At 62.5% G+C, this 56255-nt stretch carries 53 protein-coding genes and 1 riboswitch (1 of these 54 running past the window's edge); of the genes, 19 read left to right on the top strand and 34 right to left on the bottom strand.

Annotation, left to right across the window (positions count from 1 at the left end; translation table 11 throughout):
- The first annotated feature begins 1079 nt into the window (after positions 1-1079).
- A complete protein-coding gene (gene hisN, locus MPC4_RS16810) occupies positions 1080-1877 on the top strand; it encodes a histidinol-phosphatase (protein ID WP_174513528.1) in 798 nt (265 codons plus the stop codon).
- A 98-nt stretch (positions 1878-1975) separates the two neighbouring features.
- Here hisN and MPC4_RS16805 read toward each other — a convergent pair whose 3' ends face one another.
- The 10 genes from MPC4_RS16805 to cbiE form a co-directional block, all read right to left on the bottom strand.
- Positions 1976-3382: an NAD(P)(+) transhydrogenase (Re/Si-specific) subunit beta gene (locus MPC4_RS16805; protein ID WP_174513527.1), complete on the bottom strand. Its 1407-nt coding sequence runs from the start codon at positions 3380-3382 to the stop codon at positions 1976-1978.
- 3 nt (positions 3383-3385) lie between these two features.
- A complete protein-coding gene (locus tag MPC4_RS16800; protein ID WP_174513526.1) occupies positions 3386-3829 on the bottom strand; it encodes an NAD(P) transhydrogenase subunit alpha part 2 in 444 nt (147 codons plus the stop codon).
- Between the two features lie 76 nt (positions 3830-3905).
- On the bottom strand, positions 3906-5219 hold the full coding sequence (locus MPC4_RS16795) for a Re/Si-specific NAD(P)(+) transhydrogenase subunit alpha (RefSeq protein ID WP_174513525.1): 1314 nt from the start codon (positions 5217-5219) through the stop codon (positions 3906-3908).
- 82 nt (positions 5220-5301) lie between these two features.
- Positions 5302-5451, bottom strand: coding sequence for an aa3-type cytochrome c oxidase subunit IV (locus MPC4_RS16790; RefSeq protein ID WP_174513524.1), 150 nt, complete (start codon positions 5449-5451; stop codon positions 5302-5304).
- Positions 5452-5619: 168 nt separating this feature from the next.
- Entirely contained in the window at positions 5620-7002 is a 1383-nt protein-coding gene (locus MPC4_RS16785; RefSeq protein WP_174513523.1) for an ABC1 kinase family protein, read from the bottom strand.
- A 216-nt stretch (positions 7003-7218) separates the two neighbouring features.
- The gene (locus tag MPC4_RS16780; protein WP_174513522.1) at positions 7219-7794 is read right to left on the bottom strand and encodes a GNAT family N-acetyltransferase; all 576 of its coding nucleotides are present in this window, start codon (positions 7792-7794) and stop codon (positions 7219-7221) included.
- 376 nt (positions 7795-8170) lie between these two features.
- Complete coding sequence (locus MPC4_RS16775; protein WP_174513521.1) at positions 8171-9505, bottom strand: cobyrinic acid a,c-diamide synthase CobB; 1335 nt, start codon at positions 9503-9505, stop codon at positions 8171-8173.
- Entirely contained in the window at positions 9502-10263 is a 762-nt protein-coding gene (gene cobM, locus MPC4_RS16770) for a precorrin-4 C(11)-methyltransferase (RefSeq protein WP_174513520.1), read from the bottom strand. The genes MPC4_RS16775 and cobM overlap by 4 nt, the downstream gene beginning before the upstream one ends.
- Complete coding sequence (locus MPC4_RS16765) at positions 10260-10643, bottom strand: cobalamin biosynthesis protein (RefSeq protein ID WP_174513519.1); 384 nt, start codon at positions 10641-10643, stop codon at positions 10260-10262. Before MPC4_RS16765 ends, cobM begins: the two co-directional genes overlap by 4 nt.
- A complete protein-coding gene (gene cbiE / locus MPC4_RS16760; RefSeq protein WP_174513518.1) occupies positions 10640-11863 on the bottom strand; it encodes a precorrin-6y C5,15-methyltransferase (decarboxylating) subunit CbiE in 1224 nt (407 codons plus the stop codon). Before cbiE ends, MPC4_RS16765 begins: the two co-directional genes overlap by 4 nt.
- Positions 11864-11895: 32 nt before the next feature.
- On the opposite strand from cbiE, the gene MPC4_RS16755 reads away from it, so the two are divergent.
- Positions 11896-12648, top strand: coding sequence for a cobalt-precorrin-6A reductase (locus MPC4_RS16755; protein ID WP_174513517.1), 753 nt, complete (start codon positions 11896-11898; stop codon positions 12646-12648).
- Here the strand turns inward: MPC4_RS16755 and cobJ are convergent.
- The 7 genes from cobJ to MPC4_RS16720 all read right to left on the bottom strand — a co-directional run bounded on the left by cobJ (position 12615) and on the right by MPC4_RS16720 (position 21369).
- Entirely contained in the window at positions 12615-13394 is a 780-nt protein-coding gene (gene cobJ, locus MPC4_RS16750) for a precorrin-3B C(17)-methyltransferase (RefSeq protein ID WP_174513516.1), read from the bottom strand. The two genes, MPC4_RS16755 and cobJ, sit on opposite strands and share 34 nt — an antisense overlap.
- Positions 13391-14134 carry a precorrin-2 C(20)-methyltransferase gene (locus tag MPC4_RS16745; protein ID WP_174513515.1) on the bottom strand — a complete coding sequence of 248 codons (744 nt, stop codon included), beginning with the start codon at positions 14132-14134 and terminating at the stop codon, positions 13391-13393. The genes cobJ and MPC4_RS16745 overlap by 4 nt, the downstream gene beginning before the upstream one ends.
- Positions 14131-14778 carry a precorrin-8X methylmutase gene (locus tag MPC4_RS16740; protein ID WP_174513514.1) on the bottom strand — a complete coding sequence of 216 codons (648 nt, stop codon included), beginning with the start codon at positions 14776-14778 and terminating at the stop codon, positions 14131-14133. Before MPC4_RS16740 ends, MPC4_RS16745 begins: the two co-directional genes overlap by 4 nt.
- Positions 14775-16082, bottom strand: a complete 1308-nt coding sequence (cobG, locus tag MPC4_RS16735) for a precorrin-3B synthase (protein WP_174513513.1) — start codon at positions 16080-16082, stop codon at positions 14775-14777. Before cobG ends, MPC4_RS16740 begins: the two co-directional genes overlap by 4 nt.
- Positions 16076-19447 (bottom strand): cobaltochelatase subunit CobN, encoded by a 3372-nt coding sequence (gene cobN, locus MPC4_RS16730; RefSeq protein WP_174513512.1) that lies wholly within the window; start codon positions 19445-19447, stop codon positions 16076-16078. Before cobN ends, cobG begins: the two co-directional genes overlap by 7 nt.
- The gene (gene cobW / locus MPC4_RS16725) at positions 19448-20497 is read right to left on the bottom strand and encodes a cobalamin biosynthesis protein CobW (protein WP_174513511.1); all 1050 of its coding nucleotides are present in this window, start codon (positions 20495-20497) and stop codon (positions 19448-19450) included.
- Positions 20498-20605: 108 nt separating this feature from the next.
- A riboswitch (cobalamin riboswitch) is annotated at positions 20606-20813 on the bottom strand.
- A gap of 37 nt (positions 20814-20850) precedes the next feature.
- Positions 20851-21369, bottom strand: a complete 519-nt coding sequence (locus MPC4_RS16720) for a c-type cytochrome, methanol metabolism-related (RefSeq protein ID WP_174513510.1) — start codon at positions 21367-21369, stop codon at positions 20851-20853.
- A gap of 232 nt (positions 21370-21601) precedes the next feature.
- Between MPC4_RS16720 and cobO the strand changes: the two genes are divergently transcribed.
- Both cobO and MPC4_RS16710 read left to right on the top strand, forming a co-directional pair.
- Positions 21602-22222, top strand: a complete 621-nt coding sequence (cobO, locus tag MPC4_RS16715; RefSeq protein WP_280514831.1) for a cob(I)yrinic acid a,c-diamide adenosyltransferase — start codon at positions 21602-21604, stop codon at positions 22220-22222.
- Between the two features lie 20 nt (positions 22223-22242).
- Positions 22243-23685 carry a cobyric acid synthase gene (locus tag MPC4_RS16710; RefSeq protein WP_174513585.1) on the top strand — a complete coding sequence of 481 codons (1443 nt, stop codon included), beginning with the start codon at positions 22243-22245 and terminating at the stop codon, positions 23683-23685.
- Here the strand turns inward: MPC4_RS16710 and cbiB are convergent.
- Positions 23669-24661 carry an adenosylcobinamide-phosphate synthase CbiB gene (cbiB, locus tag MPC4_RS16705; RefSeq protein ID WP_174513508.1) on the bottom strand — a complete coding sequence of 331 codons (993 nt, stop codon included), beginning with the start codon at positions 24659-24661 and terminating at the stop codon, positions 23669-23671. The two genes, MPC4_RS16710 and cbiB, sit on opposite strands and share 17 nt — an antisense overlap.
- Positions 24662-24751: 90 nt before the next feature.
- On the opposite strand from cbiB, the gene cobD reads away from it, so the two are divergent.
- The 5 genes from cobD (at position 24752) to MPC4_RS16680 (ending at position 29367) form a co-directional block, all read left to right on the top strand.
- Positions 24752-25819 carry a threonine-phosphate decarboxylase CobD gene (gene cobD, locus MPC4_RS16700; protein ID WP_244629070.1) on the top strand — a complete coding sequence of 356 codons (1068 nt, stop codon included), beginning with the start codon at positions 24752-24754 and terminating at the stop codon, positions 25817-25819.
- Positions 25820-25991: 172 nt separating this feature from the next.
- Positions 25992-26537 carry an iron transporter gene (locus tag MPC4_RS16695; RefSeq protein ID WP_174513506.1) on the top strand — a complete coding sequence of 182 codons (546 nt, stop codon included), beginning with the start codon at positions 25992-25994 and terminating at the stop codon, positions 26535-26537.
- A 58-nt stretch (positions 26538-26595) separates the two neighbouring features.
- Positions 26596-26946, top strand: a complete 351-nt coding sequence (locus MPC4_RS16690; RefSeq protein WP_244605957.1) for a cupredoxin domain-containing protein — start codon at positions 26596-26598, stop codon at positions 26944-26946.
- 136 nt (positions 26947-27082) lie between these two features.
- Complete coding sequence (locus tag MPC4_RS16685; protein ID WP_174513504.1) at positions 27083-28543, top strand: 4Fe-4S binding protein; 1461 nt, start codon at positions 27083-27085, stop codon at positions 28541-28543.
- Positions 28544-28590: 47 nt separating this feature from the next.
- Positions 28591-29367, top strand: a complete 777-nt coding sequence (locus tag MPC4_RS16680; protein ID WP_174513503.1) for a bestrophin-like domain — start codon at positions 28591-28593, stop codon at positions 29365-29367.
- 20 nt (positions 29368-29387) lie between these two features.
- Here MPC4_RS16680 and MPC4_RS16675 read toward each other — a convergent pair whose 3' ends face one another.
- From MPC4_RS16675 to rplU, 7 genes are all read right to left on the bottom strand, one after another.
- Positions 29388-30032, bottom strand: coding sequence for a nicotinate-nucleotide adenylyltransferase (locus MPC4_RS16675; RefSeq protein ID WP_174513584.1), 645 nt, complete (start codon positions 30030-30032; stop codon positions 29388-29390).
- Between the two features lie 38 nt (positions 30033-30070).
- Complete coding sequence (locus MPC4_RS16670) at positions 30071-31363, bottom strand: glutamate-5-semialdehyde dehydrogenase (protein ID WP_174513502.1); 1293 nt, start codon at positions 31361-31363, stop codon at positions 30071-30073.
- 34 nt (positions 31364-31397) lie between these two features.
- The gene (gene proB, locus MPC4_RS16665; protein ID WP_174513501.1) at positions 31398-32564 is read right to left on the bottom strand and encodes a glutamate 5-kinase; all 1167 of its coding nucleotides are present in this window, start codon (positions 32562-32564) and stop codon (positions 31398-31400) included.
- Positions 32561-33598, bottom strand: coding sequence for a GTPase ObgE (gene obgE, locus MPC4_RS16660; RefSeq protein ID WP_174513500.1), 1038 nt, complete (start codon positions 33596-33598; stop codon positions 32561-32563). The genes proB and obgE overlap by 4 nt, the downstream gene beginning before the upstream one ends.
- Before the next feature lie 267 nt (positions 33599-33865).
- On the bottom strand, positions 33866-34519 hold the full coding sequence (locus MPC4_RS16655) for a GNAT family N-acetyltransferase (RefSeq protein ID WP_174513499.1): 654 nt from the start codon (positions 34517-34519) through the stop codon (positions 33866-33868).
- Between the two features lie 188 nt (positions 34520-34707).
- Positions 34708-34983: a 50S ribosomal protein L27 gene (gene rpmA, locus MPC4_RS16650; RefSeq protein ID WP_174513583.1), complete on the bottom strand. Its 276-nt coding sequence runs from the start codon at positions 34981-34983 to the stop codon at positions 34708-34710.
- 143 nt (positions 34984-35126) lie between these two features.
- Positions 35127-35486, bottom strand: a complete 360-nt coding sequence (gene rplU, locus MPC4_RS16645; protein ID WP_174513498.1) for a 50S ribosomal protein L21 — start codon at positions 35484-35486, stop codon at positions 35127-35129.
- Between the two features lie 666 nt (positions 35487-36152).
- On the opposite strand from rplU, the gene MPC4_RS16640 reads away from it, so the two are divergent.
- Positions 36153-38159: a M23 family metallopeptidase gene (locus tag MPC4_RS16640; RefSeq protein ID WP_174513497.1), complete on the top strand. Its 2007-nt coding sequence runs from the start codon at positions 36153-36155 to the stop codon at positions 38157-38159.
- 185 nt (positions 38160-38344) lie between these two features.
- Here MPC4_RS16640 and MPC4_RS16635 read toward each other — a convergent pair whose 3' ends face one another.
- The 3 genes from MPC4_RS16635 to MPC4_RS16625 all read right to left on the bottom strand — a co-directional run bounded on the left by MPC4_RS16635 (position 38345) and on the right by MPC4_RS16625 (position 42790).
- Complete coding sequence (locus tag MPC4_RS16635; protein WP_244629069.1) at positions 38345-39082, bottom strand: DUF6134 family protein; 738 nt, start codon at positions 39080-39082, stop codon at positions 38345-38347.
- Positions 39083-39239: 157 nt separating this feature from the next.
- Positions 39240-40136, bottom strand: a complete 897-nt coding sequence (gene gluQRS / locus MPC4_RS16630) for a tRNA glutamyl-Q(34) synthetase GluQRS (RefSeq protein WP_174513496.1) — start codon at positions 40134-40136, stop codon at positions 39240-39242.
- A 554-nt stretch (positions 40137-40690) separates the two neighbouring features.
- Entirely contained in the window at positions 40691-42790 is a 2100-nt protein-coding gene (locus MPC4_RS16625; RefSeq protein ID WP_174513495.1) for a PHA/PHB synthase family protein, read from the bottom strand.
- Positions 42791-43219: 429 nt separating this feature from the next.
- Here MPC4_RS16625 and MPC4_RS16620 point away from each other — a divergent pair, with 429 nt between their 5' ends.
- The 3 genes from MPC4_RS16620 to MPC4_RS16610 all read left to right on the top strand — a co-directional run bounded on the left by MPC4_RS16620 (position 43220) and on the right by MPC4_RS16610 (position 44868).
- Positions 43220-43651, top strand: a complete 432-nt coding sequence (locus MPC4_RS16620) for a hypothetical protein (RefSeq protein WP_174513494.1) — start codon at positions 43220-43222, stop codon at positions 43649-43651.
- A 177-nt stretch (positions 43652-43828) separates the two neighbouring features.
- Entirely contained in the window at positions 43829-44302 is a 474-nt protein-coding gene (locus MPC4_RS16615; protein ID WP_134489085.1) for a nuclear transport factor 2 family protein, read from the top strand.
- 5 nt (positions 44303-44307) lie between these two features.
- Positions 44308-44868 (top strand): TetR/AcrR family transcriptional regulator, encoded by a 561-nt coding sequence (locus tag MPC4_RS16610; RefSeq protein WP_174513493.1) that lies wholly within the window; start codon positions 44308-44310, stop codon positions 44866-44868.
- 199 nt (positions 44869-45067) lie between these two features.
- On the opposite strand, the gene bioD is transcribed toward MPC4_RS16610, so the two are convergent.
- Both bioD and bioF read right to left on the bottom strand, forming a co-directional pair.
- Positions 45068-45742, bottom strand: coding sequence for a dethiobiotin synthase (bioD, locus tag MPC4_RS16605; RefSeq protein WP_174513492.1), 675 nt, complete (start codon positions 45740-45742; stop codon positions 45068-45070).
- Between the two features lies 1 nt (position 45743).
- On the bottom strand, positions 45744-46892 hold the full coding sequence (bioF, locus tag MPC4_RS16600; protein WP_174513491.1) for an 8-amino-7-oxononanoate synthase: 1149 nt from the start codon (positions 46890-46892) through the stop codon (positions 45744-45746).
- A gap of 95 nt (positions 46893-46987) precedes the next feature.
- Between bioF and MPC4_RS16595 the strand changes: the two genes are divergently transcribed.
- Positions 46988-48268, top strand: a complete 1281-nt coding sequence (locus tag MPC4_RS16595; RefSeq protein ID WP_174513490.1) for an adenosylmethionine--8-amino-7-oxononanoate transaminase — start codon at positions 46988-46990, stop codon at positions 48266-48268.
- 86 nt (positions 48269-48354) lie between these two features.
- Here MPC4_RS16595 and MPC4_RS16590 read toward each other — a convergent pair whose 3' ends face one another.
- Both MPC4_RS16590 and MPC4_RS16585 read right to left on the bottom strand, forming a co-directional pair.
- Positions 48355-48588: a hypothetical protein gene (locus MPC4_RS16590; RefSeq protein ID WP_134489074.1), complete on the bottom strand. Its 234-nt coding sequence runs from the start codon at positions 48586-48588 to the stop codon at positions 48355-48357.
- Positions 48589-48865: 277 nt separating this feature from the next.
- Positions 48866-49093: a hypothetical protein gene (locus tag MPC4_RS16585; protein WP_134489072.1), complete on the bottom strand. Its 228-nt coding sequence runs from the start codon at positions 49091-49093 to the stop codon at positions 48866-48868.
- Positions 49094-49521: 428 nt separating this feature from the next.
- Between MPC4_RS16585 and parC the strand changes: the two genes are divergently transcribed.
- The gene (parC, locus tag MPC4_RS16580) at positions 49522-51774 is read left to right on the top strand and encodes a DNA topoisomerase IV subunit A (protein WP_174513489.1); all 2253 of its coding nucleotides are present in this window, start codon (positions 49522-49524) and stop codon (positions 51772-51774) included.
- A gap of 6 nt (positions 51775-51780) precedes the next feature.
- Here parC and MPC4_RS16575 read toward each other — a convergent pair whose 3' ends face one another.
- Together MPC4_RS16575 and MPC4_RS16570 are read right to left on the bottom strand one after the other, a co-directional pair.
- Positions 51781-52515 (bottom strand): arginyltransferase, encoded by a 735-nt coding sequence (locus tag MPC4_RS16575; protein ID WP_174513488.1) that lies wholly within the window; start codon positions 52513-52515, stop codon positions 51781-51783.
- Positions 52516-52600: 85 nt separating this feature from the next.
- Positions 52601-53074, bottom strand: coding sequence for an RDD family protein (locus tag MPC4_RS16570; RefSeq protein ID WP_174513487.1), 474 nt, complete (start codon positions 53072-53074; stop codon positions 52601-52603).
- 352 nt (positions 53075-53426) lie between these two features.
- On the opposite strand from MPC4_RS16570, the gene MPC4_RS16565 reads away from it, so the two are divergent.
- The 4 genes from MPC4_RS16565 to MPC4_RS16550 form a co-directional block, all read left to right on the top strand.
- Positions 53427-54086, top strand: a complete 660-nt coding sequence (locus tag MPC4_RS16565; RefSeq protein ID WP_342343638.1) for a M15 family metallopeptidase — start codon at positions 53427-53429, stop codon at positions 54084-54086.
- Positions 54086-54505, top strand: coding sequence for a secondary thiamine-phosphate synthase enzyme YjbQ (locus tag MPC4_RS16560; protein ID WP_174513485.1), 420 nt, complete (start codon positions 54086-54088; stop codon positions 54503-54505). Before MPC4_RS16565 ends, MPC4_RS16560 begins: the two co-directional genes overlap by 1 nt.
- 218 nt (positions 54506-54723) lie before the next feature.
- Positions 54724-55572, top strand: coding sequence for an outer membrane protein (locus tag MPC4_RS16555; RefSeq protein WP_244629068.1), 849 nt, complete (start codon positions 54724-54726; stop codon positions 55570-55572).
- Positions 55573-55653: 81 nt separating this feature from the next.
- Positions 55654-56255, top strand: the 5' portion of a protein-coding gene (locus tag MPC4_RS16550) for a competence/damage-inducible protein A (protein ID WP_174513483.1). It continues 145 nt past the right edge of the window; 602 of the gene's 747 nt are visible here — the first part of the coding sequence; it begins with the start codon at positions 55654-55656; the stop codon falls past the right edge of the window.

Genomic DNA, 56255 nt, shown 5'->3' with positions numbered 1-56255 from the left:
AATGGAGCTCATTTCCTTCTAGCCGGAAGGCTCAGAAAAATGTGATCGCCCACGGCGCTTCAATGATCTTTTTGAACAAGCTCTGATTGGAGAAGAAAGTCTTTCGATTCCATGTAGATAGGATCTATTGCGCAGCGTGCTCCAAGGGCGTGACGCAACTGACGCGATAAAAAGATGGTCGATTTGTCGCAGGGCGTCTTTTCATTCACGAAGAAATGCACTACCGTAACATTTGTAAGCGCTGCCGTAGCCGGAGAAATCCAGTTGCTCGCACGGCGCTTATCATCAGCGAACGCAAAATCCGGACGCCGTAAAAAAGCCGGAGCGCGAGCCAAGAACGTAAAGAGGCCGACTGGCTTTGCCAGTAGCGGTTCAAGTCTAGGGAGGGGCCTAAAGAGAGCGTCGCGACGATTCAGTTGCCGCGGGGTGATCTAATTAAAGTGCGGCGCACTAAAAAGCTCAAGGCCAAGAAGCGCCAAACGCAATTCCAGGGAAAATCCTTAAAACAGCAAAGCGAAGAGGTCTGTCAGGGCCGGTCATCATTTTATCGGAATGGTGATGGTTTAGCTGTGCCGTGGCTCGGATTTTTCGGGCGACTTGACGACGAGGCCGCGCAAAATGCGGTCTCGTAACTTTATTTGCGAACGCTGGCGCGCAAGGCATTCCGGTTTTTCGTCGCATATTCCGGGGTCGACGATAGCAGGAAAAGCTTTTGCGCTCCGGCCAAAAATAAAGAGGCCGCTTGCGTTGCCACAAGCGGCCCAAGTCTAGGGAGGAAACGCCCAAGGAGGGCATCGGCGGCAACAACGTTGCCGCACCGCAATAATATGCACGTGCAGCGCACAAAAAGCAAGCCCTGTTGACCTAATTTTTTGACGCCTGCGTCAAGAAGGCTTAATCGCTTGATTTATATTGAGTTTTTGACCTTCGTAGCGCGCGGGGGCGTGTTTGTTTGAGTAAATCCGGACAAAAAGCCGCCCCAGTCGACAGACCGCCAGATTCACTTGCGGCGGGCGGCCCGCCGTGTCAACGAGCGTTAGCTCCAATCATCCCCGCAGGGGCTCAGGAAAAGCACGCTCATGACAGCTGTGGACTTCGCCGCGTTCGTCGAGAATCTTGCCGATATCGCCAGCGATACGATTCTGCCCTTCTTTCGAACCGCTCTCGGCGCTGAAGACAAAAATGTCGGCGGCGCTTTCGATCCTGTGACGGAAGCGGATCACGCGGCCGAATCGGCCATGCGACGGCTTATTATCGAAACCTTTCCTCACCACGGCATCATTGGCGAGGAGTTCGGGTCGGTGCGGAGCGACGCGGACTATGTCTGGGTGCTGGATCCAATCGACGGGACCAAGAGCTTCATCGCCGGCATGCCGACCTGGGGCAGCCTCATCGGTCTACTGCGCGAGGGATCTCCAACCTATGGGATGATCGTTCAGCCTTTCACCCGCGAGCGCTTCGTCGGGGATGGCGTCGGCGCCCTCTGGCGCGGGCCCGGAGCCAATCGAGAGGTGATCGAGCGCAAACTGAAGACGCGCGCCTGCGGCGATCTGTCGAAAGCGACTTTGCTGACCACGTCGCCGCTTCTCTACGCTGAATCGAAGCTTCCCGCCTTTCGCCGCGTCGAGGAGCGGGTCCGCCTCTCCCGCTACGGCGGCGATTGCTACGCTTTCGCCATGCTGGCCGCGGGTCACGTCGATTGCGTGATCGAATCGGGGCTCAAAATCTATGATATCGCGCCGCTCATCCCAATCATCGAAGGCGCGGGCGGGATTGTGACGAACTGGGATGGCGGCAGCGCGACGCAGGGCGGGGACATCGTCTCGAGCGGCAGCGCCGAACTGCACGACACGGTCCTCAAGCTGCTTCAAGGGTGAATCTCCCCGCGCGGCGGACGACGGGCATGATCAGTTCGGCCCGGATCAACCAGGGCAACGCTCATGGGAAGCGGCGCCGCTTCCCATGAGGAGACATGCTATTCCATGGCGCGCAAAATCGACTCGACGACCTTTTTGGCGTCGCCGAACAGCATCGTCGTATTGGGCCGGAAAAACAGCTCATTTTCGACGCCGGCATATCCCGATCCCATGCCGCGCTTGACGAAAAGCACGTTCTTGGCGTTCTCGACGTCAAGGACGGGCATGCCGTAGATCGGCGACTTCGGATCGGTTTTCGCCGCGGGGTTCGTCACGTCGTTCGCGCCGATGACAAAAGCCACGTCGGCGTGACCGAAGTCCTCATTGATTTCTTCGAGTTCAAAAACTTCGTCGTAAGGCACATTGGCCTCGGCCAGCAGAACGTTCATGTGGCCCGGCATGCGCCCGGCGACGGGATGGATCGCATATTTCACGTCCGCGCCATGCTTCTTCAGGACGTCGGCCATCTCCCGCAACGCATGTTGCGCCTGGGCGACCGCCATGCCGTAGCCCGGCACGACGATGACCTTTTTCGCCGCTTTCAGCAGTTTCGCCGCTTCTTCGGGCGTACCCTGCTTGACCGGGCGCGTTTCGGCGACAGCTCCGGCGGCGCCCGCGGCGGGAGCCGCCGTTTCGCCGCCAAAACCGCCCGCGATCACCGAGATGAAAGAGCGGTTCATCCCCTTGCACATGACGTAGGACAGAATGGCGCCTGATGAGCCGACGAGCGCGCCGGTGATGATCAGGGCGAGATTGCTCAAGGTGAAGCCGATGCCGACGGCGGCCCAGCCCGAATAGGAGTTGAGCATGGAAATGACGACCGGCATGTCGGCGCCGCCGATCGGCACGATCAAAAGCACGCCAAGCGCGAAGGCGACTATGGCGATGGCCCAGAAAACGACATGATCGCCGGTCGACGAAAACGCGATGATGAAAAGAAAGAGCAGAACGCCGAGAGCTATGTTGATCAGGTGCCGGTGCGGCAGGAGAATCGGCTTGCCGGACATGCGGCCGTCGAGTTTCAGAAAGGCGATGACCGATCCTGTGAAGGTGATCGCGCCGATCGCCGCCCCGAGCGACATTTCAACGAGGCTGCCGGCGTGAATTGGCGAGCCGAGCGCGAAGGCCCGCGGAGCGTTGAGGGCGCTCGCCGCGACGAGCACGGCGGCGAGGCCGACGAGCGCGTGAAACAGGGCGACGAGCTGCGGCATCGCCGTCATTTGAATGGTGCGCGCGCGCCACGTCCCGATGGCGCCGCCGATGGCGATGCCCGCGATCACGATGAGAAGGGAAAAGGCGCTCGCCGGCGGCTGATAGAACAGCGTGGTGACAATGGCGATCGCCATGCCGATCATGCCGGCGTGATTGCCTCGCCGCGACGTTTCCGGGGAGGACAGACCCCGCAGCGCGTAAATAAAGAGCAGACCAGATGCGAGATAGAGCAGGGCCGCGAGATTGGCGTTCATCGATCAGCCCTTTTTCTTATACATCGCGAGCATGCGTTCGGTGACAAGAAAGCCGCCGAAGATATTGACCGACGCGAGGACGAGGGCGATGAAACCGAAAATCTTGGCTGCGAGGGCGCCGGCGCCCCCTCCGGCATGATCGCCGACCTCGACGCCCGCCGACAGCAGCGCTCCGACGACGATGACGGAGGAAATCGCGTTGGTGACCGACATCAGCGGCGTATGCAGGGCGGGTTTTACAGACCAGACGACGTAATAGCCGACGACCACGGCGAGCGCGAAAATCGCAAGGCGGAAGACGATCGGATCGATGACGCCGCCGGTCGCGGCATGAGCGCCGCCCGCCAGCTGATCGGCGTAGGTTTCCGCGTTTTCGGCGGCGTGGCGCGCCGCCGCGACAGCCTCATGCAGCCTTTGTAGAGCTTCTTGATCGATCTCGTTGGCCATCCGTGCCTCTCCCTCCGGTAGTAACATTTTTGACGGGGTCTATCTGATTGACAGCCCTTGCCGCCCGCCTCTGGCGTCACGGCCCGGTCTGATTGGCGCCTTTGCCGGATCGCGTTCTTTGCCTCGGTTTGGCGGCGCCCGTCGGAGCTGGCGAAGCGTCGGGCGCAGCCTCGGCCTCGGGCTGAGCGGCCGGCTCGATCGTCGGGGCGGAGGATTCAGGGCGGTCGTCCGGCATCTCGGGCGCCTGCGCTGTGGCCGTCGCCTGGAAGTTTGGATGCGTGAGCGCTCCTTCCCGCGTTAGAACGGTCGCCTTGACGATTTCATCGTCCCAGTTGATCGCGAGATTTTTCGTTTCGGGGTCAATCAGGGGTTTGAGGAAGGCAAGCAGGTTTCGGGCATAAAGCGCCGAGGCCGTGGCCGGAACGCGCCCGGCGACGTTCAGATTGCCGATGATCTTGACGCCATTATCGGTGACGACGGTCTCGCCCGGCCTTGAGAGCTCGCAATTGCCGCCGCGCTCGACGGCGAGATCGATGATGATCGAGCCCGGCTGCATCGAGCGCACCATCTCGGCGGTGATGAGGATCGGAGCGGCGCGTCCGGGAATGAGCGCGGTCGTGACGACAATATCCTGCTTGGCGATATGGGAGGCGGTGAGGGCCGCCTGCTTTGCCTGATATTCGGGGGACATCGGCTTGGCGTAGCCGGCCGCGGTTTCGGCCGCGGCGAATTCATCGTCCTCAACGGCGATGAATTTCGCGCCGAGCGAGAGCACTTGCTCTTTGGTTGCTGGCCGGACGTCGGTCGCAGTCACGACGCCGCCGATCCGCCGCGCCGTCGCGATCGCCTGCAGGCCCGCGACGCCGACGCCCATGATGAAGATGCGGGCCGGCTGGACTGAGCCGGCAGCCGTCATCATCATGGGAATGGCGCGTTCATAGGCCGAGGCGGCGTCGATGACGGCGCGATAGCCGGCGAGATTGGCCTGGCTTGACAGCACGTCCATCGTTTGAGCCCGCGTGATGCGCGGGATCAGCTCCATCGCAAACGCGCTGACGCCGGCGCCGGCGAGCGACTGCAATGCGTCAATGTGGTCGTAAGGGTCCAGAATGGCGAGGACGACGGCGCCGGGTTTGACGCCGGCGAGTTCCGCGGCTGCCGGGCGCCGCACCCGAAGCACGACGTCGGCGTCCTTTACAGCGGCGGCGGCGTCGGGCGCGATCGTCGCTCCGGCGGCGGCATAAGCTTCGTCCAATATCGCGGAGTTGCGGCCGGCGCGCGTCTCGACCGTGACTTCCGCGCCGAGCGCGGCGAGCGATTTCACCGTCTCGGGGGTCGCCGCGACGCGGCTCTCAATGGCGTCGTTTTCGGCTTGGACGGCTATGCGCATATAAAATTCTCCGATTGTCAGCGAGCTTTGGAGGCCAGAGGCTCAGTGCGGCCGGCGGGGCGCCGGCGGTCGGATGGAAAGCTTAGCCTGCTATGATGGCCAATAAAATAAGGATGCCAGCCACTCCGGCGGCGCTGAAAGTGAGCAGGCGCAAGAACATTTTATACGTTTTTTCATGTTCCTCGTGATCGAGGCCCGAGGGGCTGATGGATTGCGCGTGATCGTTCGTCATTGATCAGTCTCCTCCCGATGTGACATCCGCGAAGCTTTGGCCGCGAAGCTTTGGCCACGAGCGTTGGCCACGAAGCTTTGGCAATGAATCCCTCCCCATGCAAGAGGGCAAGCGGGAAAGCGCGACAATTTTGCATTCAGGCGGGGGGCCTCCCGAGAGATGTTTTGATCAATCCGGCGACGCGAGCCCGACGGCGGCGAGGGCGGCTGTCTGGCGTTCGCGCAACGCCTCGGCCGAAAAGGTTCCGATCGCCTCATTGAACATGCGATGGAAGTTTAAGCGGGCGTCGAGATGCAGAAAGGCGCCGCCGAGGCCGATCGCGGCGCGATCCATGAAGACGAATTCGCGCGGCACCCGGACTGGCCCGTTTTTCTTCAGGGCCTGATGCACGAGAAAGGCCTGTTTGCGGCCGTATTGCGCCGGCGCGACGCCATCGGCCACAGTGCGCACGCGGTCGTCGAGCAGGGGCCCGTAGATGAATCGCGCCCAGATGTTCAAGATCTCGGCTAACTCTTTGGTCAGTCCCTGAAATCCCCAGGTCTCATAGGCATGGAATGTGCGCGGAAAATCATTGTGGAGCAGGCCCTCATAGAGATCCACCACGCCGCCGACGAATTTTGGCGTGAAGATGCGGATACAGCCATAATCCAGCAGGTTAATGCCTGCCGCGCTTGCGACGTCATCCGCCGAATGCCCGCGCTCGTTGAAAACCGTATAATTGCCAAGGTGCGGATCGCCGTGGATGACGCCGAACTGGCTGAACGGAATCCACCAGGCTTTGAACATTGCCGCCGCGATGCGCGCCCGCGCGGCCTCGTCCGCTCCGGTAAAACTGAGTAATTTGCCGCCTTCGAGCCAATCCATCGTGAGGAGGCGCGCAGTCGAGAGGTCGCGGCGAATGCGCGGGACGCGAATGTCGTCAAAACGGGAGAGAATGCCAGCGTAGAGCGCCGCATGCTTCGCCTCGCGCTCATAGTCGAGCTCCTCGCGGACGCGCTCGCCGATCTCCTGCGTCATTTCCCGCGTATCGATGACGGGGTTGAGGCGCCGGTGCAGCGCGAACAAGACTTCGAGCTGGCTGAGGTCGGCCTCGACGGCCGATTTCATATCGGGGTATTGCAGCTTGCAGGCGAGCGGAGCGTCATCCTCGGCGGCGGCCCGATGGACCTGACCGAGCGAGGCCGCGGCCGCGGGGTGCAGCTCGAAGCTTTTGAAACGCTGCCGCCAGTCCGGCCCGAGTTCGGCCTGCATCCGCCGCTTGACGAAAGCCGCGCCCATCGACGGCGCATCGCTCTGCAGCTTTTGCAGTTCGTCTGCATATTCGGGCGGGAGCACGTCCGGGATCGTCGCCATCATCTGGGCGACCTTCATCATTGGACCCTTGAGACCGCCGAGCGCTCGCGCCAGAGCGGCCGCGTTGCCGGCGTCGCCGCCGCGCGAACCGATGAGGCGCGCCCCGGCGATGCGGGCGGCGACCCCTCCGACATTCGCGCCGACGCGGGCGTAGCGCGCCGCGCGAGCTGAAAAGCGATTTGCTTCGTCGTCCCTCATGCAGATCCCTGGAAACACGAACCCGCAGGAGAGACAAGCCTCTCGAACAAAGTCACGCGTCAAACGCAGGACGCAGTGAGCCTGATCAATATTCCTCTTCGATCCTGCTCCGGCGTCCTGACCATTTGACTAGAGTTGATCGCCGGGGCGCCTGTCAACGCACGCCTGCGTCAATGCATCCATCGAAACACGGAGCGCGAGCCGCCGGCGGCGCCCTCAGCTTCCCGAAAGTTCAGCTTCGAGGCGCGCGTCGAGTTCGGCGAAATCGACGCGGACCTCGACGGCGTTGTCTTCGGTCCGCCGCGAACGGAAGCCGTGCTCGGCCACCATTTGCAGCATCTTGAAGTTGTCCGCGGAAATAGTCCCCGTGACCGCCTTCAGCCCGCGCCGTCTCGCGCAGAGAAGGATTTCGGTCATGAGCTGATATCCGAGGCCGTGCGCCTTGAAGTCGGAGCGCACCATAATGTCATATTCGGCCGTTTCGGAATCTGCATGCTCTTGTGCGATGTGCACGATGCCGAAGATTTCCTCGGGGCCCGACTCCGGCAAGGTTGTCGCGATGATGGCCGCCTCCGTTTCCGGATCAAGGCTTGTGAATTTTTCGGCCATTTTACCGGCGAAATCATGCACAGCGCCGAGGCAACGGAAATGAATGTCCTCCGGCGAGGCATGGGAAAACATCTCTTCGAGACGCGCCCTGTCGTCGGGGCGCACGTAACGAAGCTGAAACAGCTCACCGTCCGGGAGCTTGATCGTATGTTGACGGTCTGACCGTCTGATCGGCTTGTTCATGAAGTTGGGCCTCATTGACCTTTTATTTTCAGCCGCGCCGCGAACAGGGTCACGCAGCGGCGCGAATCAAGCGGCGTCTTCAGCGCTTTGGCTTGATTGTTCGTTAAGATTGACAGAGAAGATGCCGTGAGCATGACAGAGCGGGCTGTCGCGGGACCGATCGGCCTTTCGACAACACCCGCGGCGCTATTCCTGCTCGGTTTCGAACTACGTCGAATTGGCGTGGATCGGCCTTCTCTCGTCATCCATATATGCCTGCGCCCGAGTAATTTCGCAAGTGCAGCATTTGGCGTCCGCGCCGGGGCGCCTCGCGAGTTGACCGTTTCAGCCGGTGCGGCGGCGAGAAGTCGCAGCCGCACAAATGCTCCGGCGCGATCTATGCGGCGGCGATGATGTGAAAGAAACTGCCGCTCGTTTGCCCGCGCCGGCCGCCTTCCATGCGTTCGGCGCCGCCATGCGCGTCCCGAACCAGGGCGAAGGGGGCGTCGGTCTCGCTGGCGGCCAATGTTGTCGCATAATGGAACTCATGGCCGCGCAGGCTCGATCCAGCGGCGCCCAAGGAGTGGGCGGCGGCGAGCCGCGCATCCCGATAACCAAGGTTGAGCTTTCGCTCAGCGAAACTGAAGCTCGCCGCGAGCAACCCGGCCATAGGATGCGCCTCGCCCGATTTGTCGACGAGGCTCTGGCCCAGCACCATATAGCCGCCGCATTCGCCGTGCACCGGCCTCCTCGCGGCAAACCGGCGGAGTCCTGCGAGAAACTGGCCGGAGGCGGCGAGCTTGCCGGCATGAAGCTCGGGATAGCCGCCGGGAAGCCAACAGAGGTCGCAGTCAGGGGACGGCGCCTCATCGGCCAGAGGCGAAAAGAAGCTGAGTTCCGCGCCGAGCCTGCGCCAGCCCTCCAAAATATGCGGATAGAGAAAAGAAAATGCGATATCCCGCGCGATGGCGATGCGCTGCGCTGGCGGGCGCAGGGCGGCGACCGGCGCCTGTCCGGGAAAAGATCCCGCGCCGGCCGACGCGACAATGGCGTTGAGGTCGCAATGCGCGCCGACGAAGGCCGCGATGGCGTCAAGCAGGGCGTCGAGACCCGCGATTTCCTCCGCCTGAACGAGTCCGAGATGACGTTCCGGCAAGTCGATTTTTGTCGTTCGCGGCAGGGCGCCGAGGACGGGAACGCCCAGCGCTTCAATCGCTTGCGCCGCGAGCCTTCGGTGGCGCTCGCTCGCGACGCGGTTCAAAATGACGCCAGCGATGTTGACGCGCGAATCATAGGTCGCGCAGCCCTTGACCACGGCGGCGGCCGATTGCGCCTGACCGCTGACGTCGACGCAGAGGAGAACCGGCCAGCCGAGCGCCGCCGCGACGTCCGCCGATGCTCCGCTGCGCCCGGGCCGCGCGATGACGCCGTCGAAAAGCCCCATCGAGCCCTCGCAGAGCACAAGATCGCAAGGCTCGCCATCCTTTGTCAGGCCGGCGGCGCCGGCGAGGGCGCACAGAAGCGGGGGGTCCATCGCCCAGCTGTCGAGATTGACGCTGTTTTGCCCGGTGGCGGCGGCGTGGAAGGCCGGATCAATATAATCCGGCCCGCATTTGGCGGCGCCGACGGCAAGGCCCTTGTTCCTGAAGGCGCGCATCAGACCAAGGGTCAGCACGGTCTTGCCGCTGCCGGAGCGCGGCGCGGCGATCAGAAGGCCGCGCGGAAAGCTCATCGCTCTCCCCCGCGAAAGCGGCGCTGATAATCCTTGTCGTAGAGCGCGCTCTCGCGGAAATCGCGCGCCTTAAGAACCTCGCCGACGAAGATCAAAGCGGTGCGCTCCATCGGCGCGGCGGCGAGCTGTTTGGCGATCGTTGCGAGCGTTCCGCGTAAAATCGTCTCGTCCGGCCAGGACGCGCGAAACACGATCGCCACGGGGCAATTGGCGCCGTAATGGGGCGTCAGCTCCGCGACCACGCGGTCGATGGCGTGAATGGAAAGGTGGATTGCGAGCGTCGTTCGCGTCGCGGCGAAAGCCGCGAGCGTTTCACGCGCCGGCATGGACGAGGCGCGCCCTTGCGTTCGGGTAAGCACGAGCGATTGCGCGACCTCCGGCAAGGTGAGTTCCGTGCGCAAAGCCGCCGCGGCGGCGGCGAAAGCTGGAACGCCGGGCGTGATCGTATAGGGAATGGCGAGCTGGTCGAGGCGGCGTAGCTGTTCGCCCATGGCGCTCCAGATCGAAAGATCGCCGGAATGCAGGCGCGCCACGTCCTCGCCCGCCTCATGGCTGCGCAAAAATTCGGCCTCGATCTGATCAAGGTCCATGGCCGAGGTGTCGATGATCCGCGCGCCCACCGGGCAATGCTCAAGCAGCGCGCGCGGAACAAGCGAGCCGGCAAAAAGACAGACGGGGCAGCGCGCGATGAGATCGCGGCCGCGCACCGTGATGAGATCGGGCGCGCCGGGTCCGGCCCCGATGAAATGAATGGTCATGATTGACGCTCTTTCGCGATGGCGCAGCTGGCGCAGGAGTCGCTGATGCGGGCGAGGATCAGTTCGGCGCCGGCGCCCGCCCCGGCCAGCGCGGCGGTCTCGGCGATCGACGGCAGGCCGAACATGTCGATGACTTTTTCCGATCGTGTCACTGCTCGTGGAGCCGCCTCGTCGAGAAGCTTGGGATCAAGAAAGACGAGCGGCATTTCAAGCTTTGCCGCCGCCGCGATCAGGCCGGGCTCCAAGCTCTTCGCCTGATGCGAGTAAAGTGCGGCAGGCGAACCCTCGCAATGCGCGCGGGCGATGGCGCGGCGCACCAGCGCCACGATGATCTCGCTGGCGCAATCTTTTCGGCATCCGACGCCGATTGCGATTTTCATTTCGTCACCGCCCATTGCGTGATGGGCATGGCCGGGCGCCAGCCGTGAAAACCGCCCAGAGGATCGGCCCGCGCGATCTCGATTTTCGTCAGATCGCCGCCATGCGTCTTGAAGCGGCGGAAAAGCTCCGCCTGAGCCTCAAGCGTCACGGCGTTGACGACGAGCCGCCCGCCTGGCGCAAGCGCCGCGAAAGCCGCCTCGAAGATCGCGGGATCGCTGGAGCCGCCGCCGACGAAGATTGCTTGCGGCGGCGGCAGCTTCGAGAGAGCACCTGGCGCCTTGCCGCAAATGATGTCGATTTGCGGCGCGCCAAGATGTCTGGCGTTGCGCGCGATCCGCTCCGCCCGGTCAGGGCGCGCTTCGATCGCTATGGCGCGATTGGCGGGGTCGAGCAGGAGCCATTCGATGGCGATCGAGCCGCAGCCTGCGCCGATATCCCATAACAGATCCCCGCGCCGGGGCGTCAGCGCCGACAAAGTGAGGGCGCGGATATTGCGCTTGGTCAGCTGACCGTCATGCTCAAACAGGCCGTCGTCCAATCCGGCGCCGATTGGCAAAAAACATGATCTCGGCTCAAGCGGAATTTCCACGGCGACCAGATTGAGCGGATTGATCTCCTCAATATCGAAGGCTTCAGCAAGGCTCGACCGGATGCGTTCTCTCTCGCCGCCCATCGCCTCCATGACGGTGATGCGTGACGTCCCCAGTCCTCGCTCGCATAAAAGCTTCGCAATGCGTGGCGGGGTCGTCTCGTCCCAGGAGAGGCACAGGAGTTTTCCGCCGGGTTGGATGGCGGGGATGAAGCGTTCGAAGTCGCGCCCATGGAGTGAAATAAGATCGCAGTTTTGCAGGCTCCAGTGCAGCCTTGCCGCGGCGAGGCTGAAGGCCGAGGGCGACGGAATGCAGAGCATTTCATCATGCGCGACATGCGCCGAAAGAAGGGCGCCGACGCCGTAGAAAAACGGATCGCCGGATGCAAGGACACAGACCGGCTCCCCCCGCCGCGCCAGAATCCGGGGCAGGGCCTGCGTGATCGGAGATGGCCAGATCATCGTCTCGACGCCGAGGGGACCGGCGAGCGCGAGATGGCGCGCGCCGCCGATGACGATTGAGGCTTGCGCGAGCAGCTCTCGCGCGGCAGGAGTGAGGCCGTCGACGCCGTCCTCGCCGATGCCGATGAGGGAGAGCCAGGGCTTTCCGGGCGCAGGCGACGCGGTCATGGCGCGAGCGGACAGGAGCTGGAGACAGAAAGATGAGGGTTCTCGTGCTTGGCGGCGCCTCCGAGGCAAGCGCGCTCGCAACGCTCCTCGCGGCGCGAAGCGACGTTGAGGCGATCATGTCTTTCGCCGGACGCACCAAGGCGCCCGTCGCGCCGCCTATTCCCTTGCGTATCGGCGGCTTTGGCGGCGCGGACGGTCTTGCGGCCTATCTCGCAGCCGAGCGCATCGACGTCCTTGTCGACGCCACTCATCCTTTTGCCGAACAGATCTCGCGCAACGCGCGGATCGCTGCGGCAAGAGCAAATATGCCGCTCATCATATTGTCGCGGCCTGCCTGGGCGCGGGAAACTGGCGATCGCTGGATCGAGGTTCCAGACATGGCGAGCGCGGTCGGCGCGCTCGGGGATAAAAGCCGCCGCGTCTTTCTCGCCATCGGACGGTTGCAGCTCGCAGCCTTCGAGGCTGCGCCGCAGCATTTCTATCTCATCCGCAGCATTGATCCGGTCGCGCCCGCTTTCCCGCATTGCCGCGCCATCGCCGCGCGCGGGCCCTTTGACGCCGATGCGGAAGAGCGCCTTCTGCGCGATGAAATGATTGACGTCATCGTTGCGAAGAACAGCGGCTCTCCGGCTGTGTTCGGCAAGATTCTTGCCGCGCGCCGGCTTGGCCTTCCCGTCATCATGGTCGAGCGTCCATATGACGCCTTGAACGCCGCGCATGATCCCGCGGAGGCGCTTGATCTGATCCTGCGTCATGGCGCGCGTCCGGCGCTGCGCGGCGTGTAGACGAAGGGTTCGCCCGCGCCTCGCACGATCACTTTGGTTTCGCTCGATCCGATGATGACCAGCGTCGCCATGTCGGCGAGGCCGGGCTCGGCGTCCGCAAGCGTCGTGACGATGATGCGCTCGTCCGCGCGGCCGATGGATTTGGCGAACATCACCGGCGTCCGCTCCGCCTTATGCTGGCGCAGCAAAGCAAAGGCGGCGCGGATCTGATCGCGGCGTGTTTTTGAGGCCGGATTATAGAAGGCCATGACGAAATCGCCTTGCGCCGCGGCAATCAATCTTTTCTCGACGAGCGCCCAAGGCTTGAGATTATCCGACAAAGAGATCGCGCAGAAATCATGACCGAGCGGCGCGCCCAATCGCGCCGCTGCCGCCTGCATCGCGGAGATGCCGGGCGACACTGCGACGTCGATCTCGCGCCACGCCGGCTCGCCGTGATCGATCGCCTCGAACACCGCCGCGGCCATGGCGAAAACGCCGGGATCGCCCCCCGACACCACAGCGACATGACGCCCTTCTTGCGCCAGGCGCAAGGCGGCGCGCGCGCGATCAATCTCGACTCTGTTGTCGCTGCCGTGCCGGACTTGCCCGGCGCGCTGCGGGCAGCGTTCGACATAGGGCGCATAGCCGACAAGATCGGTCGCCTCCGCGAGAATCCTCGAGGCCTCGGGCGTGATCCACTCCGCAAGGCCGGGGCCCAGTCCGACGACGCGCAGCGAGCCGGAGGCGCTGTTCGCCGCGCTCATGGCCGCCTGCCTTGCCCGGGAATGAGAATCATCGAGAAATAGGGCGCGAGATCGTCGGTCTTGTCTTCGAGGCGGATGATCCTTTCGGCTTCCTGCGTGCCATGTTCGACATAGATCGCGGCGCCCTCGCGGCCGGCCTCGCGGATCGCCGCGCGGACTTTGCCGAGGTTGGCGCCGAGCTTCATGATGATGGCGGCGTCGCACGCCCCAAGGCGCTGCGCGAGATCCTCTCCGCCGAGCGTAGCTGGCAGAACGCTCAACACGTCGTCGCCCCAGGTGATCGGAACTTTGGCGGCGCTCCAGCAGCCGGACATGCCCGTGACGCCGGGAATGACTTCCACAGCGAAGCGGTCCTTCAGCCGTACGTAAAGATGCATGAACGAACCATAAAATAGGGGATCGCCTTCGCAGATGAGGGCGACGTCCCGACCGGCCGACAGATGATCCGCTATCCTTTGCGTCGCGTCCTCATAGAAGGCGCGCAATGTCTCGACATAGACGGGATCGCTGAAATGCTTTTCCGTCGTTATGGGATAGAGGAGTGGCAGTTCGAGGCATGTCGGACATAGCCAGCGGTCTACGATGGCGCGCGCCTGTCCGCGCCGGCCTTTTTTGGCGAAATAGGCGACGATGGGCGCGGAGCCCAGAATCTTGGTCGCCTTGACGGTCAAGAGATCGGGATCGCCTGGGCCGAGGCCGACGCCGTAGAGCCGCCCGGAAGCGGGCGCAGACGCGATCATTCGGCGTCCCCCGCCAGCGCGTTGAGTGCGGCCGCCGTCATGGCGCTCCCGCCTTTGCGTCCGCGCATAGTGATGTAAGGCGCCGGCGCCAGTTCGATCAGCGCTTCTTTTGATTCCGCCGCGCCGACAAAGCCGACCGGCATGCCGATGATGCAGGCGGGCCGCGCGGACATGTGCTCCAGCATGTCGATCAGATGAAACAGAGCCGTCGGCGCATTGCCGATGGCGACCACCGCGCCGTCCAGCCGCTCGCGCCAGAGCTCCAACGCCGCGGCGCTGCGCGTATTGCCGATCTCTCGTGCGAGCTCGGCGACGGAGAGGTGATCGAGCGTGCAGATAACTTCGTTGCGGCTCGGCAGGCGCGATCTCGTCACGCCATTTGCGACCATCTTGGAGTCGCAAAGGATCGGCGCGCCATCGCGCAGCGCGCGGCGCGCCAGAACCGCTGCGTTTGGCGAAAAGAAAAGATCGTTGGCGATCTCAACCATGCCGCAAGCATGGATGACGCGCACGGCGACGGTCTCTTCATCCGACGTGAAGCGCGTCAGGTCGGCTTCGGCGCGTATCGTCGCAAAGGAGCGCCGGTAAATCTCCGCGCCGTCGCGAATATAGTCGAAGCGATGTCCACTTTGCTGCGCGTTCATATGCATTTGCTTTTCGCGTTTTCGTCAACGCCATGCGTCATGGTTTCCAGCATGTCGCGCGCCGCCGTCAAGGTAAGGTTTTGCGCGGCGCTTGGATCGTAGGGCGTCCCGTTGATGATGAGATCGTAAAGGCCGCCCCTGCCGACCAGCGTCACCGGCGTTGGCCGCGGCCTGGCGCAGCCCTTTTGACAGCCGGACACGTGCAAGGCAATGCTGGCGCCGTTGAACCGTCGCGCGATGGCCGCAAGCGCCAATGCATCCTCGCGCGTTTGCGTCGTCGCGCGTTCGCAGGCGGGAGCGCCGCCGCAGGCCGCGAGGCGAAGCCGCGCATCGTCGGGAGCGACGATGAAATTTGCCGCTGTGAAATGACGCCGCAAAGCGTCGTTCGCCGAGGCGTCCACATGCGGCAGGAGCAGCGCGCGCCAGGGCGTCAATCTGATCTCGGCCGCCGCATAGGTCTCCGCAGCCTGAGCGGCCGCGTCAAGCATGTCGGCGGTGAGTCGGCCAAAGGGCGCGCCAGCGCCAAAGCAAAATGAGTCGTCAAAGCTGATCAGTCCGATCGGGGAAGGCGCCTCGATGCGGCCTTGTTGTCGCGCTGGCGTCGGAGTGAGGCCGGCGGATTCGGCGATGACGGCGGAACCGCATTGTGATATGAGGTCCATCATTCGTCGCGGCGGCTCCGACAGGGCGTCGCCGAGCTTAAGAAAAGAGCGGGCGAGATCGAGGGCCGTTGCGACGACCCTGTTGGGCGCGCAAAAACCGAGACTAACCGCGTCGCTCGATACGCCACCAATCGAAATCGCGAAGTCATCATGCGCATTGCGATAGGCGAAGCGGATGTCGGCGGGCTCGTCCTCGAGCGACAACGCGCCGCCATCATCGATTAGAAAGCCGAATTTGCCGGGCAGGCGATGCAGATCAACCGCCGCGACGAGCGCGGCTTCGAGCGCCTTGCCGATCGGGCCGACGTCAATCGCAGCCCCAAGTCCTGCGAGCGGACTGACCATCACGTTGCGTATGGCTTCGGCGGCCGGATCTTCATCGATGAGGCCGAGCTCGCTCAGCCTTTCTGTAAGAGCGGCGAGCGTGGCTTGAGATACGCCGCGCAACTGCAGATTGCCACGCGCGGAAAGATCGATGAGACGATTGCCACAGGAGCGCGAAGCGTTGGCGATCGCGCGCATCGTTGCGGCGCCGACAATGCCGCCGCTGATGCGAAAGCGCAGGAGAAAACCATCTTTCGCCAGCATCGGGGAGAGCGCGCCGGGGCACCAGCCTCTGCGCAATTCGGTGCGAATTAGCATGAAAGGCTTTCCCGCATCGATGCGAGAGTGTCGAGCGTGGAATTGCGCCGGCCTTGCCAGAAGCCGCGCCGCAGCGCCGCTTCAAAGCGGGCCACGATGCAGAGCGCCGCTTTCGGGTTTTCAGCGACGAGAAAATCGCGCACGTCTGGATCGCCGCAGGTGGCGTCAAAAAGCAGCTCGAAATGCCGGCTCGAGACGGCGTCGCTCATGATGGCGAGCGTGAAAAGATGATCGACGGTCTCCGCGATCTCGGCGCCGCCACGATGGCCGTGGCGCATCTGGCCTCTGATCCAGTGCGGATTGCTGGCCCTGCCGCGCACGATCCGGGCGACTTCCTCGGGCAATGTTCGCACCTTTATCGCGCCGGGCCGCGTCGTCTCCACATGATAGATCGGCGCATCATTGCCAAGCAGTTGCGCGGCCGCGGCGAAGCCGCCTTCATGATCGACGATCGCGTCGGAGTCGAGAAGATCCTGTTCGTCCTGGTCCTGCACATGGATCATTGCGTCGGCGCTTGCGACGCGCTCGGTAAAGCCGGGGCTCGCGATCCCTTCGCCCCGGGCGCCACCATAGGCGTGGGAAGTCGCATCGAGATAGAGCTGGCCAAGTTCTTCGCGCGATAGCGTGGCGTCTGCGTCCATTGCGCGGGAAAGTCCGAGGCCATAGGCCGATGGCGCGGCGCCGAAGATGCGCGAAGGCGCGACGCCGGCCGCACGCCGCGCGGCCGCCAACGGATTAGCCTCGTCATCTTCATCGATTTCAGAGACGGCGCGTACAGCCGAATCGAAAAGCGCGATCTGGGCCGGAAAGACATCACGAAAGAGCCCCGAGATGCGCAGCGTCACGTCGACGCGCGGACGATCGAGCCTCGCCGGAGAGATGATCTCGAAACCGGTGACACGGGAGGAGGCGTTGTCCCAGACCGGCTTGACGCCAAGCAAGGCCAACGCCTGCGCGAGATCATCGCCCCCGGTGCGCATGGTGGCGCTGGCCCAAAGATCCATGACGATTCTCTTTGGCCATTCGCCATTGTCCTGCGCATGACGGCTCAGTACTTCCTGAGCGGCGCGCTGACCGATCTCCCAGGCGGTGCGGGTTGGAACCGCGCGCGGATCGACTCCATAGAGATTGCGGCCCGTCGGCAGCACGTCGATGCGTCCGCGCGATGGCGCACCGCCAGGACCTGGCTGAACGAAACGCCCGTCGAGCGCCGCGAGCAGGCCTTCGCGTTCAGTCTCGGCGCAGCGATCAATCAGCGCAGATAGCGGCGCGGCGTCGCCTGCGCCGTCGGCTTTCGCGAGCGTTGCGACGTTTGCGTCGCGAACCGCCGCCGCCGGCGCACGTCCAAATACATGCAAGCCATCGCCGATGCGCATATCCTTGAGATCGCAAAGCCATGCATCGAGACGCTGCAAGCCCGCCATAGGATCGTCATCGTCATTTAACCCGCAGTCCTGCGCGAGGCCGGTCTCTTCGGCGCGAGCGAGAATGGCTTTGGCGAGCAGTCTGGCGCGCTTGCGATCCAGCATTTCGGCGCTTGCATATTCGTCGAGCAGAGCTTCTATTTCCTGCGCCGCGCCGTGGCTTTGCGCGGATGTTAAGGGCGGCGTCAGATGTCCGATGATCAGGGCGTTCAAGCGGCGCTTGGCCTGCGCCGCTTCGCCCGGATTATTGACGATAAAGGGATAGATGACGGGCGTTGCGCCAAGCACCGCCTCGGGCGCGCAGGCTTCGCTCAATGCAATGGCTTTGCCCGGCAGCCATTCGAGCGTGCCATGTGCGCCGCAGTGAATGATCGCGTGGATGCCGGCGACGCGACGCAGCCAGACATAGAAGGCGACATAGGCGTGGCGCGGCGCCAGAGCGACGTCATGATATTGCGCTTTGCGCTCGGCGCTCGATCCGCGATCGGGCTGCAAGGCGACATAGAAGTTTTGCGCGTGCAAAATTGGGAATGAAAAGAAGCCCTCGATGGAGTATGGGTCAGAGGCGGGATCGCCCCATTGCGCGTTGAGCGTCTCGGTAAAGGGGCGCGGCATGTCGCGCAGCGCCTCTTCGTAATCGGCAAGGCTCAGGCGCCCGGTCGCGGCTCCGGATTCAAGGCTTCGCATGAGATGATCTTCATGCGGCAAAGGTCCGATGGCGTAGCCCGCCTCGCGCAGCATTTCGGCGATCGACGCGACGCTCTTGGCCGTATCGAGACCCACAGCATAGCCGCCGCGTCCCGCCTTGGCCGGATAATCGGACAGGATGCAGGCGAGGCGGCGCTCAGCCGGAGCCGTCTTGCGCAAATCGACCCAGGCTGTTGCAAGGTCCGAGACGAATGCGACGCGTGAATCGCAGGCGGCGTGAACCAATGGCGTGAATTCAAGATCCGGCCGAGGCGGCGCCTGCCTTTTGAAGGCGATCGCGCGCGTGATCAGGCGTCCATCCATCTCCGGCAGAACGACATTCATGGCGAGATCCGCGCCGCAAAGGCCGCGCGGGTCCGCTTTCCATTGTGCTTCGCCAGCGCCGGAGAAGATGACTTGCAGCACGGGGGCGTCGGCTTCATCGAGGACGCTGCCGCCTTCGTCGAGCCGCGCCGAGAAGGCCGTCGCGTTCAAAACCACATCGGGTTGTCCGCATGCAATCGTCTCGTGCAAGAACCTGACGGCTCTGACATCTTTGAGGCTCGTCACGAAGATGGGCTCGACGTCGAATCCGCGCGCGGCGAGCGCGTCGGCGAGCGCGATGATCGGCGCCGTATCGTCAACCAGCATATATGACCGATAAAATATAATGAGCGCGCGCCGCTTGGCCCCACGCGTCAGTCTGCGGGCCGCCGTGAAGACGCCCGCGGCGGCAATAGTCTGCTTTGCGCCCCATACGGCCGGCGCATCGAGGCGAGCCTCGATCCAGTCGAGAACCGCTCCGATATTCCCCGCGCCGCCGCTTTGAAAGCGCGCAAAAATCTCTTTGAGGTCTTCGGCGGCCATGTTGGACGCCTCGGCCAGGCGTTGGTCTTCCGCTGCGTCGCCTGGAATGATGGCGAGCAAGACGCCGTGCGCCCGCGCGACGCGGCAAAATTCCTCGACGCCGTAGCGCCAATAGTCGAGGCCGCCGAGCAGGCGGATCAGAATGAATCGCGATTTGGCGATGACTTTTTCGGCGTAAAGATCGATGGAATAGGGATGCTTGAGGACGGCGAGATTAGCCAGCCGAACGCTCATCGCGCCGCCGGGCCGAGACCGCGCGGCCGCCGCTACAGCGCCGAGATCGCTGTCGGAAAATGAGAGGAACACCAAATCGGCCGGCGTCTGCGCAAGGTCGATGGCGGCTTCGGCCTCATCGAGCGATCGGCTTTCCGTCCGCAAAAGATGCATTCAGCGCTCCAGCATCCGCTTGATCGCGGCGGCGTCGAGGCCCTTTTTCCCAATGATCACGAGGCGCCCGCAGCGCGCCTCGCCCGACTCCCAGGGCCGGTCGAAGCTATGCTGGAACCTGTTGCCGACGCCTTGCACGAGAAGGCGCATCGGCTTGCCGCGCGCCTCGACGAAACCCTTGATCCGCAGCACGTCGTGAGCCTCGGCGACAGCCTCCAGCCGGCGAATGAAAGGGGCGGCCTCGTCAATAGCGTCGACCTCCATGATAAGGCTTTCGAAGTCATCATGGTCGTGCTCGGCTTCTTCATCATGATGCGAGCGCCGGTTCGACACGTCATCTTCGGCGGCGGCGCCAAGGCCGAGCAGAACCCGCGCGTCGATCCGCCCCTGCTGCGACGCGATCACTTTCGTCGCGCGAGGCAGGAGCGCCTTGATGTCAGAAGCGATGCGGGCTTGCTCGGGCGCGGCGATGAGGTCGATCTTGTTCAAGACGATAAGGTCGGCGCAAAGCAATTGGTCTTCAAAGACTTCTTCGAGGGGATTGTCATGGTCGATCGAGGGATCGGCTTGCCGCTGCAGTGCGAGCTTTTCCGGATCGTCAACGAAGCGGCCATCGGCGACGGCCGCTCCATCGACGACGGCGATGACGCCATCGACCGTCAATCGCGCGCGCACGCCCGGCCAGTCGAAAGCCTTGACGAGCGGCTTCGGCAGCGCGAGGCCGGATGTCTCGATGATGATATGTTCAGGCGGCGGATCGAGCGCGAGAAGCCTTTCGATGGCGGGAAGAAAATCATCCGCGACCGTGCAGCAGATGCAGCCGTTGGCGAGTTCGATGATGCTGTCTTCCGCGCAATCGACCTCGCCGCAGCCCTTGAGGATGTCGCCATCGACGCCGATGTCGCCGAACTCATTGATGATCAGGGCGAGACGGCGTCCTCCCGCGCTGGCGAGAATATGGCGGATCAGCGTCGTCTTTCCGGCGCCGAGGAAGCCGGTCACGATGGTCGCGGGAATGCGCGAAAGACGGCTGTGGGAGAGATCGTTCATCAAGCCCCGGTCCTTGAATTGCACGGGGGCTTTTGCCGGCGGCTGTGGCGCAGCCGCCTTCGCCTGCGGGGACCGCCGGCATCGATTGGGGCCGGAGCTCCCCGCCGGCCTATCCTCGATCGAACGGCAGGTTTCCTGGCTTGCGGATCGGCGTCGCATGCCGCCTTCCCAAGGGTTTTAAGGCCCCCAGTGGCGTCCCGGCATGCGACTACCCGCTTACAGTTGCGGGGGCAGCTGTGGATTGGCGTTCTTCCGAACGCGGCGCCACATTCCCATTTACCCCTCGTATAGAGGGACCGTTACAGGCCAGACACTAGACGGAATGGGCGCTATGTCAATCGGAAGCCCCAGCCTCACTTGAAGCAGTCGTCGACCGTCTTTTCCCAGTCGACCGGCTTCGCCTCGTGGTCGCTCGGCCGCTCGCGGCCCAATGCGCCGTCCGAGCGCGCCCGCAAATAGGTGTAAATGGGGTTGAGATAGCACATGACGTTCTTGTTTTCCCCGAACGAGGGCATCACCAGATCCTGCGCCGCGGTGACGTCACGCTTGCCGCCGATGATCGTTCCGAGCACCTGCTGGGTCGAGAGCGACTTCAAAGAATCGACGAGAGAGGGCGCATAGGAGGAGCCGAGGGCGTCCGGACCGTGGCACTGGAGGCAGTTGGCGCCGTACATGCGGTAACCGATGAAGGTGTACCAGTCGACTTTGCCGTCCTTGCCGATCTTGTAGGTCGGGTTGCCGTCCTTATCAAAATATTGCCCGTCCGTCGAACTGACGGGCGCTGGGTCACCGGCTCCATCAGAGCGAGCCGCGCTCGCGGCGACGACAAAACCGCCGGCGAGCAGGCAGCGAAGCAGAGCCGTTATCTTCATCCTTGATCCTCCCATCGCCCGCAGCGGGCTTCGTTTTTTGACCGGCCGACGGCATAAGTCGAAACATCGACGTCGGCCAAGCACGATTGTGTGACGAGAAAAAGCAAACTTGCCAAGCTGCAATAAGGTCGCAACCCGCGCCCGCGATTTTTAATGTATGAATCACGAAAAGGCGGCCGTTTTGTCTGCGGTCATCGTCGCCTTTGCAACAGGCTTTGACGGGACGGCTGCGTTGAGCGAATTATCGGATGAGGCGAAAGCCTTGCGCCACCGTGAAAAAATGCAAAAGCGCAAGGCCGTTCAGGACGCCGAGGTCGCCGGCAAAGCCATCACCGGAAAAGGACTCCTGATCGTCCACACCGGCGCCGGCAAGGGCAAGTCGACGGCGGCCTTCGGACTTTTGCTGCGCGCGCTCGGCCATGGCTGGCGGTGCGGCGTCGTGCAATTCATCAAGGGAGCCTGGGAGACTGGCGAGCGCGACATGTTCCGCCGCTTTCCCGATCTCGTCGCCTGGCATTCGATGGGGGAGGGGTTTACCTGGGAGACCCAGGATCGCGCGCGCGACGTGGCCGCGGCCGAAGCGGCCTGGGCGAAAGCGCTGGACCTCATGGCCGATCCCGCGATCAAGCTGATCGTGCTCGATGAGCTGAACATTGCGCTGCGCTATGATTACCTGCCGCTCGCGATGGTCGTCGCGGAGCTTAGCGGCCGCAGACCCGACCTCCATGTCATCGTCACGGGCCGCAACGCCAAGGCGGAGCTCATTGCGGCCGCCGATCTCGTCACCGAAATGAGTTTGGTCAAGCATCATTTCTCGGCTGGCGTCAAAGCGCAGCAGGGCATCGAGTTTTGATGCGGCGCGCAAAAGTCCTGATGCTGCAGGGCACCGGGTCCGACGTCGGCAAATCGCTGATCGTCGCCGGTCTCTGCCGCGCTTATCGCAACCGCGGCCTCAAAGTCCTGCCTTTCAAGCCGCAGAACATGTCGAACAATGCCGCCGTCACCGCGGACGGAGGCGAGATTGGGCGCGCTCAGGCGCTGCAGGCGCTGGCTTGCGGCGCCGTGGCGAGCGTCGACATGAACCCGGTGCTGCTCAAGCCGCAAAGCAACATTGGCGCGCAGGTGGTGCTGCGCGGGCGCGTCGTTGGGACCGCCGCGGCGCGTGAGTATCAGGACTGGAAGCCGAAGCTGCTGGCCCCCGTTCTCGAAAGCTTCGAGCGCCTTGCGCAAAAGTGCGATCTCGTCATCGTGGAAGGCGCGGGAAGCGCCTCGGAGATCAATCTGCGCAAGAATGACATCGCCAATATGGGATTTTCACGCGCCGCTGACGCGCCTGTGATTTTGATGGGAGATATCGACCGTGGCGGCGTCATCGCCCAGATCGTCGGGACCAAGGCGGTGATCGATCCCGCCGACGCGAGGATGATCAAAGGCTTTCTCGTCAACAAATTTCGCGGCGATCCGGCGCTTTTTTCGGACGGCATGGCGCTGATCGAGCAAATGACCGGTTGGCCGAATCTGGGGCTTATTCCATTTTGCCCTGACGCGGCTCGCCTGCCGGCCGAGGACGCTCTTGGCCTGGCCGGGAAGCGGCGTTCGGGGACCGGAAAAATCCTCGTCGCCGTTCCGCTCCTGCCGGGGATTTCCAATTTCGACGATCTCGATCCTTTGGAGCTCGAGAGCGATCTTTCGCTCATCATGGTCCGCTCCGGCGAGCCTTTGCCGGCGGAAGCAACGCTCGTTCTTCTGCCGGGCTCCAAAACGACGATCGCGGATCTTTCGGCTTTCCGGCGCGAGGGCTGGGACATTGACCTTGCCGCCCATGTGCGGCGCGGCGGCCATGTCATCGGCCTCTGCGGCGGATATCAGATGCTGGGCCAACGCCTTAGCGACCATCAAGGCCTGGAGGGCGCGCCCGGCGAGACGGCGGGGCTTGGTCTGCTCGATATCGCCACAGAACTCGCGGCCGAAAAGGTTTTGGCTCCCGTGCGGGGCAGGGAGGCGGCCGACGGCGCGCCATTCAAGGGCTATGAGATGCATCTTGGCCGCACCGAGGGTGCTGGCTGCGATCGGCCGATGGTTATTTTCGACGACGGCCGCCGCGATGGCGCCGTCTCCGCCGACGGCCGCATCAGCGGCTGCTACGTGCATGGATTGTTCAGCGAGCCGGCGCAGCGCAGCGCGCTGCTGGCGCGCCTCGGCGGCTCTGGCTCGGGCCTATCTTACGAGGCGTCGGTCGAAAGCGCGCTCGACGCCATCGCCCGGCATCTTGAGACCCACATGGACCTCGACCTGCTGCTTACCCTCGCACAATAAGAAGCAGTGCGGCGAGCGCCAGCGCGCCCCAGTGGACGAGGCAGGCGCGTCGATAAAGGGCGAGCGCGCGAAAAATATCCCGGCTCGTCGCGGCGCTCTCGCCGCTGCCGATCCAGGCATCAGCGATTTCCTTGTCGCCATAGCGGCGCGGGCCGCCAAGTTTGAGGCCAAGCGCTCCGGCGAATGCCGCCTCCGGCCAGCCGGCGTTCGGGGAGGCGTGGCCGCGCCCGTCGCGCAAGGCCGTGCGCCATGCGACCCCCGCGCCAGCGCCTTTCAGGAACATGGCGGCGACGGCGATCCAGAGGACGGACAAGCGGGCGGGAAAGAAATTCACGACATCATCGAGTTTGGCGGCGGCGTAGCCGAAGGCGGCATGGCGCGGCGTCAGGTGGCCGATCATGCTGTCGGCTGTATTGATCGCCTTGTAGCAGACGCCGCCGGGGAGACCGCCAGCGGCCAGCCAGAACGCCGGCGCGACGATCCCGTCGGAAAAATTCTCGGCGAGGCTCTCGATCGCCGCCCGGGCGACGCCCGCCGCATCCAGAGCGCTGACGTTGCGCCCGACGATGGCGGCGACCGCGGCGCGGCCTGCCTCCAGCCCGCGATGCTCAAGCGCCAACGCCACGGCGCGGACATGAGAATGGAGGCTGCGTTGCGCAATCAGGCTCGAAGCGATAAGCGCAAGCAGGCAAAGCGCGATCGAATTCGGCAGGGCCAAGTGAACGATGAGGGAGCTGATGACGAACGCCGCGCCCCCGGCGGCGGCCAATATGAAGCCAAGCGCGGCCGCGCCGAGAATGCGCCGTTCCGCGAAAGACCGGTCCTCGCGATTGAGGCGCCGGTCGCAATACGAGATCAAAGCGCCGATCCAGCTGACCGGATGGCCGAGCGCCGCGTAAAGCGCGGGCGGGTAGCCAACCACGGCCTCGATCGCTACAGCAAGGACGGCCAGCTCAAAATGCGCGGTGAAACCCATGGGTCGAAGTCCGGCGGAATCGGTGAAGGCGGTAAGGCGTTAAACCATGATCGAGGACAGATTGACCGGCTTTCCGAGGAGGCGCCGCAATTGAGCGGCAACACGGAACGCGCGACTGACCTTATCCCCGGCCATGACGCTGGAAGGCAAGCTCATGGCGGCGATCTTTCGGCTGCGCGCCGGGCTTTTCCATACGCGCCTGAGCCTTGGCTTGATCTTTCGACCGGCGTCAATCCTTATTGCTATCCTTTCTCGCCGCCGTCCGCCGAAAGCTCGACGCGTCTGCCGGACGCGGCGGGGCTGGCCGCGCTCGAGGCCGCCGCCAGGACCGCCTATGGGGCCTCGCGTGACGCGGAGATTGTCGCGGCTCCGGGGACGCAGGCCATCATCAACTGGCTGCCGCATCTCTTTCCGGCGCGTCGCGTCGGCATCCTTGGCTTTACCTATTTCGAACATTTTTCCGCCTGGCGAGCCTCTGGCGCTGCGACGTCGATCGTCAATGATCTCGACGGGTTTGGCGACAAGGATGTCGGCGTCATCGTCAATCCAAATAATCCGGACGGCCGGCTCATTGCCCGCGACGACCTTCGCGGCTTGGCGGAAGGCTTTCGGGAGCGCGGCAAACTTCTCATCGTCGATGAAGCCTTCGCCGATTTTCTTGAACCCGGCGTCAGCCTTGCGCCAGACCTGCCGCGATCCGGCGCCATCGTTCTGCGATCCTTCGGCAAGACCTTTGGCTTGCCGGGGCTCCGGCTTGGCTTCGCCATCGCGCCGCGCGACATGGCTTTGAAGCTGCGTGCGGCGTTCGGGTGCTGGCCAATCTCAGGCGCAGCGATCGCGATCGGCGCGCAAGCCCTTGCCGATTCGCCGTGGTTCGCGGCGGCGCGCGAAAGGCTGAAGGGGGACGCCGCGGCGCTCGATGCGATTCTCAAAAGCGCGGGTTTTGAGCTTTATGGCGGGAGCCCGTTATTCCGTCTTGTGGCCGCGCCCGACGCCGGGCGGCGTTTCAAGGCGCTGGCCAGGGCCGGGATTTGGGTGCGGCGCTTCGACGCGCGTCCAGACTGGCTTCGTCTCGCGATACCGGGACGTGAGAACGATCGCGACCGCCTTCGACGCGCCCTTGGCGTTGAAGCGCCAAACGTCGTTGAGGCGATGTAATAGATTATACGAATTCTAAACTTGACTTGTTAGAGTGATTATAAAGTTTCATTCTCCTATTTCAAGATGTCATCGTTTTAGTCTAAGAGTCCTCGTCAATCGAGACGCGATAACCGCTTCGCGTTGCTGGCCTGTCCAGTTTCTGTGCGCTGAGGCGTCGCAAGGAGAAAAAATGAAGCTATTTGGCCCTGCTCTCGTCGCTCTCGCCCTGGCGTCTTTCGTCGCGGTTCCCGCCATCGCCAAGGAATATCCCATCGGTAAGCCGCAGGAGCAAGGCGGCATGGAGATCGGCGCCGTCTATCTGCAGCCGATCGAAATGGACCCGCCGGACATGATGCGTCCGGCCAAGGATTCGGACGTTCATCTTGAAGCCGACATCCACGCGGCGAAAGGCAACGTCAACGGATTTGCACAGGGCGACTGGATCCCCTACCTTGGGGTCGATTACGTTTTGACCAAGCTCGACGACAATCAGACCCTCAAGGGCAGCTTCATGCCGATGGTCGCCGCCGACGGCCCGCATTATGGCGATAACGTCAAACTATTCGGTCCCGGCAAGTATAGGCTCGCCCTGACGATCATTCCGCCGAATGAAAATCCGCATGCCCACTTCGGACGTCATGTCGATAAGGAGACCGGCGTCGCGCCCTGGTTCAAGCCCTTCACCGTCGAGTATGAGTTTACTTACGCGGGGCCCGGGAAGAAGGGCGCCTATTGACCGCCGGCAGGCCGCTCCCCTTATGTCAGCATTCGGCCTCAAGGCGCGCCGCGTCAGCATGGAAGGCAAAAGCTTGAAGAATGTTGCGACGCTTTGGCTTGTCTTGAGCCTTCTTTTGATCGGAGCGCCTCTCAGCGCCGACGAAGAGCCGACGTTTACGCTCGAGTTCCACGACGGCAAGGTCGCGCCCTTGCGCGTCGAGGTGCCCGCCAACACGCGCTTCAAGCTTGAACTGCGTAATACGGGCGATACGCCGGCGGAATTCGAAAGCGCTGAATTGCGCAAGGAAAAAGTGCTTGCGCCAAATTCGACGTCGATCCTCGTGTTCAGGACGCTGGACCCCGGCGAATATCAGTTTTTCGATGATTTTCACCCGGACGCGCCAAAGGCCGTTATCATTGCGAAATGAATAGCTCTTGTCTGGAACGGCCTCTGCCTCGCAATAAAGTGAGGCGCAGCGCGACCGGTCGCAGACATTTTGGAGAAAAGCATACGTTAAGCGAGGCGCTGGCGACGTCAGGCGTGAGAGCGGAGACCTGAATTCGATGGCTTATCTGGTTGCGAGAGAGACCGAGGCGGATCTCGCGGGGGGGCCGTCGGCGCAGGGGGGCGAGCCGCCGCGGCGCTCGCCGTTGTCGCGCGCGCTCGGCCATTTCGGCGATTGGCTGCGGCTCCATCAGAAACTGATCCGGCGCGTGCAGTGGGTCGTCGTCTTCGCTTATCTCTTGCTGGTCGCGGTTCCTGCATTCCTGCCTTTGCCGGAACGCACGGCGCATATCTGGACCAATCTCACGCTCTTCGCCCAATTCGCCTTCTGGGGCGTCTGGTGGCCTTTTGTGCTGCTCAGCATGGTGCTGGTCGGACGCACCTGGTGCGGCGTTTTCTGTCCGGAAGGGGCGCTGACGGAAATGGTCAGCCGTCACGGCCGAGGCCTTGCGGTGCCGCGCTGGGTCACCTGGAAATTCTGGCCTTTCGTCGCTTTCGTCTGCACCACGATTTACGGCCAGATGATCAGCGTCTATCAATATCCGAAGCCTGCTCTCCTGATCCTCGGTGGCTCGACGGCGGGCGCGATCGGCATTGGCTATCTTTACGGCCGCAACAAGCGCGTCTGGTGCCGTTATCTTTGCCCCGTGAATGGCGTCTTCGGCCTTTTGGCGAAGCTCGCGCCGGTTCATTTCAGGGTCGACGAAGAGGCCTGGTCGAGATCGCGGCATGCGCATAACGCAGGCGTCAGGCGGGTGAATTGCGCGCCGCTGGTGCCGCTCCGGTTGATGAAGGGCAATCACGATTGCCATATGTGCGGCCGCTGCAGCGGGTTCCGCGACGCCATCGAACTTGCGCCGCGTTCGCCAAATCAGGAGATCGTCGAGGTCGCGGGCGCGGCGCCCAAGCCCGTCGAGACGCTGCTCATCGTTTTCGGCCTGATGGGGGTCGCCGCTGGCGCGTTCCATTGGGGGGCGAGCCCCTGGTATGTCGAGATCAAGCAGGATCTGGCGACCTGGCTCATCGACAGCGGCGTCATGTGGCCTTTGCAGGCTTCGGCTCCGTGGTGGATTTTCACCAATTATCCGGACGTCAACGATCAGCTGACCCTTCTCGACGGCGCCGTTCTCATATTCTACATCGCCGCCACCGCCGTCGCCATTGGCGCCCTGGTTTCAGCCTGCCTGTACGGCGCGACGCGCAGTCTCGGCGCCTATGCCTCGGAGCGCTATCACCATCTCGCGCAAAGCCTCATTCCGATTGCGGCCTGCGGCGTCTTTCTGGGCCTTAGCATGACCACTGTTTCCCTGCTGCGGGCCGAAGGCGTCTCGTTCGCTTTCCTCAGCCTCTTGCGCGCCGGATTGCTGGGGGGCGCGGCGCTCTGGTCGATCGTTCTGGCATGGCGGATCGCCGGCCGCTGGACCAAAAGCCCTCTGCGCCGTTTCGCTGCGACAGCGGGCGCCGGGCTTGCCGCCTCGATCGGCGTCTTCAGCTGGGCGCTGCTTTTCTGGATCTGGTAGGGTTTTAGCGCCGCCGCGAGGTCAGTTGAGCGCCGGGAGGAGTTCGCGTGAGCATCCTGGGGACCTTTGAGCTAGGCAAGGGAAATTTTTATCCGGCGGCCGTCATCTTCATCGTGGGAGCCGCGGAACTCGGCAATTGGATCGGGCGGCGGTATCGTGGACCTTCATCGCAAGGCGCCGACATCGGCACGCTGACCGCCGCGGCTCTTGGTCTGCTCGCGCTGCTGCTGGCTTTCAGTTTCTCCATTGCTCTGTCGCGTTTTGACGCTCGCTGCAAAATGGTGCTGGAGGAGGCCAACGCCATCGGCAGCACGGCGAATTTCGCCCTCATGCTGCCGGAGGCGGCGCAAGGACCTGTCCTCGCCTTGCTGCGTGACTATGCCGCCGTTCGGGTGAGGCTCGGCGTTTCCGCCGACCGGTCGGATATGGAAAGAGAGATCGCTCAATCCCTCGACATTCAGGGGAAGCTGTGGCGGCAGGCCGTGGCCGTGAGCGCGGCGGCCCCGCAGTCGCTCCCGGTCGATCGCTTCGTCGCATCCTTGAACGAGATGAATAACATCCATGAAAAGCGCCTCACGGCGTTGCGCTATCCCGTCCCCGTCGCCGTGATGGCCATGCTGATCTGCGTCGCAATGGTGGCGATGGGGTTCACCGGCTATAATTCCGGCGTCGTCGGGGCGAAGAGGCGTGTGCCGGACCTCATCATGTCGCTCACGGTCGCGGTGCTGATCATGCTGGTTTTCGATCTCGACAGGCCGACTCACGGGCTCATCCGGGTGCCGGCGCAGCCGCTCATCGACGCGGCGCAAGGCATCAGCCGGTAGGCTCTCGGGTGGGGCTCAGCCTATGGGCGGCTTTTGCGCAACGCTGTCGATGATAGCGGGGAGCGCGGCCCATGCAGGAAAACGAAAGCCGGCGGCTTCGCAGCCGCAAGGCGCGCGGCGGCGTTTTCGGGCAGCCTATAGGGAGCGAGCATCCGTCCCGCCCGCGTCGACATGGCCTTTAGTGTCGAGCCCGGCCGGTCGATGATCGCGATCGGCACGAGAGCGACGAGATCGCGCCAGCGTTTCCAGCGGTGAAATCCGGCGAGATTGTCGGCGCCCATGATCCACACGAAATGAACGCCGGGGCAACGTCGTTTCAAATAAGCGACCGTCTCGAAACTGTAGGTCGTGTCGATCGCCGCCTCGACGCCTGTGACCTTGATCCGTGGGTGGCAGGCGAGCTTTTGCGCCGCAGCCATGCGCTGACCCAGAGGAGCGAGTTCCGTCTTATCCTTCAGCGGATTGCCGGGACTGACGAGCCACCAGACGCGATCGAGCCGCAATCGCCGCAGCGCCAGCAAGCTCGCCGCGCGATGCCCCTTATGTGGCGGATTGAAGCTCCCGCCGAACAGCCCGACGCGCAGCCCTTTATAGTGCGGCGGCAGCCTGACAAGTCCTGGATGTTCTTGTCCGCCCCTGTGCCCTTCGAGCGAAGCGACGTCTATTTGCCTGTAAAGCGCCTCAAGACGTGGCGGGCTGATCCTCACGGACGAATCTGCCCGCTGCCATGCACCCGATATTTGAACGAGGTCAGCTGTTCGAGCCCGACAGGACCTCGCGCATGCATCCGCCCTGTGGCGATGCCGATTTCGGCGCCGAAGCCGAATTCGCCGCCGTCGGCGAATTGCGTCGAGGCGTTATGGACGACGATGGCCGAATCGACCTCTTTGAGGAAACGCTCCGCGGTCGCCGCATTCTCGGTGATGACGCCGTCGGTATGATGCGAGCCATAAGTTTCGATGTGCGCGATCGCCTCGTCGATCCCCTCGACGACGCGCACGGCGATGATGGCGTCGAGATATTCCTTGCCCCAATCCTCCGGCCTCGCCGGCGTGACGCGGGGGGCGGCGGCGCAGGCCTCCGCGTCGCCGCGCACGGCGCAGCCGGCCTCGATCAGCATTTTGACAAGCGGGCCAAGATGCGTCGGCGCGCAGGCGCGATCAATGAGCAGCGCCTCCACCGCGCCGCAAACGCCGGTGCGGCGCATTTTCGCGTTGAGAATGATTCTGGACGCTTTCGCGAGATCGGCGTCGCGATCGACAAAAATATGCACGACCCCTTCAAGATGGGCGAAGACGGGCACGCGCGCTTCTTCTTGCACCCTGGCTACAAGGCTCTTGCCCCCGCGCGGCACGATCACGTCGATATTGCCGGAGAGCCCGGTCAGCATCGCGCCGACGGCGGCGCGATCAACGACGGGCACGAGCGTGATCGCCGCGGGGGGCATCCCGGCCTCGGTGAGCCCCGCGACGAGACAGGCGTGGATCGCCTGCGTCGAGCGCTGGCTCTCGGAGCCGCCGCGCAGAATCGCGGCGTTGCCGGCCTTGAGGCAGAGCGCGCCGGCGTCCGCGGTCACAGCGGGGCGGCTTTCATAAATAATGCCGATGACTCCGAGCGGGGTCGCGACCCGTTCGATCAACAGTCCGTTCGGACGTTCAAAGCGCGCGAGCACGCGTCCGACGGGATCGGGCAGGGCGGCGATCTCCTCGACGCCTTTCGCCATGGCTTCGATGCGGCCGGAATCGAGGTTCAGGCGATCAAGGAAAGAGCCGGAGACGCCTTTGGCCTTGGCTGCGGAAAAATCCTGCGCATTGGCCGCCATGATCGCTTCGGCATTGGCCCGGATCGCCGCGGCCGCTGCTCGCAGGGCGTGGTTTTTCGTCTCCGTCGACGCGAGAGAGAGCGTGTGGGCCGCTTGGCGCGCTTTGCGCCCCAGTCCAGCCATCAGCGTTTCCACGTCCTGGCCGCTGTTTTCGACGCGCTTCAAATTGTCCATCGCCGTTGCCCGAGTCTTTTGCGCTTGTTGGAAATCAGCCCAGCCGGTCGCCCGCCACCACCATGTCGTCGCGGTGGATCAGCGCCGCGCGGCCCGGCTCGCCGAGCAGCTCTTCAATATCGTGCGAGTTGCGGCCGGCGATCAGCACCGCTTCGCCGGCGTCATAGGCGACGAGGCCGCGCCCGATCTCGCCGCCCTGCACATTGCGCATCAGCACGCAGTCGCCGCGCGCGAAATTACCCTCGACGCGTGTGACGCCGGCCGGCAGCAGGCTCGCGCCCGACAGGATGGCGCGCTCGGCGCCGGCGTCAAGATGCAGCGCGCCGCGTGGCTCAAGCGAGCCGGCGATCCATTTTTTGCGCGCGGTGACGGGGCTGGAGCCTGTCAGGAACCAGGTGCATGGAGCCCCCTCGCTGATGCGGGCCACGGGATGTTTAACCCTCCCGTCGGCGATCAGCATATGTGCGCCTCCTGTCGTTGCGATTTTGGCCGCCTCGATCTTGGTGCGCATGCCGCCGCGCGACAAATGAGAAGCTGCGCCGCCGGCCATCGCTTCGATCTCCGCAGTCACGCGCGGCACAACCGGAATCAGCGCAGCGTCGGGGTTCTCATTGGGCGGCGCGGTGTAAAGCCCCTGAACGTCAGACAGCAGAATCAAAAGATCGGCGCTGGCCATGGTGGCGACGCGCGCGGCGAGGCGGTCATTGTCGCCATAGCGGATTTCGGATGTCGCCACCGTATCGTTTTCATTGATGACGGGCACGGCGCGAAGATCAAGCAGGCGCCCGATCGTCGCCCGCGCATTGAGATAGCGGCGGCGCTGTTCGGTATCGCCGAAGGTGACGAGAATTTGCCCCGCCGTGATGGAAAGATCGGCGAGCGTTTCGGCCCAAATCCTTGCCAGCGCGATCTGTCCGACGGCGGCGGCGGCCTGACTATCCTCGAGCTTGAGATTTCCGTCCGGCAGGCCGAGCACGGTTCGGCCCAGCGCGATCGACCCCGACGAGACGACGAGGACATCAGCGCCTTTGGCATGCAGCGCAGCTATATCCCGCGCCAGGGAGGCGAGCCATTCCCGTTTGACGCGGCCCTGAGCCCGGTCGACGAGAAGAGACGAGCCCACTTTGATCACGATCCTGCGGAATTGATCGAGCCGGGGCAGGGCGCTGGCGAAGCGTCTCGCGGCGGAGCTCTGACTCATGGCGCCCACTCGGCGGCGGGCGCCACCGCCGCCTCCTGTTGAGCGTCGGCCGCGTCGATCTCGGCCAGAACAGCACGCAAGGCCTCGCGCACGTTGACGTTGGTCGCGGCCGAAATTTTCAGCGGCGTGCGCTTGGCGGCGCGCTTCAGGCGCAGGGCCTGCTGCTTCAGGGTCTCGGCGTCGACGCTGTCGATCTTTGACAAAGCGACGATCTCGGGCTTGTCGGCAAGGCCCTCGCCATAAGCTTCGAGTTCGCGGCGGACGGTCTTGTAGGCTTTGCCGGCGTGCTCCGTATTGGCGTCGACGAGATGCAAAAGCACGCGGCAGCGCTCGACATGGCCAAGGAAGCGATCACCGAGGCCAACGCCGTCATGCGCGCCCTCGATCAGGCCGGGAATGTCGGCGAGGACGAACTCGCGCCCGTCGCAAGCGACGACGCCGAGTTGCGGATGGAGCGTCGTGAAGGGATAGTCGGCGATCTTCGGCCGCGCCGCGCTGACTATTGAAAGAAAGGTCGATTTGCCGGCGTTCGGCAGTCCGACGAGCCCGGCGTCGGCGATCAGCTTGAGGCGCAGCCAGATGGTGCGTTCTTCGCCCTCCTGGCCGGGATTGACGCGCCGCGGCGCCTGATTCGTCGCCGTCTTGAAATGCGCGTTGCCGAAGCCGCCATTGCCGCCGCGAGCGAGCGTGACGCGCTGGCCAATCTCGGTCAGATCGGCGATGAGCTGTTCGCCTTCCTCGTCGAAGATCTGCGTGCCGGCTGGCACCTTCAGAATAGCGTCGGCGCCTTTGCCGCCGGAGCGGTTCTGGCCCATGCCATGGGTCCCGGTCTTCGCCTTGAAATGCTGCTGGTAGCGGTAGTCGATCAGTGTGTTGAGGCCGCCGACGCATTCGACGATGACGTCGCCGCCGCGTCCGCCGTCACCGCCGTCGGGGCCGCCGAATTCGATGAATTTCTCGCGCCGGAACGACAGGCAGCCTGCGCCGCCGTTGCCCGAACGTATGTAAACTCTGGCCTGGTCGAGAAATTTCATCGCTGTATCGTCTATGGAGAACGAGGGATCATTTCAAGGAAAAGACGACGCCTTGCCGGCCTGCGCAGCAGCCTTGCAAAATGTCGGAGCATGAGCGGCCCCAGTTGACCGCTCACACCCGTTTTCTCGCCTTGAAACATGATCCTATCCGAAAAGTCGGGCGCTTTCCGAAAATCATGCGCGGCCGCTTGAAAATGCCGCGGCTCTTATCCTTTTGTTTCAGGCGCGCTCTTGGCCAGAAACCTCGGGGCTTTTCGGGATCATGCCCTAAGCCTCGATCGTCGAGGCAAGGTGCAAGATTGCCGCCATGGCGTCTGGCGTCTGGTGCGCCATCGCGGGAAGATGGGGGTTGAGGCGGCTGGTGGTCCAGCCCTTTCTCGTGAGCAGGAACCGGTCGCAGGGATAAAGCCCGCCGCGCGCAGGCAGCAGGTCAAGCCCGGCATCCACGTAAGCGAACCCGCACTTTTCCAGGACGCGACGCGACGCCTGGTTGATGACCCTCACATTGGCGAGAATGCGTTCGGCTTTGGTCAAGGCGAAAAGCGCCTCGATGTGCGCCCTAACCGCTTCGGTGGCGAAGCCTTTGCCCCATGCGGCCGGCGACAGGATGAACCCGAGTTCGATGTCTCCGGCTTCCGACAGAGTGGCGCTGACGACGCCGATGACCGGGCGGCAGTCACCCTTCTGGCTGATCACGAGAATCAGCGCATTGCCGTTGGCGTTGTCGGCGCGGGCCTGGAAAATGAAGCGTTCGGCTTCGCCGGCGGGATAGGGATGCGGGATCTCGGCCGTCATCCGCGCTGTTTCGGCGAGGCTTGCGAAACTCGTGACCGCCGGGGCGTCGCTGACGCGGGGCCAGCGCAGCCACAGTCGTTTGGTTTCGAGACGAAAGATATCGTCGCAGGTTAGATCAGGGAACATGGTGGCTCCGGCTGGCGAACCCATAGGGTTCTGCAACAAAAGAGAGCGGCGACTCCCCACACCCGTTGCAAAGCCGTTCGAGCTTTTCCGGACTTCCCTGATTTCCAAAGAGCGGTTTTCAAACATTTCAGAAAACCTAGTCCGCCGGGTCTGATGGGACAGGCGGAGGTTTTCCAGTCTCTCCGCCCTTATTCTGTAGCTTGCGTTTGTGGCTCAGCAATGACCGATACATAGGCGCGGCCATTTCCTTTGGTCGAAAATTTGATCTTGCCTTCGATCAGAGCGAACAAGGTATGGTCAGTGCCGAGGCCGACATTGGCGCCGGGGTGCCAGGTGGTGCCCCGCTGGCGAACGATAATGTTTCCGCTCACCACGGATTCGCCGCCGAATTTCTTCACGCCGAGACGCCGGCCCTTGGAATCGCGGCCGTTGCGGGACGAGCCGCCTGCTTTTTTATGCGCCATCGAACTGGCTCCAAATATCTGTGCGATGGAGGCGCCGTTGCGCACATCGCTCGCTTGCATGACTGGTTTGGTGCATCCTCACGGTCCGAAAGCGCGACAGGCGTTTTTCGAACCGCAAAGCAAATTTCGTTCCGCCGCGTCGCTCAGGTCTCGGGCGATTCGGACGAAGCCGCCGCGCGCGCAGCGCCGCCGCCCGACACAAGCTGGGTGATTCGCACCAGCGTCAGATCCTGGCGATGGCCGCGCTTGCGCTTCGAGTTCTGCCGCCGCCGTTTCTTGAAAGAGATGACCTTGGGGCCGCGTTTCTGCTCGACGATCTCGGCCGCGACGCTGGCGCCTGGAACAAAGGGCGCGCCCACCGTCGGCTCGCCGTCTCCGCCGAGCATCAGGACATTATCGAAAGTCACGGCGTCGCCCGCTTCGCCCGGAAGACTCATGACCGTTATCGTATCGTCGGCGGAAACGCTGTATTGCTTGCCGCCGGTTTTGATGACTGCGAACATTTTTTTCCCTTATGTTCGATCCGGCTCTTTCGAGGTGAAACCTCGCAGGCCGGCTTCTTGGCAGTAGTCACAAAGCCGTTAGAGGCTCATTCTCGCGCGCCGATCAGACTTGATCCGCGGCCTCCGCCATGCTTTTGGGCTATCCCGCAAAAGCACAGCGCCACGCTGCGCAAACGAAAAAACGCGGCCGAAGCGCCGCGCTGAGATGGCAGTTCAATACAAAACCGACAAATGCTTGTCAACCGTTCCTTCGGAGCGCGCCCGGCGACCGCGAGCGCCGCATTTGAGCCATCTTCGGCAGGCTTTGTCTTCCCTCGCTCATCGCCTTTGGCGTCGCCGCGGTCACACGCGTCTCAAGCGCGATATTTTCGGGAAAGGATCGTTCTTTAAATCTCAAGGGATCGCTGGAGCCATTTACAATAACGGCTTGATCCCTTTAAGGCGATGCGTCATGCGCAAAGCCGCCGGTATCACAAAACCTGTCCGGCGCAGCGCACAACCCGCCGCGCCAATTCACTCGAAGGGCGCTTTCGTCAGATCTCGAATGGGATGATCCGTCTACAGGACGTTGGCGCGGGGTTTTCGCCGTATGTCGCGCTGAACGGCGCCGGCCCGCCGCGGCCGATTTAAAAAGAGCAGGGCATTGGCAAGGGTCAGAACATCACAATGACAATGGACGCGCCCTTGCGCAGCCACCCTTTTGTGCCGGGTCTGTGGTCGAACCGCTTGCATGGCGGCGTGGATCTCGGCCACGAGCCCGCGATTGAGGCCGACGGCGAGCGGCATTCGTCTTTCGATCGGCGTCGCATATCGCTGCGATGGTTTTCAGGCACGATTCTGGCCGGCGTCACCGGCGGCGCTCTGATCGGCGCGGCTATCTACGCCTCGCTCGGCAATCAATCCTATTTCGCCGAGCCGCCGTCGCTCGCGCCGCGCAAGGAAATCAACGTCGATTTCGGCGTCGACCAGCACAAGGCGGACCGTCTGGTCAAGTCGGTCGATATTGTCGCCGCCAAGCAGACTTTCCGCGCGCCGACGGCGATCAAGGTGGGCGACAAGGAGGTCATGAAGGTTCACACCTTCACGCGCGTCGAGACGACGCTGCTCCTGAACAGCGCGGGCTTCGCCGAGGATGTGCCGCCGTTCAACCCGCTCAAAATCCTGGCCGACGCCCGCAATCCGATCGACGTCGCGCCCGAGCCCGTTCAGGACGACGCCGAAGTGTCCTGGTCGACGCGCGATATCGCCGTCGAAGATCTTTCGCCCATCGGATTGAGCGAGGATGAGGTGCGGGCCCAGGTCGCCGAACACGTCAAGAATACGGCGGCGGCCGGATCGAGGCAGATTGCTTTGCCGCCGCAACTTCTGCTGATGCGCACGAGCCGCACCAATCTCCCCGGCATGCTCGCCTATGCCAATCCCGCGGATCAGATCAAGACGACGCCTTTTTCGGCCATCGAGGTGCGCATGGTTCCGGAAAATGTGACCAATGTCGGCCGCTCGCCGCAGACGCCGCAGGGCGCGCAGGCGGAGGAGCGCCTTGTCGTCGTCCGCCACGGCGAAACGCTGGAAGACGTTTTGCGTACGGCGGGGCTCGGCAAGGCGAGGATCGCGTCCGTGATGGCCGCCTTCAAGCTGAAGCCTGGCGAATTGGCCGCGCCGGAAGGGCGCCGCGTCAAGCTGCTCTTTGCAGATCTCGACGGCTCAGGGGAAGGTTTGACGCTTGCGCGTCTTTCCATCTACTCGGACGAGACATTGGAGAGCAGCGTCGCCATCGACGATCGCGGCGCCTATGTGCCTGTGATGGCGCCGGCCCATCCCGCCAAACGGCCGGCCGCCAACAGCGATGACGCCGACGATGAAGATGGCATGCGGCTTTATGATTCATTCTACGAGACGGCTTTGAAGCAGGAGATTCCGCGTCCGATCATCGATGATCTGGTGCGCATCTTCGCCAATGACGTCGATTTCCAGCGTCCTGTCAGCGGCGGCGATTCCTTTGAGGCTTTCTACGATGAGACCGACGAAAGCGAAGGTCATAACCTCCTCTACGCAACGATCACGGCGCGGGGTGAAACCTATCGGTACTACCGCTTTCAGACGCCCGACGATAGCGTCGTCGACTTTTATGACCAGGACGGCCGTTCAACGCGCAAGTTTCTGGTGCGAACCCCGATCATCAACGCCAAATTCACGTCTGGATTCGGGTACCGCTTTCATCCGATCCTCGGCTATACGCGCCCGCACACCGGCGTCGATTGGGCGGCCCCGATCGGCACGCCGATCTTCGCCGCCGGCAATGGCGTGATCGTCAAGGCGGGGTGGGATTCCGGCTACGGCCGCCGCATCGAGATCGAGCATGCGAACGGCTATGAGACGACCTATAACCATATGTCGGGCTTCGCCCGAGGCGCCACGGAAGGCGCGAGAGTCCGCCAGGGCCAGGTGATCGGCTACCTTGGCCAGACCGGCCTCGCAACCGGACCGCATCTTCATTACGAAGTTCTGGTCAACGGCCATTTCGTCGACCCGATGAAGGTCAAGCTATCGCGCACGCGCGAATTCGACGGCCGCATGCTGGCCGATTTCAGGCGTGAGCGTGACCGCATAGACGGTCTCGTCGCCGAAGCGCCCGCGGCCGAGCGCGTCGTCGCGGAGCAGCGCGCCAAATAATTCAGGAATTCCTGGACCGGGGGGCGTTCGGGCTGATCACCTGCTGAGCGGTCGGATTGTGGCCTGAAGACGCCTTCCAAAATGCGACGACTGTCGCGCGCGCCTTCAGTTCTTTCATCGGCGTCTGGTTTGACGAACCGCCCCCGCTTCGCTTTATGAAGGTGATCGGGGCTCCGGCTCCAGCCTTATTTGGCGAGGTCTGAAACGATCAGCGAGTGGTCGGAGCCGAGCATTTTCATTCGGACCAGTTCGTCTCCCTCGAACCACAGATCGCGGTCAAAATCGCCCGGCGGCTTCGCCGAAAGCTGGTAGTGATGCGTTTGATGCTTGACGCCCTGGATCGTCAGCGTCTCTTCGCCAAGATCCTTGACCTTGACCGAAATGCGCTTTCCGTCAGCCGGATCGAACAACTCCGTGCGGGTGACGAGGTCCTTGCTCCAAAGGCTCGCCGGCGCAATCGATTTGGGCTCTTCGCTTTTCTTGCCATCCACGATGAGCGTGACCTTGTCAGGCGTCGTCGAGGGCGCGATTTCGACGACGTGCTTCGTGCCATTATCGTCGGTTTGCGATTTGAACGCCGCCAGCTGACCGTTTTTCCAAGTCTCGCTGCAGTTGTGCTGATAGCGGTAGACCTCGACATACATCAGCTTGACGGAGATATCCGTCTTGTTTTTCACTGTCGTCGAGTCGGCTGTCCGATCGATATCCACCACATTTGCGCCAATCTTGTCATCCTTTCGAATAATATCGAAAGTTTGATGCATCTTGGTCGGCGCCGGTGTGTGCGCGTGGGCGTCGGCGCGCGGAGCCGGAGCGCTTTCGCCATGCGCCGCAGGGTCAGCGTGCGCGAGGATGATCGCGGAAGGGGCGGCTGCCGTCAGAAGAGCAAGCACAACGCCAAAAGTTCTCATATCATCACCCATATTTGCGTTTAGATTCCATCCTACGCAGCAAAAGCGACGGTTTTGGGTCAATTCGGCCCCGCGCTTTCTTTATTTTGCCTTAAACAGAGGTATTCGTATCTTTTTGAGCGCGGTGTTCCCGGCGGGCGAGTCTTGCTTTATCTTGGCAGTTTGAGAGTCATGAGGCGGCGATCAGTTCCCCGCCAAGCAATTTGCGCGCGGCCTCTGGCGACAGCCCTTCCTGCCGTAGCGCGCGCAACGACTTCGCGCGCAACGACTTCGACAATTTGTGGCCCGAGGCGTCGCGAAGCAGCCTGTGATGGCGATAGCGCGGCTCCGGCAAATCGAGCAAGGCCTGCAGCAAGCGATGCAGATGCGTCGCCATGAAAAGATCCTCGCCGCGCACGACATCTGTGACGCCTTGCAGCGCGTCATCGACAACAACGGCGATGTGATAGCTGGTCTGGATGTCCTTGCGCGCCACAATGGCGTCGCCCCACAACGCGGGCTCGGCTATGATTTCGCGGCCTTCCGCGCTTGAGCCGAACACGGGACGTTCCCGCCAGCCGAGCTGAAAGCCAAGCGAAGCCATCGCCGCGTCCATGTCGATGCGCTGCGCCGCGGAGCGGCCGCCTGCGAGCCGGCGCGCGCGCTCCGCTGGCGGCAAATGCTTGCACGTTCCCGGATATAGCGGCGAGCCGTCCGGATCGCGCGGCGAATCGGGGCGTCCAGCGACCGTGGCCATGATGTCCCCGCGCGAACAGAAGCAGGGATAGACCAGTCCGCGCGATCTCAGCCTCTCAAGAGCGTTCGCATAATCGGAAAAATGCTCGGACTGGCGCCGCACAGGAAGCTCCCAGCTGAGCCCAAGCCATTCAAGATCCTCGTAGATCGCCTGCTCGAATTCGGGACGGCAGCGATCGATGTCGATATCCTCTATGCGAAGCAACATGCGGCCACCGCTTGCGCGCGCCATTTCGAAATTCAGCAGGGCGGAATAGGCGTGGCCAAGATGGAGGTAACCGTTCGACGAAGGCGCAAAACGGAGGGTCTGGTTGGAAAAGCTCCGCGTCATTCCTGAGCGCCTGGCATCAAAATAACGCCCGCGCTGCGTTCATTCGTCAGTTGTCGCGGCGTTTCGCGAAGGGCGCGAGGCGGCATTGTTTAAAAATCCATCATTGCAAATACATTCATGTCGCGCCGCGGCGATCGCGGCGAAAAAAGATCCCATGTCTCAAAAGCTCGTGAAAGGCGCAAATCGCCTCCCATCATGATGTTGCAAAAAAAAAGCGGCGGACGGCCGGATCGGGAACCAAAATGATTTCGCCTATCAGCATAATCGATGTGTGCGAACCGACCAAGCCTTGAAGCTTGCACCCGAAACAAACAATGATTCGGATCAAAGTGTGCGTTAATGGAAAGATAAAGACATTTTATCATTTTGGGGAAATTAGAAAATGAGCGAGCGCGATTGCTTTGACGCAGCGATGCGAATTCCGCTCGGTAGTCTTCGATTTCCGCGTCATCCGCTCTGCCGATGACGCCTGGGCAAATGGAAATCCGTTCCTCCCCAGTAAGTGGGAGGATGATGTCGCTGCAAAACCGGCTTCGGCTTTTCGGCGTCATGTTCTAGTAGCGGATTTTGACATATTCGCCGGGCGCATCGCAGAGGGCGGGCAGTTCGCCGCTTCCTGGAATTCGCGCCGGCGCACGCTCGGGCGATTGCCGGACGACCCATTCGAGCCAATCGGGCCACCAACTGCCCGGATGTTCGGTCGCCTTTTCAAGCCATTCCTCGAAGGCGCCGGAGGGACGGTCTCCGATCCAGTATTGATACTTCGGTTTGGCGACCGAATTGATGACGCCGGCGATATGGCCGGAGCCCGCGAGGACATAGCGAACATCGCCGCCGACCATCTGCGCGCCGATGAACACGGACCGCGCCGGCGCGATGTGGTCCTCACGCGTTGCGAGATGATAGACCGGGATCGTGATCTTCTTGAGGTTCAGAGTCTTGCCGCCAAACACAGCCTTGCCGCGCGCCAGCCTGTTTTCGAGATAGCAGTCGCGCAGATAGGTTATGTGATTGGCGGCGGTCATGCGCGTCGAATCGGAATTCCACGCGAGAAGATCGAACGCCAGCGGCGGCTTGCCCTTCATGTAATTGTTCACGACGAAGGACCAAATGAGATCCTCGGGCCGAAGCATGTTGAAGGACGTCGACATGGCCGAGGCTTCAAGATAGCCCGTCGAGGCCATCTTCTGTTCGAGGTCGCGCAGATGCTCCTCGTCGATGAAAATCTTGAGGTCGCCCGCCTGGCTGAAATCAGTCTGCGTCGTAAAGAAGGACGCGCTTTCGATCCTTTTGTCGCCGATCTCGGCCATATAGGCGAGCGTCATGGAAAGCAGGGTGCCGCCGATGCAATAGCCGATCGCCGTCACATTGGTTTCGCCGGTGGCCTTCTCGATGGCTTCGAGCGCGGCAAATATGCCTTCGCGCATATAGTCTTCAAATCCCTTGTCGCGATGGCGCGAATCGGGGTTGACCCAGGAGACCATGAAAACCGTGAGCCCCTGCGAGACCGCGTAGCGCACGAAGCTTTTGTCGGCCGTGAGGTCGAGAATGTAGAATTTGTTGATCCAGGGCGGCACGATGAGCAGCGGCCGCTTGTAGACGGTCTCGGTCGTCGGCGAGTACTGGATCAGTTCGATGAGCTCGTTACGGAAGATGACCTTGCCCGGCGTCGTCGCGAGATTCTTGCCGACTTCGAATTTCGAGGCGTCGTAACGCGTGATCTTGAGGCGGCCTTTACCCGCTTCGAGGTCCCTGGCCAGCATCGCCGCGCCGCGCACGAGATTTTCGCCGTTCGAAGCCCAGGTTTCCTTGAGAACCTCGGGATTGGTCGCGAAGAAATTTGAAGGCGCCAGAGCGCTCGAAATCTGCCGAAAGTAGAATTTCGCCTTGCTGCGGGTCTGCAGATCGAGATCGTCCGAGCGGTCGATGATCGCATTCGCCCAGTTGACGGCGATGGCGTGCGCCTGACGCAGGAAATCGAACACGAGGCTCTCGCGCCATTCCGGAGCTGTGAACCGTTTATCCGATGGATCGTAAGGCACGACGGGCGCTTCAGCTTCGCCCGAGAGCCGCCGCAACGTGTTCGACAACAGAGAGAGAAAACCGACGACGAGGGCGGACTGCGCTTCGACGGTCTTTTTCGGATCGCTGAGCCAATGTTCGGCGACCTTGCTGATCGAGCGGATCGCGTTCGACATTTCCGATGAGAGGTCGCTTTTGGTCTCACCCGGCTCCGGCGGTTTCAGGGACGCCGCCAGAGCCTTGCCGCCGTGTTCGAGAAGCCGCGCCATATTGTAGGCTATCTGCTCGAGATCCGGCTTTGGCGCGCCATCGCCGGCGCCCTCCATCGGAATACCCAGCTTCGCCAAACCTGGCGCGAGCGCTGCGAGCGCCGGAGGCATGAGGCCAGGAGGAATAACCGTGGCGGAAGCCACGCCAGGAGCAACTGGCGGCGAGGCGCTGGAAGCCGGAGACGCTGTGGGCGATGACGGCTCGCGACCGTTCGGGTCGGCGGCCGAACCAAGCGCCTTTTCGGCTTGGCTCGCGCTCAGTTTTTTTTCCGCCGCAGCCTTTGCCCTTTTTTTCCGTCCCGCGGCTTTCGTCTTGCCTGACTGTCCGCTTTCGCCACCGCGCCGGGATCCGATAGAGCTCATGGCGTTCCCCTTTCCCTCTGCGGGTTACACATTATCTTTTCCGGCGATGCGCATCGTCGCGCGACGCATGGCGCCTCTCTTGAAAGGCAGTGGCGTCGCCGGTCGCCGCCGCCTTCGGTCTTTCAAGCGGATGGCGACTTTCTATATAAGCATTTGCCGAGGCTTATTGAGGCGCTCGTCCGGCCGGTTGTCTGTCTGCGGCCCATCATAATGGTTTCCCGCCTCCAGAAAACCGTCTTTATGAGGATAAAGGGCGTTGAATCAATGCGCTACAGAGGCGTGCGCGGCTCTGCGCCGTATAAATGCGAAAGTTTTGACGAGACCGTGTTGAGATTGCCGCCGCGAATGCGCCAAGATGAGAATCACTGGATGGGATTAGAGCCTGCGCGGCTTCAGCCTGCAAGATCAAGCTCTATCCTTGGTGGGCTCATGACCCTTGTGATCTGCAGCGCCATGGTTGCTCATCCGGCGCCGGCGTTTGCGCAAAGCTCTACCCCGGCCGCCGATGCGCCGGTCCAGCCCGCCGCCGCGCCGGCCCAGAAAACGCGGATAAAGACGAAGAATCCAACTGGCTCCCCACTCGACACGCTGATGAAAACCCGGCTTCGGGCCGATGTGCCGGAAGCGAAGGATTTTGTGCGTCAATCGCGCCCGCCCCAGGACACGCTCGATTATCGGCCGACAACAGGGACCGATCCAGAGCGGCCAAAGCCACGCACCAAAGCTGAACTCGACGCGCTGCAGAGCGAACTTGAAAGCGCGTTGGCCCACAACGGCGCTCGGGGCGGGCAGCCAAAGGCCACCAGGACGCCGGCGACCTCGAATTCAAAGCAGGGCGCCAAGAAAACGCCGGCAAACTAAGCGGCGCGTCGTGATCACCGCCGCCGGAGCGTCCTGAAACTATTCTCCATGGCCGGGAATCCCCAGCTCTTCATAAGGGCCCTTCCTACGCGCTATTGACGTCGCCGTCCCGGAAGTGTACCAAATAGTAAAGTATGTACCGAATAGTACATAAGCTGGTCTGTCCGGAGCTGAAAAATGTCGAATGAACAACGCCCCCCGCTTCCGCCCTTCAGTCACGAAACCGCCGCCCAGAAGGTGCGTCTTGCCGAGAACGCCTGGAACAGCCGCGACCCTGCCCGGGTCTCGCTCGGCTACAGCGTCGACAGCGCCTGGCGCAATCGCGCGGAATTCGTCAACGGCCGCGAGGCGATCGTCGCGTTTTTGTCGCGCAAATGGGCGCGCGAGCTTGACTACCGGCTGATCAAGGAGCTTTGGGCCTTTACGGGAAATCGCATCGCCGTCAGATTCGCTTATGAATTCCGCGACGATTCGCGCAATTGGTATCGCGCCTATGGCAATGAAAACTGGGAATTTGGCGAGGATGGGCTGATGGAGCGCCGGTTCGCCTGCATCAATGATCTGCCGATCAGGGAATCGGAGCGCCAATTTTTCTGGCCTCAGGGCGATCGTCCCGCCGATCATCCAGGATTGTCGGATCTCGGGCTTTAAGAACAATGGCGAGGCTTATTGCGGAGCGTTCGGATATCGTGCCCAAGCTGGCCGAGATTTTTCGTGAAAACGGCTTCGAGGGCGCGAGCCTTGCGCTGATCGGTCAAAAGACGGGCCTTGGCAAAGGCAGTCTCTATCACTTTTTTCCTGGCGGGAAAGAGGAGATGGCCGCCGCCGTTTTGGCTGACATCGACGACTGGTTCGAGAGCAATGTCTATCGGCCCTTGCGCGAGGCCGATGACGCTGGCCTCGCCATCAGCGGCATGTGCCGCTCCGTCGTCGATTATTTCCGCTCCGGCCGCAGAATATGCCTCGTTGGCGCATTCGCGCTCGACAATGTGCGCGACCGCTTCGCCGCCAAGATCCGCGCTTATTTCGCGGCCTGGACCGAAGCGCTCGCCGGCGCCCTCGAGCGGGCCGGAAGTGATTCGACGGAAGCGCAGCAACGGGCGGAAGAAGCCGTCGCCGATATCCAGGGCGCGCTTGTGCTTTCGCGCGCGCTCAACGACACGGCTGTGTTCGAGCGGGGAATGGCCCGCATCGAGGAGCGGCTTCTCGCGGCTTAGAGCATGATGCCGAAAAGTTGCAGACTTTTCGGGCCCACATCATGCGGTAAAACAAAGGCCTAAAGAGCGGAATGCGATTCCGCTTGAACGCATTCCGCTCTAGCCGGCTGGCGGCGCGCCGGGATGAAGTCGAACGGTTCGGCCCTGAGGGCGTCGCTCGGGCCGCCCGCAGCTGAGAGCTGAACTGGCTTATTGCTGATTAAATCAGGCTGGCGAGCCTGGCGAAAACGGCTTCGTTCGAGGCCGTCGACGCATTGCGGGCTAGAGCCAGCAAAGGCGCGCTGGTGAAATTCGCGAGGGTTGCGAGCGTCGCATCAAGGCCGACGGAAGAGTCTGGCGTTTCGCTGATGACGACTGCCCGGACGGTCAGGCGGTTCGCACGCAAGACATCGAGCGCCGTCAGGCTGTGGCTGATGGCGCCGAGATAGCTGCCCCCGACAAAAATCAGCGGCAGATTTAGCGCGCGCATCAGATCGAGCTGTGTCTTGGCGGCGTTGAGCGGAACCATGACGCCGCCGACGCCTTCGATCAGCAAAACATCCGTCGTCCTGGCAAGAGCCTCATCGCAAAATGCCTTAACTTCGGCCATGTCGATGGCGCGGCCCTCCGCCGCCGCCGCCATGTCGGGCGACAGCGGGGCGCTGAAGCGCAACGGCGAGACCAGCGCCAGGTTCTCGCTTGATACGGGGCGCCCCAGCGCTTCAAGAAGCATAGCCGGATCGCTGGTTGAGGGATCAGCCGGATTGAAGCCGCTGACGATCGGCTTCAAGACCTCGACATCGCGGCCTTGTTCCCTGAAGGCCCGCGTGAGGCCCGCGACGACGAAAGTCTTGCCGACATCGGTGCCGGACCCCGTGATGAAAAAAGCCGGCATGTCAGGACCCGATGATGGAGCGCACCGTTTGCGCCAGCCGCGCGATGTCTTCATCGCTATGCGCGGCGGAAAAGGCGAAGCGCAACCGCGCCGTGCCGGCTGGCACCGTCGGCGGCCTGATGGCGGTCACGAGAAATCCGGCCTCGGCCAATTGCCGCGAAGCCGCGAGCGCCGCCTCGGGGGCGCCGATGATCACCGGAACGATCGGGCTCTGCGCCTCCGGCAGGTTGAGCGCCTTTGTAAAGGCGCGCGCCTTGGCGAGCGGCTTCTCGACGAGCAGAGGATCGTTTTCGATGATGTCCAGCGCGGCGATCGCGGCGGCCACGCTGGCGGGGGGCAGGCCTGTCGAATAGACGAGCGTTCTGGCGCGCGTCTTTATGAGATCGATCACCTGCTTTGAGGCGCAAAGATAGCCGCCATAGCCGCCGATTGCTTTTGACAGCGTGCCCATTTGCAGCGGAACCGGCGGAGCGCCCGCCGCCGTGACCGATCCGCCCCCGCCGCCGATGACGCCGAGCCCATGCGCGTCATCGCTCATCAGCCAGACGTCGTAGGAGGCGCACAGCGCGGCGAGTTCGGCGAGCGGCGCGCGGTCGCCGTCCATGGAAAACACGCCGTCGGTGAGGAGCAGGGCGCGGCGGAAGTTTGCGCGCTGGGCTGCGAGCAATTCTTCCGCCTGCGAAACGTCATTATGGCGGAAGATGATCGTTTTCGCCGGTGAGAGCTGCGTCCCGGCAAAGAGGCAGGCATGCGCCAATTCGTCGATCAGAATGAGATCCTTGGCGCCCGCGAGCGTCGGGACGATGCCCGCATTGGCGAGATAGCCGGAGCCGAAAACGCAGGCTGCTTCTGTCCTTTTCAGCCGGGCGAGCCGCGTCTCGAGTTCGCCGAGCAAAGGATGATTGCCTGTGACGAGGCGCGAGCCGCCGCTGCCGGCTCCATAGCGCGCGATCGCTTCAACCGCCGCGGCTTTGACGGCGGGGTGATGAGAGAGATTGAGATAATCATTGCAGGAGAAGGACAAAAGCCGCCGCCCCTCGCGAAAGACCCACGGCGCCTCCTCGCGCGCGCTTTCGACAAGCGTCCGGCGCAGATGCTGGGCGTCGAGTTCGGCGAGTTTTGCTGAGGCGAAGTCGTCTAGCGTGTTCATTTTCGGGTTCGGCCTGCGTTGACGCAGCGGATGGGGAGGGCTAGGCGAGGTTTTGCGCAAAAACATCGCGCGAGGCAAATCCAGGAGGCGAATCAGTGAGCGCCGTACCGCCGGATTGGTTGACCAAAGGCCTGCCGCATATCTGGCTGCCCTATACGCAGATGCTGACCTCGCCGCCGCCTTTGCCGGTGGTCGCCACGCAGGGCTCGCGGATAAAGCTGGCAGACGGGCGCGAACTCGTCGATGGCGTCGCCAGCTGGTGGACGGCGTGTCACGGCTATAACCATCCGCACATCGCCGGCGCCGTGACGCGGCAGCTCCGCGACATGCCCCACGTCATGTTTGGAGGTCTCGCCCACGCGCCAGCGCTGACTTTGGCGCGGCGGCTTGTCGAGCTTTTGCCAAAGCCTCTCGACCGGGTGTTCTTTTGCGACAGCGGCTCCGTCGCCGTCGAGGTCGCGATGAAGATGGCCGTGCAGTTCTGGCTCAATCAGGGCGCCGGCGGGCGGACAAAATTTCTCTCTTTCAAAGGCGGCTACCACGGCGACACATTCGCTACCATGGCCGTGTGCGATCCCGAAGAGGGCATGCACAGCCTGTTTTCGAACGTTCTGACCAAACAGGTCATTGCTGACCTTCCCGTCGATGAGGCGAGCGAATGGGCTTTCGACGCCGCGCTCGATGCGCACGCCGGCGCGCTTGCCGCGATCCTCGTCGAACCCTTGGCGCAAGGCGCAGGCGGCATGATTTTCCACGATCCGGCCGTTTTGCGTAAATTGCGGCGCGCTGCGGACAGGCATGGAATCCTTCTGATTTTCGACGAGGTCTTTACCGGCTTCGGCCGCACAGGAACAATGTTCGCCTGCGAGGCGGCGGGCGTCGTCCCCGACATCATCGCTTTGTCGAAGGCCTTGACCGGAGGGACCATGGGCCTTGCGGCCACGGTCGCGACCAGCACAGTGTTCGAGGCGTTCTCCTCAACCGATCCAATGCGCGCGCTGATGCATGGGCCGACTTTTATGGCCAATCCTCTGGCTTGCGCCGCGGCCAATGCTTCGCTCGATCTTTTCGCGAGCGAGCCGCGGCTGAGGCAGGTCGCCGCCATAGCCGCCGCATTGGCGCGCGATCTTGAACCGTGCCGGGACTTTGCGGGAGTGCGCGATGTGCGCGTTCAGGGCGCGATCGGCGTCGTCGAACTTGATCAGATCAACGACATGAATGAGTTGAAGCGCCGTTTCGTCGAATCCGGCGTCTGGGTGCGCCCGTTTCGAAATATCGTTTATCTGACGCCGGCCTTTACCATAGCGGAAGCTGAGCTGAAGAGACTGACCGATGCTGTCGTCGCGGTGCTCGGCGCCTGGTCTAAGGCATGGTGAGGAAGGGTTTTTGCCGAGCAGTCGCCGGTTTTCGTGAAGAACGTGAAATCAGAAAATCCTGGGGGAAGCTGCTGGCTTCACCTCGACTAGTGAGCCGCCGCCTTTTCCTTGTCCTTGGGGTCTTTCGTGCAAACGATGTGCGTTTCCGTGCGCGTCACGCCGTAGCCTTCGTCCAACGCGACATTTTCAGAAACGCAGCCTTCGTCCAGCGCCGTTTGCGCTTTCGTTTCGGCGACCGACGCGTCCTGGGTTCCCATATAGGCTGCAAAAATTACGGCCAAACTGAAGACAAAGCCAAGGATCGAACCCAGTCTGGTCATGTCGCATCCGATGTGAAGCCGCCTCGACATAGACAACAGCTGAGCCGTGGGAACCGTTCCGCTTACGGAGCAGCATTTGTCGACGAGCGGGCGATGAGCCCGCAACTTCCTAGACGAGCGCCATCCTTGAAACTAGTGCATGAGCGCAACACCGCCGCGTTTCCGCCCGAACGTGCACAGGCTCAAAGAAGGCCCCCCGGGACCGTCCGGAAAAATCTGCCGCTCTCAGGGCCGCGCCCGCGCGACGACCGAACATTTCCGCAGCCCGGCCCGGTGCCTAAAAGGAAACCGTCACCTGATTCTGCGCCGACCGATTCGCGAGCGTCAGCGCGATGTCGGCGCAGGCTTTCGTTCTTTGTAGAACAAAAAGCGACTCGAATTCTTCAAGAGCGAGAAGTTCGAAATGCTCGTGCGATCCGCATGGAATGCGCCCCGTGTAGGCCAGATCCTGCAAGGCGCGCAGTCTCGAAAATAACTCAAGTCGAAACTCATTATCCAGAAGCATCCCTTCGCCTCCCAAATGGATATTTGACTTATCAATTCATGCCAATTTCAATCGTCGCTAAATTGTCGCCAGCAAGGCTGACGGCCGCCGTTTCCACGCTGACGCTCGCAGTCAATTATCAACAGATTGTTGCCGACGAATAGCGTGTGTCAATTGCGTAAATCACACATTCTACAGATTCCATGGAGCTTCGCAAACACACAATGTAAATTGCGTTACATTGCGGTGATCGCGCCACGGTGATCGCGCCACAATGAGAAGGCGGTTCGAGCTTCAGCGACGGCGGCCGCTCTTTTGCTCAGCTCTCGCTTGTTGACGAAACTGAACTGCTTGCATCGAGGACGGTGGCCCGCGCGACTGACGCCGCGCGGGCCACCAGAACAAAAACAGAACTTGCGCTGCCCGCCTGCCTCGGTTAGGGCTTGGCCATGGGAAAAGCCGTCTCTCCACCGCCGCCGCCCGCATCGGGCGGTTTCGAGCCCGTCAACCTGCGAGATGCGCTGGAAGAGCGCTACCTCGCCTATGCGCTTTCGACCATCATGGGCCGGGCGTTGCCGGACGCGCGCGATGGCCTGAAGCCGGTGCATCGCCGCATTCTGTATGGCATGCAGATCCTGCGGCTCGATCCGGGGACGGCCTTCAAGAAATGCGCGAAAATCGTCGGCGACGTGATGGGCTCGTTCCATCCGCACGGCGATCAGGCGATCTATGACGCGCTGGTGAGGCTCGCGCAGGATTTTTCTTCGCGCTACCCGCTGGTCGACGGGCAAGGCAATTTCGGCAATATCGACGGCGACGGAGCCGCCGCCTATCGCTACACCGAAGCGCGCATGACGGATGTGGCGCGGTTGCTCCTCGAAGGCATCGAAGAGGACGCGGTCGATTTTCGCGAGAATTATTCAGGCGACCAGCAGGAGCCCGTCGTGCTTCCCGCGGCGCTGCCCAATCTTCTCGCCAATGGCGCGCAGGGCATCGCCGTCGGAATGGCGACCTCGATCCCGCCGCATAACCTCGCCGAGCTTTGTGACGCTGCGCTTTATCTGATTTCGCATTCGGAGGCGACGACGGACCAGTTGCTGGCCTTCGCGCCGGGACCTGACTTCCCGACCGGCGGCGTTCTGGTCGAGTCAAAAGAATCGATTGCCGAAACCTACCGCACCGGGCGCGGTTCGCTGCGGCTGCGCGCGCGCTGGACGAAGGAAGAAAGCGCACGCGGCGCCTGGGTCATTGTCGTCACCGAAATCCCCTATATGGTTCAAAAGTCGCGGCTGATCGAAAAGATCGCCGAGCTTTTGAACGACAAGAAGCTGCCGCTCGTCGCCGACATCCGCGACGAATCGGCCGAAGATGTCCGCGTCGTCATCGAGCCGAAAAGCCGGACGGTCGACGCCGACATGCTGATGGAGCATTTGTTCAAGCTCACCGAGCTCGAAACGCGCTTCCCGATGAACATGAATGTGCTCGAGGGCGGCGTCGTGCCGCGCGTCGTCTCCTTCAAGGAGGCGTTGCAGCAATGGCTCGACCATCGCCGCGATGTGCTTTTGCGCCGTTCGCGGCATCGGCTCGCTGAAATTGTTCGCCGGCTCGAAGTCCTGGCCGGCATGCTGATCGTATTCCTCAATCTCGATGCGGTGATCCGCATCATCCGGGAGGAGGATGAGCCAAAGCCAAGGCTGCAGGCGGCTTTCGGCCTCTCGGAGCCGCAGGTTAATTACGTTCTCGATACCCGCCTTCGCAGCCTGCGGCGCCTCGAGGAAATGCAGATCCAGCGCGAGCACGATGCACTCGTCGAGGAGCGCCGGGACATCGAGGCGCTGCTTGCCGATGAAGTCAAGCAATGGAAGACGATCACCGGCCAGATACGCGAGCTGAAGAAAAAATATGGCCCCGAGACCAAGCTCGGCCGGCGCCGCACGACGTTTGACGTTGCCCCGGATCTTGGCGACGTCGATTTTGCAAGCGCAATGGTCGAACGCGAGCCAGTGACGGTGGTCGTCTCGCAAAAGGGCTGGATTCGCGCTCTGAAAGGCCATGTCGCGGAGCTGAGCAGCCTGCAATTCAAGGGCGATGACGCCTTGAGCGTCTCCTTCTTCGCCGAAACCACTTCGAAAATTCTTGTACTCGCCAGCGACGGCAAGATCTTTACGCTCGACGCCGGGAAGCTGCCGGGCGGGCGCAGTCAGGGCGAACCGCTTCGCCTGATGGCCGACATCGGCGAGGGCGAGACGATCTGCGCCGTCTTCCCCTATGCGCCCGGCGTCAAAATGCTGGTCGCCTCCAGCGACGGGCGCGGGTTTGTCGCCCCGCAGGACGAGATGATCGGCGGCACGCGCAAAGGCAAGTCTTTGCTCAATGTCGACAAGCCGGCGGCTGCGAAAATCATCACGCCCGCCGACGGGGATCATTTGGCCGTGATCGGGGAAAACCGTAAGCTGCTTGTTTTCCCGCTGGATCAGGTCCAGGAAATGGCGCGAGGCAAAGGCGTGCGCCTGCAGAAATACCGGGATGGCGGCATCGCCGACGCCAAAGTGTTTCGCCTCGCCGATGGCTTGACCTGGAAAGATTCGGCCGGACGCGTCTTTACGGTCTCCGCGGCTGAACTTGGCGAATGGATCGGCAGCCGCGCCGAGGCCGGACGCCTGCCGCCGCGCGGCTTCCCCAAGAACAACAGGTTTGGGTAAGGCAGCCTAACCCACCCTCTCCCAACCGTTCATGCCAAGCCGTTCCTGCGGCAGAAAACGCGCCTTATAGGCCATCTTCTGCGAGCCCTCGACCCAGTAACCGAGATAGACATGAGGCAGGCCGAGGCGGCGCGCGCGCTCGATATGGTCGAGAATCATAAATGTCCCGAGCGAGCGGCGCGGCTGGTCCGGCGCATAGAAGGAATAGACCATCGACAGCCCGTCGGCGAGAAGGTCGGTGAGACATGCCGCCGTTAGTTGCGTCTCGCCCGGCGCATTGAGATCCGGCGCGCGATATTCGACAAGACGGCTTTCGACATGGCTGTCCTCGATCATCATCGAATAGTCGAGAACGGTCATATCTGCCATGCCGCCTTCGCCGTGCCGTGCGTCGAGATAGCGGCGAAACAGCGAATATTGCTCGGACGTCGGCTCCGTCCGTCCGACGAGGCCGGCGAGGTCGGCGTTCTGCTCCATCACGCGGCGAAAAGTGCGGGTGGCCCGGAAGTCATTGACCTTGACCCGGACGGAGACGCAGGCCCGGCACCGCTCGCAGGCGGGCCGATAAGCGATCGTCTGCGAACGACGAAAGCCGGAAAGCGTCAGCTGATCGTTTAAGCCCACCGCACGGCCGCCGATGAGATGGGTGAAGACCTTGCGTTCCTGCCGGTCCGGGAGATACGGGCACGGGGACGGCGCCGTCAGATAGAACTGGGGCGCGTCGCGCGGTTCTCGCGTCAAGGTGGTTGGTCCCTTTGATCCCGTTTTCATCTTTGTTCAATCAAGGCTAGCGCGTTCTTGTGTCGCCGCAACTTAAAAAACGCTTCTAAAAGGGACGGCGGGTAATGATCACCCCGGCAAGGATGTCATGCAAACACCTTTTTCCGTCCGTTACTAAGGCGACAAGAAAAATCGGCGGAAACATGGTGCTGAGATAGAAAAGCACCGCATGCGCCGCGGCGATCAAAAAAGGGACGCGCTCACCGTCGATCAGACGCATCTCAAGGTCCATGGCGCGCATGCCCGGGGTCGCCATCTGCGCGCCGGACACGGTGAGGCCGTTGTAAAAAAACGCGACAAAGGGAAAGATCGGAGGCAGAATCAGGACCGTAAGACCGAGCGTCAGGAACGCCAGCGCAAACCAGATCGCGACGGAAAAGATCGAGACGAGAATAAAATCGAGAATGAAAGCCATGATGCGCCGGAATAACACGCCGGAGAAGGCCGCTGGCGGCAAATTGGCCGGAAGATACGCGGGCCCCGGCATCGTCCACCTGTCGAAACCGCGTAAATCGCTCATCCGTCGCATTCCTCTCTAGATTTCTGCATTGCCAGAACGGTTGCCGCTGCGCCGACGCCGCCCGGCGAATGCGTCACGAAACTCTATTTGGCCTCGACAGGGGCATGCAACAAGATCCATCTGGAGAGCTCGCCATGGAGCCGCCTGATTTCTACGAATTATCAGCCGGACATGCTGACAAGCTTGCGCCAGGCCGCCGTCGAGCCGAAGACGAAAAACAAGCAGACCATCAAAGGCTTTTTTGAAGCTTTCGCCGGCCGACGCTTTTGCCAGATTGATCTCGCATTTTGCCCTTGGTCCGGGTGTGGGGGCCGTCGGAGCGCCGGCGGGACATGGAGTAATGATGAGCGACATGAATGCACCCGCTGTCACCCTTTTGACGCTTGGCTCCCGGTGCGGCGCCAAGGCTGGACCGGAAGGAGAGCCGCCGCCCGATTTCGTGCGGCTGGCTGACGTCGCGCCGCGCATCCGTCAGGATATGCGTTACGCTGGGCCTGAGAATTTTATGGGGCGTCCTGTTCCCGGCTATTGCGCGGCGCAATGCTGGCTGCGCCGCGAGGTCGCGGAAGCGCTGGCCGCCGTGCAGAAGGATGCCGAAAGGGCGGGGCGAAGCCTTGTCGTCTATGATTGTTACCGGCCGCAGCGGGCGACTGCGGCGTTCATCGCCTGGGCGGCCGACCCTTCCGATCAGGCAATGAAGGCCGCCTATTACCCGCATCTCGACAAGGCGGCTCTGTTCGAGCTTGGCTATATCGCCAGGGCCTCCGCCCATTCGACCGGGATCGCCGTCGATCTCGCCCTCATCGGGATGGATTTCGGCACGCCGTTCGATCTCTTCGACGAAGCTTCGGGCACGCGCGATCCCGCGATCTCCGACGACGCGAAACGAAATCGCGCGGAGCTCGGCGCCTTGATGCAGAGGCGCGGCTTCGTGAATTTTGAAAAAGAATGGTGGCATTTCACGCTCGAAGGACTGAGCGGCGTGGCCCCGCATGACTTCGAGGTGCGCTGATGCGGCAGGCTCTGCGCCAGCTGGACATTCAAACCAGGGGCAAGGGCCTCACTGAAATAACGCGCGATGTCGCGGCCTTCGTCAGCGGGGAAGCGATCTCGACAGGGCTTTTGACCTTGTTCTGCCAGCACACCTCGGCGTCGCTTCTGATCCAGGAGAACGCGGACGCCGACGTTCAGAAGGACCTTGCCGCTTTCTTCGAGCGGATCGCGCCCGAGGATGCGGCGCTCTATGCGCACAACGCGGAGGGGCTCGACGACATGCCGGCTCATATCCGCGCCGCGCTGACGCAGGTTCAGCTCTCGATTCCGGTAGCTTCGGGCGCGATGACGCTGGGAGCCTGGCAGGGAATCTATATATTCGAGCATCGGCGGGCGCCGCATCGGCGCGCGGTCATATTGCACCTTTTGGGTGAGTGAAGCTCTGCGCGGCAAGACAAACCATTTGCATCAAGCAATCTCAGTTCCCGCCAGCTGTTTCGTTGTGTTTTTGCCACTGCACGGAAGATAACATCGCGGCTGATCCAAGCTATTATTGATGAATAGCGTCAAGCGACGTAGCTTTCCTTCATTCGCGATGCTCGATCTCGGGGGGGATTATGATGTTACGCTACGTTGTCTTGGCTTCGGCTTGCGCCATGGCCTTTACGGGAGCCGCCTTCGCCGCCGACCTGCCCATGCAAGCCCCGCCGCCGGCGCCGCCGGCGCCACCGGCCTGGACCGGCCTCTATATGGGTCTCAACGCCGGATATGAGTGGGCGGCCAACAAAAGCGTCAACACGACGGCATCGCCGTTTTTTGCGGCCCCCACCTGGTCCACCGAACTTGCTCTTTCAACGGGCCTCGCCAGCGGTTCTGCTCCTGTCAACTCCAGCGGTTTCATCGGCGGCTTCGAGGTCGGTTACAATTATCAATTAGCGACGAGCTTTGTCGTCGGCCTCGAGGCGGATATTCAGGGCGTTACTGGAAGCAGCTCCACCGGCTCGTTCGGCGGTAGCGGCGTTCCTGCCGGCTTCCCGGACGAAACCATCGTGTCGACCGTGCAGTCGACCAACAAGCTTGATTACCTCGGCACTGTGCGCGCCCGCCTTGGCTACCTCGTGACGCCGACTCTGCTGATTTATGGTGACGGCGGACTAGCCTATGGCGAAGTCCAGACCGGAACCAACATCTTTCAGGCAAACCAGCCCTTTGATCCAGCGTTTGGCTCTTTCGGAGTCCATACCAAAACGCAGGTCGGCTGGGCGGTCGGGGGCGGCCTGGAATGGATGTTCCTCCCCAATTGGAGCGTGAAGGCCGAATATCTCTATTATAATCTCGGCTCGGTCAGCAACGCTCTCTCGCCGCTGGCGTTTGCCCCAGGAGGCGATTTGCTCTATTCGAGCGGTCCATTGTCCACGGCGCGCTTCAATGGCAATATCGTCCGCGCCGGCATAAATTATCACTTCAGCTGGGGCGCTCCCGCGCCGATCGTCGCGAGGTACTGAATTTGCCATCAAGGCAGAGGCTTTCGAGCAGACCCGGTCCCGGCCCCATGGGCTGGCTCCGCCTGGCAGGCTGACCCGCACATGACCCAAAAAGCTTCGGTGACGGCCGCTGTTCTCGTCATCGGGGACGAGATCCTGTCGGGGCGCACGAAGGACGCAAACAGCGGCTATATCGCCGATTACCTCGCCAAGATCGGCATCGACCTGCGCGAGATCCGGGTCGTCGGCGATATCGCCGACGAGATCGTCGCGGCGCTCAACGCGTTGCGCGCGCGCTATGACTATGTCTTTACGACCGGCGGCATCGGCCCGACGCATGACGACATCACGGCCGACGCCGTCGCCGCCGCGTTGGGCGTCGGCATTGGCGAAGATCCGCGCGCGATCAAGCTGCTGCTGGAACGGATAAAGCCTGAAGCTCTCAACGAAGCGCGCCGGCGCATGGCGCGCATCCCGCACGGCGCCAGGTTGATCGAGAACGATATCTCGAAGGCGCCGGGCTTTTGGATCGGCAATGTCATCGTCATGGCGGGCGTTCCGGCGATCATGCAGTCGATGCTGGATCGCGTCGCGGAGAAACTCGTCACGGGCGCCAAAGTGGTCGCGAAAACGATCGAGGCGGGCGGTCTTCCGGAGGGAGCTTACGCGGCCGGATTGACTGATGTCGCAAAAGCAAATCCAGA

This window comes from Methylocella tundrae, assembly GCF_901905185.1.
Taxonomy (GTDB): Bacteria; Pseudomonadota; Alphaproteobacteria; order Rhizobiales; family Beijerinckiaceae; genus Methylocapsa; species Methylocapsa tundrae.
Note: the sequence above shows the minus strand (reverse complement) of the source record. Positions and strands in the feature narration are given on the sequence as shown.

Bases quoted from the DNA above. Each gene is read 5' to 3' on its own strand.
- gluQRS (WP_174513496.1), bottom strand. From the start codon at position 40,136: ATGACGCGGAGCTTTTCCAACCAGACCCTCCGTTTTGCGCCTTCGTCG.
- rplU (WP_174513498.1), bottom strand. From the start codon at position 35,486: ATGTTCGCAGTCATCAAAACCGGCGGCAAGCAATACAGCGTTTCCGCC.
- cbiE (WP_174513518.1), bottom strand. From the start codon at position 11,863: ATGACCGCGTCGCCTGCGCCCGGAAAGCCCTGGCTCTCCCTCATCGGC.
- MPC4_RS16625 (WP_174513495.1), bottom strand. From the start codon at position 42,790: ATGAGCTCTATCGGATCCCGGCGCGGTGGCGAAAGCGGACAGTCAGGC.
- MPC4_RS16790 (WP_174513524.1), bottom strand. From the start codon at position 5,451: ATGACGAACGATCACGCGCAATCCATCAGCCCCTCGGGCCTCGATCAC.
- MPC4_RS16635 (WP_244629069.1), bottom strand. From the start codon at position 39,082: ATGGGTGATGATATGAGAACTTTTGGCGTTGTGCTTGCTCTTCTGACG.
- MPC4_RS16805 (WP_174513527.1), bottom strand. From the start codon at position 3,382: ATGAACGCCAATCTCGCGGCCCTGCTCTATCTCGCATCTGGTCTGCTC.
- MPC4_RS16710 (WP_174513585.1), top strand. From the start codon at position 22,243: ATGCTGCAGGGCACCGGGTCCGACGTCGGCAAATCGCTGATCGTCGCC.
- MPC4_RS16570 (WP_174513487.1), bottom strand. From the start codon at position 53,074: ATGAGCGATTTACGCGGTTTCGACAGGTGGACGATGCCGGGGCCCGCG.
- bioD (WP_174513492.1), bottom strand. From the start codon at position 45,742: ATGCCGGCTTTTTTCATCACGGGGTCCGGCACCGATGTCGGCAAGACT.
- cbiB (WP_174513508.1), bottom strand. From the start codon at position 24,661: ATGGGTTTCACCGCGCATTTTGAGCTGGCCGTCCTTGCTGTAGCGATC.
- MPC4_RS16785 (WP_174513523.1), bottom strand. From the start codon at position 7,002: ATGAGGGACGACGAAGCAAATCGCTTTTCAGCTCGCGCGGCGCGCTAC.
- MPC4_RS16615 (WP_134489085.1), top strand. From the start codon at position 43,829: ATGTCGAATGAACAACGCCCCCCGCTTCCGCCCTTCAGTCACGAAACC.
- hisN (WP_174513528.1), top strand. From the start codon at position 1,080: ATGACAGCTGTGGACTTCGCCGCGTTCGTCGAGAATCTTGCCGATATC.
- MPC4_RS16690 (WP_244605957.1), top strand. From the start codon at position 26,596: ATGGAAGGCAAAAGCTTGAAGAATGTTGCGACGCTTTGGCTTGTCTTG.
- MPC4_RS16695 (WP_174513506.1), top strand. From the start codon at position 25,992: ATGAAGCTATTTGGCCCTGCTCTCGTCGCTCTCGCCCTGGCGTCTTTC.
- MPC4_RS16795 (WP_174513525.1), bottom strand. From the start codon at position 5,219: ATGCGCATAGCCGTCCAAGCCGAAAACGACGCCATTGAGAGCCGCGTC.
- MPC4_RS16720 (WP_174513510.1), bottom strand. From the start codon at position 21,369: ATGAAGATAACGGCTCTGCTTCGCTGCCTGCTCGCCGGCGGTTTTGTC.
- MPC4_RS16560 (WP_174513485.1), top strand. From the start codon at position 54,086: ATGCGGCAGGCTCTGCGCCAGCTGGACATTCAAACCAGGGGCAAGGGC.
- MPC4_RS16610 (WP_174513493.1), top strand. From the start codon at position 44,308: ATGGCGAGGCTTATTGCGGAGCGTTCGGATATCGTGCCCAAGCTGGCC.
- MPC4_RS16590 (WP_134489074.1), bottom strand. From the start codon at position 48,588: ATGACCAGACTGGGTTCGATCCTTGGCTTTGTCTTCAGTTTGGCCGTA.
- MPC4_RS16740 (WP_174513514.1), bottom strand. From the start codon at position 14,778: ATGAACGCGCAGCAAAGTGGACATCGCTTCGACTATATTCGCGACGGC.
- MPC4_RS16670 (WP_174513502.1), bottom strand. From the start codon at position 31,363: ATGGACAATTTGAAGCGCGTCGAAAACAGCGGCCAGGACGTGGAAACG.
- obgE (WP_174513500.1), bottom strand. From the start codon at position 33,598: ATGAAATTTCTCGACCAGGCCAGAGTTTACATACGTTCGGGCAACGGC.
- MPC4_RS16555 (WP_244629068.1), top strand. From the start codon at position 54,724: ATGGCCTTTACGGGAGCCGCCTTCGCCGCCGACCTGCCCATGCAAGCC.
- cobM (WP_174513520.1), bottom strand. From the start codon at position 10,263: ATGACCATTCATTTCATCGGGGCCGGACCCGGCGCGCCCGATCTCATC.
- rpmA (WP_174513583.1), bottom strand. From the start codon at position 34,983: ATGGCGCATAAAAAAGCAGGCGGCTCGTCCCGCAACGGCCGCGATTCC.
- MPC4_RS16585 (WP_134489072.1), bottom strand. From the start codon at position 49,093: ATGCTTCTGGATAATGAGTTTCGACTTGAGTTATTTTCGAGACTGCGC.
- MPC4_RS16655 (WP_174513499.1), bottom strand. From the start codon at position 34,519: ATGTTCCCTGATCTAACCTGCGACGATATCTTTCGTCTCGAAACCAAA.
- MPC4_RS16620 (WP_174513494.1), top strand. From the start codon at position 43,220: ATGACCCTTGTGATCTGCAGCGCCATGGTTGCTCATCCGGCGCCGGCG.
- MPC4_RS16765 (WP_174513519.1), bottom strand. From the start codon at position 10,643: ATGAAAATCGCAATCGGCGTCGGATGCCGAAAAGATTGCGCCAGCGAG.
- bioF (WP_174513491.1), bottom strand. From the start codon at position 46,892: ATGAACACGCTAGACGACTTCGCCTCAGCAAAACTCGCCGAACTCGAC.
- MPC4_RS16755 (WP_174513517.1), top strand. From the start codon at position 11,896: ATGAGGGTTCTCGTGCTTGGCGGCGCCTCCGAGGCAAGCGCGCTCGCA.
- MPC4_RS16800 (WP_174513526.1), bottom strand. From the start codon at position 3,829: ATGGCCAACGAGATCGATCAAGAAGCTCTACAAAGGCTGCATGAGGCT.
- MPC4_RS16565 (WP_342343638.1), top strand. From the start codon at position 53,427: ATGAATGCACCCGCTGTCACCCTTTTGACGCTTGGCTCCCGGTGCGGC.
- MPC4_RS16640 (WP_174513497.1), top strand. From the start codon at position 36,153: ATGACAATGGACGCGCCCTTGCGCAGCCACCCTTTTGTGCCGGGTCTG.
- proB (WP_174513501.1), bottom strand. From the start codon at position 32,564: ATGAGTCAGAGCTCCGCCGCGAGACGCTTCGCCAGCGCCCTGCCCCGG.
- cobW (WP_174513511.1), bottom strand. From the start codon at position 20,497: ATGAACGATCTCTCCCACAGCCGTCTTTCGCGCATTCCCGCGACCATC.
- parC (WP_174513489.1), top strand. From the start codon at position 49,522: ATGGGAAAAGCCGTCTCTCCACCGCCGCCGCCCGCATCGGGCGGTTTC.
- cobN (WP_174513512.1), bottom strand. From the start codon at position 19,447: ATGCATCTTTTGCGGACGGAAAGCCGATCGCTCGATGAGGCCGAAGCC.
- MPC4_RS16775 (WP_174513521.1), bottom strand. From the start codon at position 9,505: ATGAGCTTTCCGCGCGGCCTTCTGATCGCCGCGCCGCGCTCCGGCAGC.
- cobG (WP_174513513.1), bottom strand. From the start codon at position 16,082: ATGCTAATTCGCACCGAATTGCGCAGAGGCTGGTGCCCCGGCGCGCTC.
- cobJ (WP_174513516.1), bottom strand. From the start codon at position 13,394: ATGAGCGCGGCGAACAGCGCCTCCGGCTCGCTGCGCGTCGTCGGACTG.
- MPC4_RS16780 (WP_174513522.1), bottom strand. From the start codon at position 7,794: ATGAACAAGCCGATCAGACGGTCAGACCGTCAACATACGATCAAGCTC.
- MPC4_RS16745 (WP_174513515.1), bottom strand. From the start codon at position 14,134: ATGATCGCGTCTGCGCCCGCTTCCGGGCGGCTCTACGGCGTCGGCCTC.
- MPC4_RS16685 (WP_174513504.1), top strand. From the start codon at position 27,083: ATGGCTTATCTGGTTGCGAGAGAGACCGAGGCGGATCTCGCGGGGGGG.